57 protein-coding genes and 3 pseudogenes (2 of these 60 cut by a window edge) are annotated in these 56856 nt (G+C 51.6%); 34 read left to right on the plus strand and 26 right to left on the minus strand.

Features of this window, described 5'->3' with window-relative positions:
* From ACH0VJ_RS16960 to moeA, 4 genes are all read right to left on the minus strand, one after another.
* Window positions 1–7, minus strand: partial view of a glycyl radical protein gene (locus ACH0VJ_RS16960; RefSeq protein ID WP_000192661.1) — the start only. It extends 2426 nt beyond the left edge of the window; the window shows 7 of its 2433 coding nt (coding positions 1–7); its start codon is at window positions 5–7; its stop codon lies beyond the left edge, outside the window.
* 5 nt (window positions 8–12) lie between these two features.
* Window positions 13–912: a glycyl-radical enzyme activating protein gene (locus ACH0VJ_RS16965; protein ID WP_000576950.1), complete on the minus strand. Its 900-nt coding sequence runs from the start codon at window positions 910–912 to the stop codon at window positions 13–15.
* A 277-nt stretch (window positions 913–1189) separates the two neighbouring features.
* Entirely contained in the window at window positions 1190–1939 is a 750-nt protein-coding gene (gene moeB, locus ACH0VJ_RS16970; RefSeq protein ID WP_000829280.1) for a molybdopterin-synthase adenylyltransferase MoeB, read from the minus strand.
* Window positions 1939–3174: a molybdopterin molybdotransferase MoeA gene (gene moeA / locus ACH0VJ_RS16975; RefSeq protein ID WP_000395796.1), complete on the minus strand. Its 1236-nt coding sequence runs from the start codon at window positions 3172–3174 to the stop codon at window positions 1939–1941. The genes moeB and moeA overlap by 1 nt, the downstream gene beginning before the upstream one ends.
* 203 nt (window positions 3175–3377) lie before the next feature.
* On the opposite strand from moeA, the gene iaaA reads away from it, so the two are divergent.
* The 5 genes from iaaA to gsiD are packed head-to-tail and all read left to right on the plus strand — an operon-like array spanning window position 3378 to window position 9667.
* A complete protein-coding gene (gene iaaA / locus ACH0VJ_RS16980) occupies window positions 3378–4319 on the plus strand; it encodes a beta-aspartyl-peptidase (protein WP_001030503.1) in 942 nt (313 codons plus the stop codon).
* Window positions 4320–4329: 10 nt separating this feature from the next.
* Window positions 4330–6201, plus strand: a complete 1872-nt coding sequence (gene gsiA / locus ACH0VJ_RS16985; protein WP_001120589.1) for a glutathione ABC transporter ATP-binding protein GsiA — start codon at window positions 4330–4332, stop codon at window positions 6199–6201.
* Window positions 6202–6233: 32 nt separating this feature from the next.
* Complete coding sequence (gene gsiB, locus ACH0VJ_RS16990) at window positions 6234–7772, plus strand: glutathione ABC transporter substrate-binding protein GsiB (RefSeq protein WP_000191444.1); 1539 nt, start codon at window positions 6234–6236, stop codon at window positions 7770–7772.
* Between the two features lie 60 nt (window positions 7773–7832).
* Window positions 7833–8753, plus strand: a complete 921-nt coding sequence (gene gsiC, locus ACH0VJ_RS16995) for a glutathione ABC transporter permease GsiC (RefSeq protein WP_000936064.1) — start codon at window positions 7833–7835, stop codon at window positions 8751–8753.
* A gap of 2 nt (window positions 8754–8755) precedes the next feature.
* On the plus strand, window positions 8756–9667 hold the full coding sequence (gene gsiD, locus ACH0VJ_RS17000; RefSeq protein WP_001236020.1) for a glutathione ABC transporter permease GsiD: 912 nt from the start codon (window positions 8756–8758) through the stop codon (window positions 9665–9667).
* Between the two features lie 90 nt (window positions 9668–9757).
* On the opposite strand, the gene rimO is transcribed toward gsiD, so the two are convergent.
* The gene (gene rimO, locus ACH0VJ_RS17005) at window positions 9758–11083 is read right to left on the minus strand and encodes a 30S ribosomal protein S12 methylthiotransferase RimO (protein WP_000073317.1); all 1326 of its coding nucleotides are present in this window, start codon (window positions 11081–11083) and stop codon (window positions 9758–9760) included.
* Between the two features lie 230 nt (window positions 11084–11313).
* Between rimO and bssR the strand changes: the two genes are divergently transcribed.
* The 8 genes and pseudogenes from bssR (at window position 11314) to ACH0VJ_RS17045 (ending at window position 18253) form a co-directional block, all read left to right on the plus strand.
* Window positions 11314–11697 carry a biofilm formation regulator BssR gene (gene bssR / locus ACH0VJ_RS17010; RefSeq protein WP_000259651.1) on the plus strand — a complete coding sequence of 128 codons (384 nt, stop codon included), beginning with the start codon at window positions 11314–11316 and terminating at the stop codon, window positions 11695–11697.
* Window positions 11698–11799: 102 nt separating this feature from the next.
* Window positions 11800–12085: pseudogene (locus ACH0VJ_RS17015) on the plus strand (IS4 family transposase); the annotation flags it as partial.
* Window positions 12086–12410: 325 nt separating this feature from the next.
* The gene (locus ACH0VJ_RS17020; protein WP_001537268.1) at window positions 12411–12926 is read left to right on the plus strand and encodes a CoA ester lyase; all 516 of its coding nucleotides are present in this window, start codon (window positions 12411–12413) and stop codon (window positions 12924–12926) included.
* A 22-nt stretch (window positions 12927–12948) separates the two neighbouring features.
* On the plus strand, window positions 12949–13698 hold the full coding sequence (locus tag ACH0VJ_RS17025) for an electron transfer flavoprotein subunit beta/FixA family protein (RefSeq protein WP_001521753.1): 750 nt from the start codon (window positions 12949–12951) through the stop codon (window positions 13696–13698).
* Window positions 13699–13708: 10 nt separating this feature from the next.
* A complete protein-coding gene (locus tag ACH0VJ_RS17030; RefSeq protein ID WP_000157775.1) occupies window positions 13709–14662 on the plus strand; it encodes an electron transfer flavoprotein subunit alpha/FixB family protein in 954 nt (317 codons plus the stop codon).
* 32 nt (window positions 14663–14694) lie between these two features.
* The gene (locus tag ACH0VJ_RS17035; RefSeq protein ID WP_001200424.1) at window positions 14695–14892 is read left to right on the plus strand and encodes a hypothetical protein; all 198 of its coding nucleotides are present in this window, start codon (window positions 14695–14697) and stop codon (window positions 14890–14892) included.
* A gap of 63 nt (window positions 14893–14955) precedes the next feature.
* On the plus strand, window positions 14956–16119 hold the full coding sequence (locus ACH0VJ_RS17040; RefSeq protein ID WP_000835385.1) for an acyl-CoA dehydrogenase family protein: 1164 nt from the start codon (window positions 14956–14958) through the stop codon (window positions 16117–16119).
* Between the two features lie 448 nt (window positions 16120–16567).
* Window positions 16568–18253, plus strand: a complete 1686-nt coding sequence (locus tag ACH0VJ_RS17045) for an electron transfer flavoprotein-ubiquinone oxidoreductase (protein WP_001000306.1) — start codon at window positions 16568–16570, stop codon at window positions 18251–18253.
* 5 nt (window positions 18254–18258) lie between these two features.
* Here ACH0VJ_RS17045 and ACH0VJ_RS17050 read toward each other — a convergent pair whose 3' ends face one another.
* Window positions 18259–19149, minus strand: coding sequence for a LysR family transcriptional regulator (locus ACH0VJ_RS17050; RefSeq protein ID WP_000545335.1), 891 nt, complete (start codon window positions 19147–19149; stop codon window positions 18259–18261).
* Window positions 19150–19413: 264 nt separating this feature from the next.
* A complete protein-coding gene (locus ACH0VJ_RS17055) occupies window positions 19414–19839 on the minus strand; it encodes a GntP family permease (RefSeq protein WP_000287110.1) in 426 nt (141 codons plus the stop codon).
* A gap of 346 nt (window positions 19840–20185) precedes the next feature.
* Between ACH0VJ_RS17055 and ACH0VJ_RS17060 the strand changes: the two are divergent.
* Both ACH0VJ_RS17060 and ACH0VJ_RS17065 read left to right on the plus strand, forming a co-directional pair.
* Window positions 20186–20389: pseudogene (locus ACH0VJ_RS17060) on the plus strand (IS1 family transposase); the annotation flags it as partial.
* Window positions 20375–20877, plus strand: a pseudogene (locus tag ACH0VJ_RS17065) (PQQ-dependent sugar dehydrogenase); the annotation flags it as partial. The pseudogenes ACH0VJ_RS17060 and ACH0VJ_RS17065, both read left to right, overlap by 15 nt.
* Here ACH0VJ_RS17065 and ACH0VJ_RS17070 read toward each other — a convergent pair.
* Window positions 20874–21500: a glutathione S-transferase family protein gene (locus ACH0VJ_RS17070; RefSeq protein WP_000631902.1), complete on the minus strand. Its 627-nt coding sequence runs from the start codon at window positions 21498–21500 to the stop codon at window positions 20874–20876. The pseudogene ACH0VJ_RS17065 and the gene ACH0VJ_RS17070 sit on opposite strands and share 4 nt — an antisense overlap.
* Before the next feature lie 243 nt (window positions 21501–21743).
* Here ACH0VJ_RS17070 and dacC point away from each other — a divergent pair, with 243 nt between their 5' ends.
* On the plus strand, window positions 21744–22946 hold the full coding sequence (gene dacC, locus ACH0VJ_RS17075; protein ID WP_000195712.1) for a serine-type D-Ala-D-Ala carboxypeptidase: 1203 nt from the start codon (window positions 21744–21746) through the stop codon (window positions 22944–22946).
* A gap of 45 nt (window positions 22947–22991) precedes the next feature.
* Here dacC and deoR read toward each other — a convergent pair whose 3' ends face one another.
* Together deoR and ybjG are read right to left on the minus strand one after the other, a co-directional pair.
* Window positions 22992–23750: a DNA-binding transcriptional repressor DeoR gene (deoR, locus tag ACH0VJ_RS17080; RefSeq protein ID WP_000450104.1), complete on the minus strand. Its 759-nt coding sequence runs from the start codon at window positions 23748–23750 to the stop codon at window positions 22992–22994.
* A 71-nt stretch (window positions 23751–23821) separates the two neighbouring features.
* The gene (gene ybjG, locus ACH0VJ_RS17085) at window positions 23822–24430 is read right to left on the minus strand and encodes an undecaprenyl-diphosphate phosphatase (protein WP_023181381.1); all 609 of its coding nucleotides are present in this window, start codon (window positions 24428–24430) and stop codon (window positions 23822–23824) included.
* Window positions 24431–24742: 312 nt separating this feature from the next.
* Between ybjG and ACH0VJ_RS17090 the strand changes: the two genes are divergently transcribed.
* Entirely contained in the window at window positions 24743–25975 is a 1233-nt protein-coding gene (locus ACH0VJ_RS17090; RefSeq protein ID WP_001181285.1) for an MFS transporter, read from the plus strand.
* A 53-nt stretch (window positions 25976–26028) separates the two neighbouring features.
* Here ACH0VJ_RS17090 and ACH0VJ_RS17095 read toward each other — a convergent pair whose 3' ends face one another.
* The gene (locus ACH0VJ_RS17095) at window positions 26029–26844 is read right to left on the minus strand and encodes a Cof-type HAD-IIB family hydrolase (protein ID WP_000023548.1); all 816 of its coding nucleotides are present in this window, start codon (window positions 26842–26844) and stop codon (window positions 26029–26031) included.
* Complete coding sequence (locus ACH0VJ_RS17100; protein ID WP_371359481.1) at window positions 26841–28052, minus strand: MFS transporter; 1212 nt, start codon at window positions 28050–28052, stop codon at window positions 26841–26843. Before ACH0VJ_RS17100 ends, ACH0VJ_RS17095 begins: the two co-directional genes overlap by 4 nt.
* Window positions 28053–28219: 167 nt before the next feature.
* Between ACH0VJ_RS17100 and ACH0VJ_RS17105 the strand changes: the two genes are divergently transcribed.
* On the plus strand, window positions 28220–28840 hold the full coding sequence (locus tag ACH0VJ_RS17105) for a TetR/AcrR family transcriptional regulator (protein WP_000661873.1): 621 nt from the start codon (window positions 28220–28222) through the stop codon (window positions 28838–28840).
* A gap of 116 nt (window positions 28841–28956) precedes the next feature.
* On the opposite strand, the gene ACH0VJ_RS17110 is transcribed toward ACH0VJ_RS17105, so the two are convergent.
* Window positions 28957–30642: an aspartate:alanine antiporter gene (locus ACH0VJ_RS17110; protein ID WP_001024853.1), complete on the minus strand. Its 1686-nt coding sequence runs from the start codon at window positions 30640–30642 to the stop codon at window positions 28957–28959.
* A gap of 270 nt (window positions 30643–30912) precedes the next feature.
* On the opposite strand from ACH0VJ_RS17110, the gene ACH0VJ_RS17115 reads away from it, so the two are divergent.
* Window positions 30913–31290, plus strand: a complete 378-nt coding sequence (locus ACH0VJ_RS17115; protein ID WP_000680850.1) for an inner membrane protein YbjM — start codon at window positions 30913–30915, stop codon at window positions 31288–31290.
* A gap of 31 nt (window positions 31291–31321) precedes the next feature.
* Here the strand turns inward: ACH0VJ_RS17115 and ACH0VJ_RS17120 are convergent, their stop codons facing one another.
* A complete protein-coding gene (locus ACH0VJ_RS17120; protein WP_000495513.1) occupies window positions 31322–31585 on the minus strand; it encodes a GrxA family glutaredoxin in 264 nt (87 codons plus the stop codon).
* A 169-nt stretch (window positions 31586–31754) separates the two neighbouring features.
* Here ACH0VJ_RS17120 and ACH0VJ_RS17125 point away from each other — a divergent pair, with 169 nt between their 5' ends.
* From ACH0VJ_RS17125 to ACH0VJ_RS17185, 13 genes are all read left to right on the plus strand, one after another.
* Window positions 31755–32045, plus strand: a complete 291-nt coding sequence (locus ACH0VJ_RS17125) for a YbjC family protein (protein ID WP_001259128.1) — start codon at window positions 31755–31757, stop codon at window positions 32043–32045.
* Window positions 32029–32751 carry a nitroreductase NfsA gene (gene nfsA / locus ACH0VJ_RS17130; RefSeq protein ID WP_079833550.1) on the plus strand — a complete coding sequence of 241 codons (723 nt, stop codon included), beginning with the start codon at window positions 32029–32031 and terminating at the stop codon, window positions 32749–32751. Before ACH0VJ_RS17125 ends, nfsA begins: the two co-directional genes overlap by 17 nt.
* A gap of 57 nt (window positions 32752–32808) precedes the next feature.
* Complete coding sequence (gene rimK, locus ACH0VJ_RS17135) at window positions 32809–33711, plus strand: 30S ribosomal protein S6--L-glutamate ligase (protein ID WP_000684361.1); 903 nt, start codon at window positions 32809–32811, stop codon at window positions 33709–33711.
* Window positions 33712–33807: 96 nt separating this feature from the next.
* The gene (locus ACH0VJ_RS17140; protein ID WP_000624814.1) at window positions 33808–34284 is read left to right on the plus strand and encodes a YbjN domain-containing protein; all 477 of its coding nucleotides are present in this window, start codon (window positions 33808–33810) and stop codon (window positions 34282–34284) included.
* A gap of 348 nt (window positions 34285–34632) precedes the next feature.
* A complete protein-coding gene (gene potF / locus ACH0VJ_RS17145) occupies window positions 34633–35745 on the plus strand; it encodes a spermidine/putrescine ABC transporter substrate-binding protein PotF (protein WP_000125769.1) in 1113 nt (370 codons plus the stop codon).
* 87 nt (window positions 35746–35832) lie between these two features.
* Window positions 35833–36966, plus strand: coding sequence for a putrescine ABC transporter ATP-binding subunit PotG (potG, locus tag ACH0VJ_RS17150; RefSeq protein ID WP_001000698.1), 1134 nt, complete (start codon window positions 35833–35835; stop codon window positions 36964–36966).
* A gap of 9 nt (window positions 36967–36975) precedes the next feature.
* Window positions 36976–37929, plus strand: a complete 954-nt coding sequence (gene potH, locus ACH0VJ_RS17155) for a putrescine ABC transporter permease PotH (RefSeq protein WP_000105453.1) — start codon at window positions 36976–36978, stop codon at window positions 37927–37929.
* Window positions 37926–38771, plus strand: a complete 846-nt coding sequence (gene potI, locus ACH0VJ_RS17160; protein WP_001061626.1) for a putrescine ABC transporter permease PotI — start codon at window positions 37926–37928, stop codon at window positions 38769–38771. Before potH ends, potI begins: the two co-directional genes overlap by 4 nt.
* A gap of 73 nt (window positions 38772–38844) precedes the next feature.
* On the plus strand, window positions 38845–39318 hold the full coding sequence (locus ACH0VJ_RS17165) for a YbjO family protein (RefSeq protein WP_001668047.1): 474 nt from the start codon (window positions 38845–38847) through the stop codon (window positions 39316–39318).
* Between the two features lie 42 nt (window positions 39319–39360).
* On the plus strand, window positions 39361–40488 hold the full coding sequence (gene rlmC, locus ACH0VJ_RS17170; protein ID WP_001149789.1) for a 23S rRNA (uracil(747)-C(5))-methyltransferase RlmC: 1128 nt from the start codon (window positions 39361–39363) through the stop codon (window positions 40486–40488).
* 294 nt (window positions 40489–40782) lie between these two features.
* Window positions 40783–42126 (plus strand): PTS sugar transporter subunit IIC, encoded by a 1344-nt coding sequence (locus tag ACH0VJ_RS17175; protein WP_000399323.1) that lies wholly within the window; start codon window positions 40783–40785, stop codon window positions 42124–42126.
* Between the two features lie 29 nt (window positions 42127–42155).
* Entirely contained in the window at window positions 42156–42476 is a 321-nt protein-coding gene (locus ACH0VJ_RS17180; protein WP_000655399.1) for a PTS sugar transporter subunit IIB, read from the plus strand.
* A 9-nt stretch (window positions 42477–42485) separates the two neighbouring features.
* Complete coding sequence (locus ACH0VJ_RS17185; RefSeq protein WP_000644018.1) at window positions 42486–43973, plus strand: sulfatase; 1488 nt, start codon at window positions 42486–42488, stop codon at window positions 43971–43973.
* A gap of 217 nt (window positions 43974–44190) precedes the next feature.
* On the opposite strand, the gene artJ is transcribed toward ACH0VJ_RS17185, so the two are convergent.
* The 6 genes from artJ to ACH0VJ_RS17215 form a co-directional block, all read right to left on the minus strand.
* Window positions 44191–44922: an arginine ABC transporter substrate-binding protein ArtJ gene (gene artJ, locus ACH0VJ_RS17190; RefSeq protein WP_000737538.1), complete on the minus strand. Its 732-nt coding sequence runs from the start codon at window positions 44920–44922 to the stop codon at window positions 44191–44193.
* Between the two features lie 235 nt (window positions 44923–45157).
* Window positions 45158–45826, minus strand: a complete 669-nt coding sequence (gene artM / locus ACH0VJ_RS17195) for an arginine ABC transporter permease ArtM (protein ID WP_000895396.1) — start codon at window positions 45824–45826, stop codon at window positions 45158–45160.
* Window positions 45826–46542, minus strand: a complete 717-nt coding sequence (gene artQ, locus ACH0VJ_RS17200) for an arginine ABC transporter permease ArtQ (protein ID WP_001001677.1) — start codon at window positions 46540–46542, stop codon at window positions 45826–45828. Before artQ ends, artM begins: the two co-directional genes overlap by 1 nt.
* Window positions 46543–46548: 6 nt before the next feature.
* Window positions 46549–47280 carry an arginine ABC transporter substrate-binding protein ArtI gene (gene artI, locus ACH0VJ_RS17205; RefSeq protein WP_000756587.1) on the minus strand — a complete coding sequence of 244 codons (732 nt, stop codon included), beginning with the start codon at window positions 47278–47280 and terminating at the stop codon, window positions 46549–46551.
* A 17-nt stretch (window positions 47281–47297) separates the two neighbouring features.
* On the minus strand, window positions 47298–48026 hold the full coding sequence (artP, locus tag ACH0VJ_RS17210; protein ID WP_000027186.1) for an arginine ABC transporter ATP-binding protein ArtP: 729 nt from the start codon (window positions 48024–48026) through the stop codon (window positions 47298–47300).
* A gap of 229 nt (window positions 48027–48255) precedes the next feature.
* Complete coding sequence (locus ACH0VJ_RS17215; protein WP_001270724.1) at window positions 48256–48771, minus strand: lipoprotein; 516 nt, start codon at window positions 48769–48771, stop codon at window positions 48256–48258.
* Window positions 48772–48898: 127 nt separating this feature from the next.
* Here ACH0VJ_RS17215 and ACH0VJ_RS17220 point away from each other — a divergent pair, with 127 nt between their 5' ends.
* On the plus strand, window positions 48899–49222 hold the full coding sequence (locus ACH0VJ_RS17220; RefSeq protein ID WP_001160725.1) for a heavy metal-binding domain-containing protein: 324 nt from the start codon (window positions 48899–48901) through the stop codon (window positions 49220–49222).
* On the plus strand, window positions 49219–50049 hold the full coding sequence (locus ACH0VJ_RS17225) for an N-acetylmuramoyl-L-alanine amidase (RefSeq protein WP_001202288.1): 831 nt from the start codon (window positions 49219–49221) through the stop codon (window positions 50047–50049). Before ACH0VJ_RS17220 ends, ACH0VJ_RS17225 begins: the two co-directional genes overlap by 4 nt.
* On the opposite strand, the gene ACH0VJ_RS17230 is transcribed toward ACH0VJ_RS17225, so the two are convergent.
* The 6 genes from ACH0VJ_RS17230 to hcp all read right to left on the minus strand — a co-directional run.
* Window positions 50046–51059, minus strand: a complete 1014-nt coding sequence (locus ACH0VJ_RS17230) for an NAD(P)-dependent oxidoreductase (protein ID WP_000866904.1) — start codon at window positions 51057–51059, stop codon at window positions 50046–50048. The genes ACH0VJ_RS17225 and ACH0VJ_RS17230 overlap by 4 nt on opposite strands.
* Window positions 51060–51154: 95 nt before the next feature.
* Window positions 51155–52588, minus strand: a complete 1434-nt coding sequence (locus ACH0VJ_RS17235; protein WP_000079006.1) for an SDR family oxidoreductase — start codon at window positions 52586–52588, stop codon at window positions 51155–51157.
* Between the two features lie 10 nt (window positions 52589–52598).
* The gene (ltaE, locus tag ACH0VJ_RS17240; RefSeq protein WP_000566347.1) at window positions 52599–53600 is read right to left on the minus strand and encodes a low-specificity L-threonine aldolase; all 1002 of its coding nucleotides are present in this window, start codon (window positions 53598–53600) and stop codon (window positions 52599–52601) included.
* 38 nt (window positions 53601–53638) lie between these two features.
* Window positions 53639–55357 carry a ubiquinone-dependent pyruvate dehydrogenase gene (poxB, locus tag ACH0VJ_RS17245; protein WP_000815324.1) on the minus strand — a complete coding sequence of 573 codons (1719 nt, stop codon included), beginning with the start codon at window positions 55355–55357 and terminating at the stop codon, window positions 53639–53641.
* Window positions 55358–55514: 157 nt separating this feature from the next.
* Entirely contained in the window at window positions 55515–56483 is a 969-nt protein-coding gene (hcr, locus tag ACH0VJ_RS17250; protein WP_023196439.1) for an NADH oxidoreductase, read from the minus strand.
* Between the two features lie 11 nt (window positions 56484–56494).
* Window positions 56495–56856 carry the 3' end of a hydroxylamine reductase gene (gene hcp / locus ACH0VJ_RS17255; protein ID WP_000458785.1) on the minus strand. The gene runs 1291 nt beyond the window's last position, so only the last 362 of its 1653 coding nucleotides appear in the window; its start codon lies off the right edge, out of view; the stop codon is at window positions 56495–56497.

Raw genomic sequence — 56856 nt, forward strand, 5'->3', positions numbered from 1 at the left:
GGGTCATGATAATTATCCTCGTAGGGTCGCGGTTAAACCTTTTTGGCAGGCGTACTTCTGGGCAAAATCAAGTAACGCCGGCGCATCCAGTGGTTTATCCGGGGCATGATAGGGCTGACTGAGTAAGTGGTATTTATTGATGCCCAGCGTGTGGTAGGGCAGAAAATGAATTTCCCCGACGTGCAGTTCGTCGGCGGCAAAGTCGGTAATGGCTTTAATGGTCTCCTCATCGGCATTAAATCCCTGAATCAGCGGGACGCGAATCACCATTTTTTTGCCCGCGGCGGAGAGTTTCCTGAGATTTTCCAACACCCGCGAGGCGCTGCCATCGGTCCACCGCTTAAACGGCCCGTCGGCGACATGTTTCAAATCAGCCAGAAACAGATCGATATAAGGCAGTGAGGGCGCAATGTATTTCCATGGGACATGCAGACAGGTCTCAACCGCAGTATGAATACCGGCGTCATGGCTGGCTTTAAACAGCTCTGCCGCCAGTTCCGGCTGCATAAACGGTTCGCCGCCGGAAAGCGTAAGACCGCCGCCGCTGCGATCGTAAAAAGGTTTATCGCGCAGTACTGTCGCCATGATCTCATCCACGCTTTTTATTTCGCCGCACACGGTTAACGCCTGTGTGGGGCAGCAATGCGCCAGGATGGAAAAATGGGCGTCGGTCAGTTTCTCGCGATGGATGAGCAGGCCGTTTAGCGCGCGCTCAATGACGTCCGGCGCGGCTTGCGCGCACAGGTCGCATCCTTCGAGACACAGCCGCGCGTCGTATAACAGATCCTGAGCGCGGGCGCGGCTTTCCGGGTTCTGGCACCAGCGACAGCCCAACGAACAGCCTTTGAGAAATACTACGGTACGGATACCGGGGCCATCGTGGGTAGAATAGCGCTGAATATTGAAGATCATAAACGGCCTCTCTTATTTCATATAAAGATTAAATTACTTTCGAATGAAAGTTGTCTTGATGTGCGTCAACGAATGGAGAGGTTCTGACTAAGAGGCGTTAAATGAGGTACAACATCACGGTTTGAGGCTGTGATATGGCGTTTAAGATGATGCCGCGCTGCTTGAGCCGATCGTCAGTCGGAGCTTGGGTAAGCTGGCTTTGCGTCTGATGGCAGTAATTATCTGTTGATACAGCACGGCCATAAACCGTGCTTTGGTATGTTTATCCGTAAAGTGGCTACTGCCCGCAGACCTCACAGCCGGGGTTACGCATCAACTTCATTTCGCGGAACTGACAGGTCATCGCATCGTACATGACGATTTTTCCGCTGGCAGGCTGACCGTAATGCGCCAGCAGCTTAATGGCCTCCATTGCCTGTAGCGAACCGATCACGCCAATCAGCGGCGCCATCACCCCAGCTTCTACACAGGTCAGAGCGTTTTCGCCAAACAGACGGCTCAGGCAGCGGTAACAGGGTTCGTTTTCCCGATACGTAAAGACGGTAACTTGTCCTTCCATACGAATGGCCGCGCCGGAGATTAGCGGCACTTTCGCGGTATAGCATCCGGCGTTAAGTTGATTACGTACGCTAACGTTATCGGTACAGTCCAGTACCAGCGAATGCCCGGCAATCAGGCTGGTCATAGCGTCGTCGTCCAGCCGCGCGTTAACGGGCGTAATGGTAATATGCGGGTTGATTCGTGCCAGCGCGTCGCGGGCGGACTCTACCTTTGGCTGCCCGACCGTGGCGTCGCTGTGCAAGGTTTGACGCTGGAGATTGGAAACGGAAACGGTATCAAAATCGAGTAGCGTCAGTTGCCCGACGCCAGCGCCGGCCAGATACTGCGTTGCCGCGCAGCCGAGTCCGCCCAGCCCGACCACTAATACCCGCGCATCTTTTAACGCTTCCTGCCCTTCAAAATCGAAGCCGCGCAGAATAATTTGTCGGTTATAGCGCAGCATTTCCTGGTCGCTAAGTTCCGCCATTACAGGCCTCCGAACAGAGCATTAAACGGCTCGACTTCCACCCATTCTCCCGGCTCAACATTGCCGCGTTCACGCTCCAGCACAATAAAGCAGTTGCCCAGACTAAACGAGCTAAAAATATGTGAACCCTGGTGTCCGGTGGTCGTGACCTCCAGTTCTCCGTTGGCGCTACGTTGCAGGATGCCGCGCTGGAAATCGAGACGCCCCGGCGTTTTCTTCAGGCGAGATGTTGTGCGTACACGCTGGCGCGGCGGTACAGCGCTTGCCGTGTTGCCGCCAAGCTTCGCCAGTAAAGGCTGAACCAGTTGATAAAACGTGAGCGCCGCAGAGACTGGATTCCCCGGCAGGCCACAGAACCAGCTATTACTGAGTTTGCCGAAGGCAAACGGTTTGCCTGGCTTGATAGCCAGCTTCCAGAAGGCGATTTCGCCCAGCTCCTCAAGGATGGTTTTGGTATAGTCCGCTTCACCAACCGAGACGCCGCCGGAGCTTATCACTACATCGGCCTGGCTGTCGGCGTCGATAAATGCGGCGCGAAGCTTACCGGGATCGTCAGGAATAATGCCTAAATTGATCACTTCGCAGCCAAGCTGTTGCAGCATCAAATGTATAGTTAGACGGTTAGTGTCATAAATTTGTCCCGCCTCCAGCGGCTGGCCCGGAAGCTGGAGCTCGTCGCCGGTCGAGAACAGCGCTACGCGCACTTTACGTACAACCTGCGCATCGGAAATTCCCAGCGACGCCAGCACTGGCAGTTCGGCAGTAGTCAGGCGCGTACCGGCCGGAAAGACCACCGCATCCTGGCGAATATCCTCGCCGCGGCGGCGGATGTTTTGTCCGCAACGAACATCGGCGGTAAAACGCACGCCGTCATCGGTTTGTTCCGTCTGCTCTTGCATGACTACCGCCTCGCAACCTGCCGGTACCGGGGCGCCGGTCATAATGCGAATGCAGGTTCCCGCAGGCCACTCTCCCTGGTAGGGCTGACCGGCAAATGCTTTGCCGGCGACGGGCAGCGGCTTATCGGCGGACAAATCCGCCACGCGTACCGCATAACCATCCATAGCTGAATTATCAAAGCCGGGGACATCGAGGGGAGAAACGATATCGGTCGCCAGGATGCGGCCAAAGCAGTTCACCAGCGGCAACGTTTCTACGGCGGTGAGCGGGGTAATACGTGAAAGCATCTGGGTCAGCGCCGTTTCAAGCGGCATCAATCCGGCGGAAAATTCCATGAACATACTCCTGCGAGGCAAAATCGAATCCGGCTATTATGTCAGAAAACAGTGGCGGGCAGTATGCTACCTCGGTCTTAGAGACGGCCTTGCGCCTTTACATACCTTACGCATCTTTCTATATTCAAAAATCGAATGAATAACTCACAACAATTCTGATAGTTATAGTAAAAGTTGTGTGCCACCGTTAATGGACCCTAAAAATGAATAAAGCAGTGATTGCGATTCACGGCGGCGCAGGCGCGATTGCTCGCGCGCAAATGAGCCATGAGCAGGAGCTACGCTATATCCAGGCGCTGTCAGAGATTGTCGAAAGCGGGCAAAAGATGCTGGAAGCGGGTGACAGCGCGCTTGATGTAGTGACGGAAGCGGTGCGCCTGCTGGAAGCGTGTCCGCTCTTCAATGCGGGTATCGGCGCGGTCTATACCCGAGACGGGACTCATGAACTGGATGCCTGCGTGATGGACGGCAATACCCTGAAAGCCGGAGCCGTCGCGGGCGTGAGTCATGTTCGCCATCCTGTGCTCGCCGCCAGACTGGTGATGGAGCGCAGCCCGCATGTACTCATGGTGGGGGAAGGGGCGGAAAACTTTGCCTTTTCACAGGGGATGGCGCGCGTTTCGCCGGATATCTTTTCCACCCCGGCGCGTTACGAGCAATTGCTGGCGGCGCGTGCGGCGGGCGAAATGGCGCTCGATCACAGCGGCGCGCCGCTGGACGAAACGAAAAAAATGGGTACAGTCGGCGCGGTGGCGCGGGATAAATTCGGTAATCTGGCGGCGGCAACGTCTACCGGCGGGATGACCAATAAATTGCCCGGGCGCGTCGGCGACAGCCCGCTGGTCGGCGCCGGGTGTTATGCCAACAACGCCAGCGTCGCCGTTTCCTGTACCGGAACGGGAGAGGTCTTTATTCGCACGCTCGCGGCTTACGATATCGCCGCATTGATGGAATATGGCGGACTCAGCCTTGCCGACGCCTGTGAGCGCGTGGTGATGGAAAAATTACCGGCGCTGGGCGGCAGCGGTGGATTGATCGCCGTTGATCACGAAGGTAATGTCGCGTTGCCGTTTAACAGCGAAGGGATGTATCGCGCCTGGGGATATGCCGGGGATACGCCGACCACAGGAATTTACCGGGAATAAGGAGCCGCAGGTGCCGCACAGCGATGAACTGGATAGCCGCGATGTTCTGTCCGTAAGTGGCCTGAATATCGCGTTTCACCACGAAGGGCAACAGGTAGACGCCGTGCGTAATGTGTCATTACGCCTGAAGCGTGGAGAGACTCTGGCGATTGTCGGCGAGTCGGGCTCGGGAAAATCGGTGACGGCGCTGGCGTTAATGCGGCTGATTGAGCAGTCGGGCGCGAACGTGCGCTGCGGCGAAATGCTGTTGCGTCGGCGTAATCGCCAGGTGATTGAGTTGTCTGAGCAGAGTGACGCGCAGATGCGACGTGTGCGCGGCGCGGATATCGCCATGATTTTCCAGGAGCCAATGACCTCGCTCAACCCGGTATTTACCGTTGGCGAGCAAATTGCCGAATCTATTCGTTTGCATCAGGGCGCCAGCCACGAAGAGGCGCTGGCGGAAGCGAAACGTATGCTCGATCAGGTACGGATCCCGGAGTCGCAGGCGATTTTATCGCGTTATCCGCATCAGCTTTCCGGCGGGATGCGCCAGCGAGTCATGATCGCGATGGCGCTATCCTGTCGTCCGGCGGTATTGATTGCCGATGAACCCACCACGGCGCTGGATGTCACTATCCAGGCGCAAATTCTGCAACTTATCAAAGTGTTGCAGCAAGAGATGTCGATGGGTGTGATTTTTATCACCCACGACATGGGCGTCGTGGCGGATATTGCCGATCGCGTGCTGGTGATGTATCAGGGCGAGGCCGTGGAAACCGGCAGCGTAGAGCAGATTTTCCATGCGCCGACGCATCCTTATACCCAAACGTTACTGGCCGCCGTCCCTCAGCTTGGCGCGATGCGCGGCCACTCGCTGCCACGCCGTTTCCCGTTGATTTCCGCTGACGAACCGGCCCTTTATGAATCGCAGATTGAGCAAGACACGGTGGTGGAAGGCGAACCTATTCTCCAGGTTCGGGGGCTGGTGACGCGATTCCCGCTGCGTAGCGGTCTCTTTAACCGTATTACGCGTGAAGTTCATGCCGTTGAGAATATCAGTTTCGATCTCTGGCCGGGCGAAACGCTATCGCTGGTGGGCGAGTCCGGTAGCGGAAAATCGACGACCGGACGCGCGCTGTTGCGGTTGGTTGAATCCCGGCAGGGGGAGATTATCTTTAACGGCCAGCGCATTGACACACTGTCTGCGGGTAAACTCCAGCCGTTGCGCCGCGATATTCAGTGTATTTTCCAGGACCCTTACGCCTCGCTCGACCCGCGCCAGACCGTGGGGTATTCCATTATGGAACCTTTACGGATTCATGGCCTGGGGCAGGGGGACGCTGCGGCAAAGCGCGTGGCCTGGTTGCTTGAGCGTGTCGGATTACGTCCTGAACATGCCTGGCGTTATCCGCATGAGTTTTCCGGCGGTCAACGTCAGCGCATCTGCATAGCTCGCGCGCTGGCATTGAATCCTAAAGTGATTATTGCCGATGAGGCGGTCTCCGCGCTGGATGTTTCCGTTCGCGGGCAGATCATTAATTTACTGCTCGATTTACAACGGGAAATGGGGATCGCCTACCTGTTTATTTCGCATGATATGGCGGTCGTGGAGCGAATTAGCCATCGCGTGGCGGTGATGTATCTTGGTCAAATTGTTGAGATGGGGCCGCGGCGCGCCGTTTTTGAAAATCCGCAGCATCCTTATACGCGTAAATTGATGGCGGCGGTGCCGGTTGCCGATCCCTCCAGACACCGGCCGCGGCGCGTTCTGCTATCAGATGATATACCCAGCAATATTCATAAACGTGGCGAAGAGACGCCCGCCGTTTCATTACAGTTGGTCGGGCCGGGACATTATGTCGCGCGGCCGCTGCAGGATAATGCGCTCTCGCGCTTATAACATTCAGACAGGCAGGGTTTCAGGAGAACAACATGACGCAATTTATTACGCATAAATGGCTGGCGGCGCTGGGACTGGCCTCATCCATTGCGGTTTTTCCGGCCCTGGCGGCCAAAGATGTGGTGGTGGCGGTAGGGTCTAATTTCACCACGCTCGATCCGTATGACGCCAACGATACGCTCTCGCAGGCGGTGGCGAAGTCATTTTATCAGGGGCTGTTTGGCCTGGATAAAGACATGAAGGTAAAAAACGTCCTGGCGGAAGGCTATACCGTTTCTGATGACGGTCTGACCTACACCATTACCCTACGGCAGGGGGTGAAATTTCAGGACGGCGCGGATTTTGATGCGGCGGCGGTGAAAGCGAATCTCGATCGCGCCAGCAATCCGGATAACCACCTCAAGCGTTATAACCTGTATAAAAATATCGCAAAAACGGAGGTTGTCGATCCGGCAACGGTAAAAATCACCCTGAAACAGCCGTTCTCCGCTTTCATTAATATTCTGGCGCACCCGGCGACGGCGATGATCTCGCCGCAAGCGCTGGAAAAATATGGCAAGGATATTGGTTTTCATCCGGTCGGTACCGGTCCATACCAGCTTGAAACCTGGAATCAGACCGACTTTGTCAAAGTGAAGAAGTTCGCCGGTTACTGGCAGCAGGGCTTACCCAAGCTGGATTCTATTACCTGGCGTCCGGTTACTGACAACAATACCCGCGCGGCGATGCTGCAAACCGGCGAAGCGCAATTTGCTTTTCCTATCCCTTATGAGCAGGCCGCGTTACTGGCGAAAAATAAAAACCTCGAACTGGTCGCCAGCCCGTCCATTATGCAGCGTTATATCAGTATGAATGTGACGCAGAAGCCGTTTGATAATCCTAAGGTGCGTGAGGCGTTGAATTACGCTATCAATCGTCAGGCGCTGGTTAAAGTGGCGTTTGCCGGATACGCCACGCCGGCGACGGGCGTGGTGCCGCCGTCGATAGCCTATGCGCAAAGCTATCAGCCGTGGCCCTATGATCCGGCTAAAGCGCGCGAACTGTTGAAAGAGGCGGGGTATCCAGACGGTTTCAGTACCACGCTGTGGTCATCGCATAACCATAGCACCGCGCAAAAAGTGTTGCAGTTTACCCAACAGCAACTGGCGCAGATTGGCATTAAAGCCCGGATAACCGCGATGGACGCCGGCCAGCGCGCTGCGGAAGTTGAGGGCAAAGGGCAAAAAGAGAGCGGCGTGCGAATGTTCTATACCGGCTGGTCGGCGTCGACGGGCGAAGCTGACTGGGCGTTATCGCCGCTCTTCGCATCACAAAACTGGCCGCCGACGCAGTTTAATACCGCTTTTTACAGCAACAAGCAGGTCGACAGCGATTTGGCGGCGGCCTTAAAGACCAACGATCCGCAGGAGAAAACACGATTGTACAAAGAGGCGCAGGATATTATCTGGAAAGAGTCGCCCTGGATACCGTTGGTGGTGGAGAAATTGGTTTCTGCGCACAGTAAAAATTTGACCGGTTTCTGGATTATGCCGGATACCGGTTTCAGCTTTGACGATGCGGATTTGAAGTAAGTAATGCGATGGGGCTGGATGGCGCGCGCGTTGTCCGCCATCCGGTAAAAGGTTCGTGTGATGCTTAACTATGTTCTCAAGCGCCTGCTGGGATTAATTCCTACGCTGTTGATTGTGGCAGTGCTGGTGTTTTTATTTGTTCATTTGTTGCCCGGCGACCCGGCGCGGCTGATAGCCGGACCGGAAGCCGACGCGCAGGTGATCGCGCTGGTTCGTCAGCAGCTGGGGCTTGATCAGCCGCTTCATGTCCAGTTTTGGCATTACATCACCCATGTTTTACAAGGCGATTTCGGGACGTCAATGGTTTCCCGCCGCCCGGTTTCTGAGGAGATCGCCAGCCGCTTTTTGCCGACGCTGTGGCTGACGATAACCAGTATGATATGGGCGGTTCTGTTTGGCATGGCGATCGGCATCGCCGCCGCCGTGTGGCGTAATCGCTGGCCTGACCGGTTAGGAATGACGCTTGCCGTGACCGGCATTTCTTTCCCGGCTTTTGCGCTGGGAATGTTGTTAATGCAGATTTTTTCCGTGGATCTGGGCTGGCTACCGACCGTGGGGGCGGATAGCTGGCAACATTATATTTTACCCTCCCTGACGCTTGGCGCGGCGGTGGCATCCGTCATGGCGCGTTTTACGCGCTCCTCGTTTGTCGATGTCCTGAGCGAGGATTACATGAGGACCGCGCGGGCGAAAGGCGTTAGTGAAACGTGGGTGGTGTTAAAACATGGCCTGCGCAATGCGATGATCCCGGTCGTCACCATGATGGGACTGCAATTTGGCTTTCTGCTTGGCGGATCGATCGTCGTCGAAAAAGTGTTTAACTGGCCGGGGCTTGGGCGATTACTGGTCGACTCCGTCGACATGCGCGACTACCCCGTGATTCAGGCGGAAGTGCTGCTGTTTTCTCTGGAATTTATTCTTATCAACTTAGTGGTGGATGTCCTCTATGCCGCCATTAATCCGGCTATCAGGTATAAGTAAGGATGCGATTATTTAACTGGCGCCGTCAGGCGATTTTACATGCTATGCCGGTGATAAAACCCGACCAGATACGCACGCCGTGGCGGGAGTTCTGGCGTCGTTTTCGCCGCCAGCATGTCGCGTTGGTCGCCGGGGGATTCGTACTGGCGTTAATTCTGGTGGCGATTTTTGCCCGTTGGCTGACGCCCTACGATGCGGAAAACTATTTTGACTACGATAGCCTGAACAATGGCCCCTCTTTGCAGCACTGGTTTGGCGTTGACTCGCTGGGAAGAGACATCTTTAGCCGGGTTCTCGTTGGAGCGCAGATCTCACTGGCGGCGGGCGTGTTCGCGGTATTTATCGGCGCGATAATCGGTACGGTGTTGGGATTGCTGGCGGGATATTATGAAGGCTGGTGGGATCGTTTCATTATGCGCATTTGCGATGTGTTGTTCGCCTTCCCCGGCATTTTGCTGGCGATTGCCGTTGTGGCGGTGTTAGGCAGCGGTATTGCTAATGTGATCGTTGCGGTGGCGATTTTCTCTATTCCGGCGTTTGCACGTCTGGTGCGCGGAAATACCCTGGTCTTAAAACAGCAGACGTTTATTGAGTCTGCCCGCAGTATCGGCGCCAGCGACACGACGATTTTGTTTAGCCATATCTTGCCGGGGACGGTCTCGTCAATTGTGGTTTTCTTTACGATGCGTATCGGTACGTCAATTATTTCCGCGGCAAGCCTGTCATTTCTCGGGTTAGGCGCGCAGCCGCCAACGCCGGAGTGGGGAGCGATGCTTAATGAAGCGCGGGCGGATATGGTCATCGCGCCGCACGTAGCGCTCTTCCCGGCGGTGGCGATTTTCCTGACTGTGCTGGCGTTTAACCTGTTAGGCGACGGGTTGCGCGATGCGCTGGACCCGAAGATTAAGGGGTAAGCCAGCCCGGTGGCGTTGACGCCTGGCGGGCCTGGAACGGGCTCGCCAGGTGGGGTAACACATTCGGCACCCGCGCCGGGGGAGGTGGCGTTAAACCCGACTGCCCCACAAATCATATTCGTCGGCGTTTTCCACTTTCACGCGCACGATATCGCCCGGCTTGACGTTGGTTTCGCCGTTCAAATAGACCGCGCCGTCAATTTCCGGCGCATCCGCCATGCTACGCCCGATAGCGCCTTCTTCGTCAACCTCATCGACGATCACCAGAATTTCGCGGCCCACTTTTTCCTGCAAGCGCTCAGCGGAGATTTGCTGTTGCAGTTGCATAAAGCGGTTCCAGCGCTCTTCTTTCACCTCTTCCGGCACCTGATCCGGCAGCTCATTCGCGCCAGCGCCTTCCACCGGGCTGTACTTGAAGCAGCCTACACGATCGAGGCGCGCTTCTTTCAGGAAGTCGAGCAGCATCTGGAAGTCTTCTTCCGTTTCGCCGGGGAAGCCGACAATAAAGGTGGAGCGTAGGGTCAGTTCCGGGCAGATTTCGCGCCACTGCTTAATGCGCGCCAGCTGGCGGTCAACGGAACCAGGACGTTTCATCAGTTTAAGAATCCGCGGGCTGGCATGTTGCAGCGGAATGTCCAGATAAGGCAGGATTTTGCCTTCCGCCATTAGCGGAATCACATCATCAACGTGTGGGTAGGGGTAGACGTAGTGCAGACGTGTCCAGACGCCCAGTTTTGATAACTGTTCGCACAGGCTCACCATACTGGTTTTCACCGGTTCGCCATTATGGAATCCGGTGCGGTGCTTCACATCTACGCCGTAGGCGGAGGTATCTTGCGAAATCACCAGAATCTCTTTGACCCCGGCATCAACCAGACGTTTCGCTTCGCTTAATACGTCGCCAATCGGACGGCTGACCAGATCCCCGCGCATCGACGGGATGATGCAGAACGTGCAGCGGTGATTACAGCCTTCAGAAATTTTCAGATACGCATAATGGCGCGGCGTCAGTTTTACACCCTGTTCCGGTACGAGGCTTAAAAATGGATTGTGCTTCGGCTTCGGTACGTAATGATGTACGTGCTGCAGAACTTGCTCATAGCTATGCGGCCCGGTGATTTCCAGTACTTTCGGATGCACTTCGCGGATCTGATCTTCTTTTGCGCCCAGGCAGCCGGTGACGATTACCTTACCGTTTTCGTTCAGCGCTTCGCCAATGGCTTCCAGCGACTCTTGTACCGCGCTGTCAATAAAGCCACAGGTATTAACGATAACCATATCCGCATCGTCATAGCGTGGCACAACGTCATAGCCTTCGGTACGCAGCTCAGTCAGGATGCGTTCCGAATCAACGAGGTTTTTCGGACAGCCCAGGGAAACGAAGCCGATCTTTGGCTGGTGGGTTACATTACTCATAGCTTAAAAAGTGTTCATTTATTGGAATGGTCAGGGCAGGGATTCTACAGATATCCGAACAAAAATTGTATCGCAATCTCATCAGGAGCGGCGGCATCAACCGTTGTGGTTATCAGCAAAAGGTGAAAAAGGGCAATTCTAAGAAAATTCTTGATCTCTGACACCCCTTTGTCTAAAAAACGACCATACTATTAAGTTGAACCCTGGTAGAAAAGAGGAGGAAAAAAGGTATGGTCGTTGACAGACTGAGAACCGATCTTCTCAACAAGCTGATAAACGCGCGTATCGATCTTGCCGCTTATCTGCAATTGCGAAAAGCGAAGGGGTATATGTCAGTCAGCGAAAGTGACACTCTGCGTGACAATTTTTTTGAACTGAATCGCGAGCTCCACGATCACGCTTTACGGCAGGGACTGCATCTCGATCAGGAAGAGTGGAACGCGCTGCGCCGTGCCGAAGGCGCGCTTGCAGCCGCCGCCGTTTGTTTAATGAGCGGACACCATGATTGTCCGACCTTTATTGCCGTCAACGCAGATAAACTTGAAAACTGTCTGACAACTTTGACGCTGAGTATTCAGAGTCTGAAAGCACATTCACCGCTTACACAGGTCTGAATAAGGGGGAGGCGACTCCTGAGGAATCCCCAGCAAACCAGGACAGGCATAGTGTTATGTGATCTAATTGATTGCGCTAACACTTTCAAGGAAATCATCACTATGCCTGCTCGTTCATTATGCCAAAAATCCTTTAAAAATATACTGGAGCCTTTGCACCTTTACCGCCGTCAATCTCTGATTGAGGCTACCAGTGTAGTGATTAACGGTGCATCTCTTACACTTATTCAGTATTGGGCGTGATTTGTCAGGAGTAGCATCGGTCAGGCACAAGATAAAACGTATCGATCGACTTCGGGGAAAGTCTCACTTGCAGAATGAAGTTTCAGATACTTTTTCAGCGTGTTACTAAAAAATCACGGAGGGAATGACCCGGGTTGTCATGCTCTCCTATATGCCAGCCTGTTTTCCGCCAAAGGTGACTAAATTCGGTTCACCAGACAATCGTTGATGTTCTTAGGGAACGGTATAGTCGAATTCACTCCTGAAACAGGTACGGAATGTCGGCCGTTTACTATTCTGAAACGTTATTTATATCAAATAATTAAATTTTATTTTTATCTTTGTTATTGTAACAATAAATTACATGTTTCTTTCTGTTATCAGCGAACCTGAACCAATTTTAATGGGGGGTTAGATAAAAGCTAATTCAGAAAATTATTTTTTTAAGATATATTGAATTATCAGATGCTCCATTCAAATGAGAGACGAGAATGCAAACGTTAGAACGGTTTTTTCTTTTCGTTACGGGGGACCAACCTGAACGATTTGAAAAAGCAAATAGCAGTTGTGCTGATAGCGTAATCCTTGATTTAGAAAATGCGGTGTCATCTGAGAAAAAAATAATTGCCAGAGAAAATGCTCTGAATTTCATGAGTAATGATGAAAAAGTACTGATTGCTGTACGTGCAAAAATTGTAATAACTTCACGCCTGGCTGGATCATATCCTTCTGTTAACGGTATCACAACTGAATTTATGAAAAACGAGTTGACAATACAAAATGCTATTCACTCCTGTAAAATGGGGTTCAGTGGCAAGGTATGTATTCACCCTCCACAAATTTCACATGTAAACAGAGCATTCAGCTATTTAAAACAAGAAATCGAGTGGGTTCCCCAGATTATGCGACTGGCTCAATATCCCCATGGAGCGTTCAGTCATGAAGGGCAAATGGTGGATAAACCGTTACTGGAAAAAGCAAAAAGGATTTTGGCTCATAGCATTTAGTAAATATATGAAGGAGTCACCAATGAAAGCTTTAGTTTGTGTAAAACAAGTTGTCGATCATAACGTTAGAATTAGAATAAAGCGAGATCATTCTGATGTTGATATTTCTGATTCAAAACTCAGTATCAATCCATTTGATGAAATTGCAGTTGAAGAAGCAGTACGTTTAAAAGAACGGGGATTAATCAGTGAGGTTGTTGTAGTGTCTATAGGAAACACAGGTGTAGGGGATGTATTGCGTACAGCACTGGCAGCAGGGGCAGACAGGGCAATACACATATTAACAAAAAACTCTCTTACACCACTAATTGTGGCCAAAACTATCACCGCTATTACCCGGAATGAAAAACCCGATATTATATTATTAGGCAAGCAAGCTATTGACGATGATTGTAATCAGGTAGGCCAAATGCTGGCAGCATTACTCGATCTTCCCCAAGCCACTAATGTTAGTGAAATTACTATTTCTGATAATTCATTAACTGCTGTTCGTGAGGTTGATGGAGGATTAGAAACGTTAAATTTATCCCTGCCTGCAGTACTCACTACAGATCTACGTCTGAATACACCGAGGAATATCAGCTTGCCGAATGTTATTAAAGCCAAAAAGAAACCTGTTAAGGAGATAGATTTCGATTCACTTGGTATTAACCCATCATCCAGATTGACTATTATTAAAGTTGATGAGCCAGCAAGAAGGAAAGCAGGCATAATCGTTCCAGATATTAACACGCTGCTAGATAAATTAAAAAACGAAGAAAAAGTAATTTAAGGAGGAAAATATGGCTTCTTTAGTTATTGCTGAACATAACGGCAATACTCTTTTACCTTCAACACTCAGTACTATCACTGCGGCAAAAGCCATTAATAGTGATATAGATATACTTATGTTAGGATATGGTATAGAAAGTATTGCAGTTAAAGCCAGTCATATTCAGGGGATATCCACTGTATTTGTTGCTGACAGCCCACTATTCGAACACCTTCTGGCAGAGAATGTGGAAAAACAGATCAGCTATTTTTTGAATAGTGGGAAAAATCATTATCAGTCCATTCTTTTTCCTGCAAGCTCTTTTGGAAAAAACTGTGCGCCACGCTTAGCAGCAAAACTTGATGTATCTCAGATTAGTGATATTACGCGTGTCATTGATCAACATACCTTTGAACGTCCAATCTATGCGGGTAACGCTATTGCCACAGTACACAGTGATGATGAATATAAAGTGATAACTGTTCGTCCTACCTCATTTGCGGCTGCGGCTGCGGTTGCGGAATATGAGGGAAAAGCCCCCATTGAATTTACAGAGGTTGTTCTTGGTTCAGATCAGGTAAAATTTATTAGCCAACATGTTAATAAAAGTAACCGTCCAGACTTACAATCCGCCAGAGTTGTAGTATCAGGTGGACGAGGAGTAGGAAGTGCACAGGCATTCAAAGAACTTGTTGATAACCTGGCAGATAAATTAGGCGCTGCCGTGGGGGCAAGCCGGGCTGCTGTAGATGCTGGTTATGCACCAAATGATTATCAGATTGGCCAGACCGGAAAAATCGTTGCGCCTCAACTTTATATTGCTCTGGGAATTTCTGGCGCCATACAACATCTTGCCGGGATGAAAGAGTCAGGCGTCATTGTCGCTATTAATAAGGATCCTGACGCTCCTATCTTTTCTATTGCGGATTATGGTTTGGTAGCTGATATTTTCAAAGCTGTACCTGAACTTATCGATAAATTATAAATCATATTTTTTCCTCCTTAAAGGTAACTTTTATGCAATATACTGATATTCAAATTTGGCAGCCTGGCATTCTGCGCAACACCGATTATCTTAACCCCGGTCCCGCTAAGCTGCTGGCCGCCACTCTGGATAAAGACATCAAAATCTTTAAAGAGGGGGGGCGTTCTGCCAGAATTATGGCACTGGCTCTATTTTCTTCCTGTCGACCGCCAGTCAGATCTATCTGCTGATGGTCATCCGATAAAAGGTCATTTTCTACCCCCTGTTGGCGCTGGTTTATTGAGGAAAAAATTATGAAAAGTATTGAAAAGGATAAATATCAGGATATTCGTGATGCGGTTCGTTCATTATGTAGTGAATTTGATGATAAATATCACCGTAAGATAGATGAAGCAAAAGCCTATCCTGAAGAGTTTGTTAATAAACTAACCAAAGCTGGTTGGCTGGCTGCGCTCATCCCGGAGGAATTTGGAGGGTCAGGGCTTGGTTTAACTGAAGCATCTATTATCATGGAAGAGATCAATAGATCGGGTGGAAACTCTGGAGCCTGCCATGGTCAGATGTATAACATGAATACGTTGTTACGTCATGGATCCGATAAACAGAAAGAATTCTGGCTGCCACGGATAGCTACTGGTGAATGGCGCCTGCAGTCGATGGGCGTCACAGAACCCACAGCAGGTACAGATACCACCAGAATTAAAACTACAGCTATAAAAAGAGAAGACCGGTATGTGATAAACGGACAAAAAGTCTGGATTTCACGTGTTCAACATTCAGACTGGATGATTCTTCTGGTTCGAACTACTCCGCTTGCAAATGTAAAACGTAAATCCGAAGGGATGTCTATTTTCATGGTTGATATTAAAGAAGCTATGAAAAATGGAATGACAGTACGACCTATTCCCAATATGGTCAATCATGAAACCAACGAGCTCTTTTTTGACAACCTGGAAATTCCCGAAGAAAATCTTATTGGTGAAGAGGGTATGGGTTTTCATTACATACTTGATGGTTTAAATGCAGAGCGTACCTTGATTGCGGCAGAATGTATAGGCGATGGATATTGGTTTATGGATCGTGTTACCCGCTATACCTGCGAGCGTGAGGTTTTTGGTCGTCCCATTGGTCAGAACCAGGGGGTGCAGTTTCCTATTGCAGAAGCATTTATTGCAGTGGAAGCGGCTAATCTGATGCGTTTTAAAGCGTGCGAGCTTTTTGATCAGCATCTTGATTGTGGAGCACAGGCTAATATGGCGAAATACCTTGCTGCGAAAGCCAGCTGGGAAGCAGCCAATGCCTGCCTGCAATTTCATGGTGGATATGGTTTTGCCTGTGAGTATGATATCGAACGAAAGTTTAGAGAAACACGTTTATATCAGGTTGCTCCCATATCTACCAACCTGATCCTGAGCTATATCGCTGAGCATGTGCTGGAGATGCCACGTTCATTCTGATGTCAAATCAATTGGAAAAATATTATGAAACAGTTACCTCTGTCCGGAGTCATTATAGTCTCGATTGAACATGTCATTGCCGCTCCCTTCTGTACCCGACAGTTGGCTGATTATTTCTCGCGGGTAACTATAATAGAATGCCAAGAAAATAGGGACTTTTCCTGCAATTATGATGAACGGCTTAAAAATGATTTGTGTATATTATTTTTCATCTGAGGGAGAAAGCTAAATATAAATGTTATGGAATGCTTCATCATCACCGACATTTTTTTAATAGTTGATAACTGGCTATATAGTCTTATAGGCACCTTTTTCTAAGGTTGAACATTCCTATACCATTTCATCTGTTTTATCACTATGATATTTATTTCATTGGTTACAATATGAATGCAATTTTATTTACATAATATAGCTGTTCCTACGGTGCTGAAAAATTAAGGAGTTAATAATGAACGATACACTTTCTAATACCCAGCAATCACGTGAGACAATAGAATGTGATGTTCTTATTGTGGGAGCAGGACCCGCCGGATTATCTGCAGCTCTTAAACTTAAATTACAGGCAAATGACGCAGGAAAAGAACTGTCCATTATCGTCCTTGATAAAGGAGCTGAGCCTGGTTCTCATATTCTCAGTGGGGCAGTCATGGATCCCCGAGCGCTGAATGAACTAATTCCTGATTGGCAGGAAAGAGGCGCACCCATTAAACAGCCTGTTACTCAGGATAAATTACTGTTACTGACGAATGAAAAATGTATTAATTTGCCGGATGCATTGATTCCTGATAATTTTCGCAACCATGGAAACTTTATCGTAAGCCTCGGTAATCTCATTAAATGGCTCGCCGGTCAGGCAGAAACGTCAGGCGTGGATATTTATGCAGGCTTTTCGGCAACTGAGATACTGTATGATCAGGATACTAACATTATCGGTGTAGTAACTGGTGATATGGGACGTCATCGGGATGGCAGCAAGAAAGAGGGGTTCCAGAGTGGAATAGAAATTCTGGCAAAATATACAATTTTTGCCGAAGGGGCCCGCGGTAGTCTGGCTAAAGAACTGATCAAAAAATTTCATCTTGATACAGGCAAAGCACCCCAGAGTTTTAGCATAGGCATAAAAGAGTTGTGGGAGGTTCCATCAGACCAGTCCCATCCGGGGCTTGTAATTCACACCACAGGTTGGCCTCTGGATAAAGAGTCGTTCGGGGGTGGGTTTCTCTATCATCTTAATGATAATAAAATTGCACTAGGTTTGGTTGTGGGACTTGATTATTCAAATCCCTGGTTAAGCCCTTTTCAGGAAATGCAGCGCCTGAAAACACACCCTTCTATACGCAAATACATTGACCGGGGTAAGCGTATTGGTTATGGCGCAAGAGCAATCAATAACGGCGGGATTGCGTCTATGCCTGATCCCTGTTTACCTGGTGGTCTGCTGATTGGTTGTAATGCCGGTACGCTCAATGCAAGTAGAATCAAGGGCATCCATACAGCTATCAAAAGTGGCATGATAGCGGCTGACGCTATATTTAATGCTTTGCTGGACAACAGGAAAAACGACATACTGACAGAATATCAAACATTACTGCGACAGAGCTGGCTTTGGCAGGAACTGGAAAATGGTAGTAATTTCAAACCCTGGTTTAAAAAAGGGCGTGTGATAGGTTTTATCATGACTGGCATTGAGCATTGGCTGCTTCCCCGAATGGGTATAAAAAAAATCCCCTGGCGTGTAAAAAATAACCGACCGGACAATATCACTCTGCAACCGGCCAACAAAAGCCAGAAAAAACTGTACGACAAACCTGACGGTAAACTGACGTTTGATATTTTGTCATCCGTCTATCTCAGTAACACCTGGCATGATGACGACCAGCCAGTACATTTGAAAATCAGTGATCAGAATATCCCTATATCCATTAATCTGGATATTTATGGTGGCCCCGAAGAACGATATTGCCCTGCCGGAGTATATGAATTTTTACAGGATAGTGAAACACAAAATATGCGTCTGCAAATAAATTCACAGAACTGTATTCACTGTAAAGTTTGTGACATTAAAGATCCTAAACAAAATATAACCTGGACTACGCCTGAAGGTGGCAACGGACCAAATTATACAGGGATGTAACGCTATCACTCAGTCTGAGCTGTGAGCATAGTAACCAGTTTTTGTGTGAAGCCGGGTAATTTGTCAAAGCTTCTGGCGCAGATTTGTAATTTTCTTAATGACCAAAATTCATCAAGATCAATAATCGAAAATTCATGCAACTGACGCAAACGGGATGCAGCAGAGTGAGGCATTATACCAATGCCCACTTTTGCTTCAACCATACGGCAAAATGTTTCAAAGTTGCCGACCTGTATTCTAATTTTCAGTTTAGATGGTACTAGTTCTGCCTTTTTTCGGATAAATTCAAACATTCCTGTCCCTTCAGGCAGGCTGATTTGTTCATATTGAATTAATTCATGAAAGGTCACGCTTTTTCTGTCAGCAAAGGGATGGTCTGTCGCGGTGATAAGCACTAGCCTATCAGTACGGAACGGCAGTATTTCAAGGTTATCTGTTGTAATATTACCAGCAACAATTCCGAGATCAGTTTTCCCCTCAATAACAGAACGTACAATTTCCGGACTTGGATACTCCCTGAGATCAATATTCACATCGTTATATAGTGTAAGGAAATGGCTCAACAATGGGGGGAGATACTCTGCAATAGCAGTTATACTGGAAAATATTCTGACATGTCCTTTGATGCCTTTAACATGCTCCTGCATATCGCTACGTAACATTTCCATTTGATTCACAATAAGGCTGGCGTGGTGTTTAAATGTTTCACCAGCAGAGGATAACGTTATCCCCTTGCTACTACGATACAGCAATCTCAGATTGATACTCTGTTCAAGATTACGTATACGCACGCTACCAGATGCGGCAGACATGTAAGTTTTTTCCGCTCCACGTGTTAAGCTCCCTTCTTCACTGATAGCAAGGAATAATTTTAAATCTTTTATATCAAAGTGCATCGTTGTGGCTCATAATTAACGTATAATACAGTGTGCTGCTTTTTTATAGGCTCAGTCAGACTGAGTATTTCGGCCTATCCGAATTCCTGTCACGTCGAGATAACTACAAAATGTAGGCTGACGGTGTCACCGCCCTACCATGATCCGGGGCGGATCTGGTAGGACGCTGGTGACCGCTGACAGGGGGTCAGGTCAGACATATTGTCGGAACCGTTGTAACGTAGATGCTAATACCTGCTCCCCGTGGTCATCAGGTTAACCCGTTTACAGCGGTTTTTTCAGCCCCGGCAGATTTATCATAAACTGATCACCGTAAATATGTGGAATCAGCCAAGTAAAGAACAGATTGGCAAACGCCACCACAAACAATGATACGCCTCCATAGGTCAATAAAGCGCATACAAGAATAATCATCGGCATGGCTTTGTTCTGGCCCACCATACAGGTCACAGCACTGACAATTGAGTAGTAAAAACCAGCAAATTCAATCAGCTTGCCAAATACTGCACCCAGCAGAAAGACAGGAAAATAAAGTTTTACAAAACCGATCAACTTATCCATAAATATATCACTGAAAACCGGGGCGACCGTCACTGGACGGGTGAACAGAACTGCGCCAAGTGCTACCAGCGGAGCAAAAAGGATCACACTGTAACCACGATAAGCGACCAGCATCAGTAATGAATACATTCATTGTCTTATCTCGCTTGCATGACTACCCATTTTATCCATGTTATGCAACAGCTTGTGTCATATTTTTCTGATCTCCATTTTAGATCAGACAGGCTATAACTCAGGGATTCCGGCGCGAAGAATGGAACATACTCTAAAAAGTACTCGGCGGATTCAAGTCGGTATCACTCCGTTAATAATCTTTATTCTCGACCCGCTGCATGTTGATTTTACGGTTAAACGCCGTTCTCTTATTCATCGCAGGAGTAAACCATCATGACATGCAGTGAAATCCCCAGAAAACGATCATGTATTCAATCGGTGATTATCGTTTCGAATACCGACTTTTATCGCAGGATTTATGATGGTTAAAGTCGATGTGAAATGCCCGTTTTGCGCGCAAACGGCATCCGTTAAAAAGTATGGTCCGGGGAGTGCAGGGCACCAGCATTACCGCTGTCAGGCATGTTGCCGCAGCTTTCAGGTCGACTATGAATACCGCGCCTGTCAGCCCGGCATGAAAGAGCAGGTTGTTGATCTTGCCATGTACAATGCCGGTATTCGTAATCCGCAGGGACTGGCAGTCAATCCCTGGAGCGGCGCGCTATGGCTGCATGAACACGGTCTGCGCGGCGGCGATGAAATTAACATACCGAAAAAAGGCAAAAATTATGGCTGGCCGCTGGCCACATGGGGCGTCAACTATAGTGGTCTGAAAGTGCCGGAAACCAAAGGTGAAATTGTCGAAGGAACGGAGCAGTCGGTTTACTACTGGAAGGATTCTCCGGCAATTAGCGGGATGGCCTTTATATCAGCGACGTTTTTGTGCCGTGACGGCATAAACTGTTTATCGGCGCGCTAAAAGATAAAGAGGTTATTGTGATGCGCGTCAATGGCAATACGGTGACGGAAGAAGACTGTATTTTGAGTGACAGAAAGCAACGTATCTACGATGTGCGTGTCGGACCTGACGGCTACTTATATGTGTTAACCGATGAGTCCGACGGGCAGTTACTCAAGGTAAGTCCTTCACTTGAGGCCGCGGCTACGCGTTAGGTGACTGGGATCATCACCACTTTGCGAAAAGCAGGGCGCTCGGTAAGCTGTTGATACCAGCGTTCCAGATTCGGGCGCGGCGTCCACTTCAGACCCACGTTCAACAGGTTATAGACGAAAGGCGCAATGGCGATATCGCCGGTGCCGAAGTTGTCTCCGGAGAACCACGGCTGGTGGGCCAGAGCGTCATCAAGCAGCGCAAACAGGCCATCACACTTTTCGATACCGGCTTCAATTGCCGCCTGGTCGCGTTTTTCCGGCGGGGTTCTGACCAGTCCCATCAGGATCACGCGGTGCGCCGGGCTTAACGTTTGATTCGCCCAGTCCATCCATTTTTCGCCCTCCGCACGCCGCGCCGGATTATCAACCCATAGCCGGTTCTGGCCGTATTGCGCCGCCAGATAGCGGACAATGGCATTGGATTCCCACAATAACAGGTCGGTTTCATCATCTTTAAGCAGCGGCACCAGCCCATTAGGATTCATCGCCAGATAGTCGGCATCTTGGTTAACGCCGAATTTTCCACCTGCCAGAATTTGATCGTATGGCAGTTCCAGCTCTTCAAGCGTCCACAACACTTTTTTAACATTAGTCGAGTTGTTCCGGCCCCACAGCGTAATCATATTAACCCCTTCTGTTTTATCAGGATGATGACAGTAATCGGCCTACCGTGAGATAAACCTAACATTTACACAATGGTCTGTAAAAAAATCGTTATGAAGGAAGCGTAACGGGATGTTATTGCATAAACTTTAAAAACTTTACCAAGTTACGGTTTCTTTAACGTCGTGAGTGCGTTATTACTCACCGCACTTATTACACGGTGGTGTGACGTGTGTTTTTGGAATGGATACTCGGGTGGTACTATGACGCAATACGCTTCTTCCCTTCGTAGCCTCGCGGCAGGTTCGGTTCTCTTATTCCTTTTCGCTTCGCCTGTAAAGGCAGAGGAACAAACGATCGCGCCGCCGGGCGTTGATGCGCGAGCCTGGATCTTAATGGATTACGCCAGCGGTAAAGTACTGGCGGAAGGCAACGCCGATGAGAAACTCGACCCTGCCAGTTTGACAAAAATTATGACCAGCTACGTGGTGGGCCAGGCGCTGAAGGCAGGGAAAATCAAGCTGACCGATATGGTGACGGTGGGCAAAGATGCCTGGGCGACGGGGAACCCGGCGCTACGTGGGTCGTCGGTGATGTTTCTGAAGCCAGGCGATCAGGTGTCGGTTGCGGATCTTAATAAAGGCATCATCATTCAGTCAGGTAACGATGCCTGTATCGCGCTTGCCGACTACGTCGCCGGAAGCCAGGAGTCCTTTATCGGCCTGATGAACGCCTATGCGAAACGACTGGGGTTAACCAATACAACCTTCCAGACGGTACACGGTCTTGATGCGCCAGGGCAGTTCAGTACCGCTCGCGATATGGCGTTGCTCGGCAAGGCCTTGATTCACGATGTGCCTGACGAATACGCCATTCATAAAGAAAAAGAATTTACTTTTAATAATATTCGTCAACCGAACCGCAACCGCCTGTTGTGGAGCACCAATCTGCATGTCGACGGCATGAAAACGGGGACAACGGCTGGCGCTGGGTATAACCTTGTCGCCTCCGCCACTCAGGGCGATATGCGCCTGATCTCTGTCGTGCTGGGGGCGAAAACGGACCGTATTCGTTTTAATGAGTCAGAAAAACTGCTGACCTGGGGTTTCCGCTTCTTTGAAACGGTCACGCCGATTAAACCTGACGCGACATTCGTGACGCAACGGGTCTGGTTTGGCGATAAGCGTGAGGTCAATTTGGGGGCGGGCGATGCGGGGTCTGTGACGATTCCGCGTGGGCAGCTTAAAAACCTGAAGGCCAGCTTTACGTTGAACGAACCACAGCTCACGGCGCCGTTGAAGAAAGGGCAGGTTGTCGGCACCATCGATTTCCAGCTTAACGGAAAATCCATTGAGCAACGCCCGTTAATGGTGATGGAAAACGTCGAGGAGGGGGGATTTTTCAGCCGGATGTGGGATTTTGTGCTGATGAAACTCCATCAGTGGTTTGGCAGTTGGTTCTCGTAAAATAACCCCATTGCCGGGTGCGCGTCGCATCCGGCAAACCTGCGGTTAATACATCAGAGTAATTTGTTGCGCTTTAGCGTAGGCCACAAAGGCCTCGTCGGGACGGCGGTCGCTGATAATCGTATCAAAGCGTGATAATTCCCCCATCCGCGCCGGACGTACCTTGCCGAATTTACTGTGATCCACCACCAGTACATGGCGCTGTGCCATTGTCATTGCCCAATGTTTTACCGGCAGCTCTTCCAGATTAAAGCAGGTAGCGCCTTTACTGGTATGAACGCCGGCGGCGGAATAAAACGCGATATCCGGACAAATATTGTTTAACGTTTCATGGAAATCAAGCGGTTTGAAAATGGCGTTGCTGGCGTGAAACTCCCCGCCGCTGAGGATGGCGCGGCAATGGGGTTTGTCCTGCAGCGCCAGAAAGGTATTAAGTGAATAGCACACCGCCGTAAAGGGAAGGTCATTATCAATGGCTTCAATGATCCACGGCGTGGTGGTGCCACAGTCAATAAATACCGTCTGATGCGCTTGTACCAGGCCCGCAGCCAACTGAGCGGCTCGGCGTTTTTCTTCCACCAGACGAGATTTTTGATCGCTTAACAGATAATGGCTGGCGCTGCGGGGCTCCAGTACGATATAGCCGCCCAGCAATACGACAGGCGCGCTTTTATGGTTCAGGTCGCGACGAATGGTCATTTCAGAGACGCCCAACAGGGTCGCGGCTTCTTTAAGATGAAGTTTATCGCTGCGTTTTAAGGCCTGCAGCAATTGACCAATACGCTCGTCGCGTCGCGTTTCCATAGTTCCCCTGGAGAGTTAAATAAGCGCTCCGCACCATACAGAGCGCTTAATATTACTCTTTTTTTCGCTATTTAGTCACGTACCCAGCCTTTTCGAATGGGCAATGCGAAACAGAAACGGTAACAACGTTGCAGCGCCTGGTAGAGCGGCGCGCCGTACCATTGCCAGATCAGCTGTGCGCTCAGGCAGCCAAGCATCGCTACCAGCAGCGCGCCAATCATATCTAACGGCCAGTGTACGCCGAGATAGACGCGCGACCAGGCGATGGTCATGGCTATCGCCATCATCACGATGCCTGACCAGAGGCGGTGCCAGAACAAAAACGCCAGCGCAAAGGTAAAAATCACCGTACCGTGATCGCTGGGGAACGAGTCATCGGCGGCATGATGCAGGAAGTTATAGCCGATATGATCGACAAACGGACGGTCGTGCGGGAAAAGGTGTCCCATTGTCCAGGAGACCGCCAGACTGATAATCAGCGCGATGCCGATTTTAACGATCAGCTGGCGCTGAGCGCAGACCCGATCGCGGGGACCCCACAGCCAGAGTACCACGGCTAAGAGCGGGACAATGTTGATGACATCTTTGGCGATAAAGATAGCGAGCGAAATTGTCCACTGCGCGGAATCAGGCGTGGCGTTAATAAAATAAAACAGCGAGTTGTTAAGGTTTTCCAGCATAACATCCAGGCTCGGAGCAATGAAATCAAAAGGGATAGCCAGCTCATCCCCGTGCAAACTGAGCATAAATGCAGCGTAACAGGGAGGAAAAGCAGTATTGTCTTATTTGGCGGCAACATGAAGAGATTTAAGACAATGGCATAAAATAATGTCGATGATAACGGCGCAAACTTAAATTAACCTTAAAGTACGCAAGCGCTAAGCGGCTTTCTGTAAAAATGTGCGCTATTTCCCTTGCAGCCTCATAATTCGCTATCTCAGTTCCCCGACTTTCATTACACTCTGCGCGGTTTTTATTGGCGAAGAGATGGTATGCAGAATCGTTTACAATCAGGCGGCAGGCTGGGACGTCAGGCGCTACTTTTTCCTCTCTGTCTGGTGCTGTACGAATTTTCTACTTATATTGGCAACGACATGATCCAGCCGGGTATGCTGGCGGTGGTTGAGCAGTATCAGGCGGGCCTGGACTGGGTTCCGACGTCCATGACCGCTTATCTGGCGGGCGGTATGTTCTTACAGTGGCTGCTTGGCCCGTTGTCTGACCGGATTGGCCGTCGTCCCGTGATGCTGGCGGGCGTCGTGTGGTTTATTGTCACCTGCCTGGCGACGTTACTGGCGAAAAACATCGAACAATTTACCTTCCTGCGTTTTTTGCAAGGGATTAGCCTGTGTTTTATCGGCGCTGTAGGGTATGCCGCGATTCAGGAGTCCTTTGAGGAGGCGGTGTGTATAAAAATTACCGCGCTGATGGCGAACGTGGCGTTAATCGCGCCGCTACTGGGACCACTGGTTGGGGCGGCATGGGTGCATGTTCTGCCGTGGGAGGGGATGTTTATTTTATTTGCCGCACTGGCCGCTATCGCCTTTTTCGGGCTACAGCGCGCAATGCCGGAGACCGCCACGCGGCGGGGCGAAACGCTGTCATTTAAGGCGCTGGGCCGGGATTATCGACTGGTGATAAAAAACCGGCGGTTCGTCGCAGGGGCGTTAGCGCTGGGATTTGTCAGCCTGCCGTTGTTGGCCTGGATTGCGCAGTCGCCGATTATCATCATTAGCGGCGAACAGCTCAGCAGCTATGAATATGGTCTGCTGCAGGTGCCCGTTTTTGGCGCGCTCATTGCCGGTAATCTGGTGTTGGCGCGTTTAACCTCCCGACGTACGGTTCGCTCGCTGATCGTGATGGGCGGCTGGCCTATCGTCGCGGGGCTGATCATCGCCGCGGCGGCGACGGTGGTTTCATCCCATGCTTATTTATGGATGACGGCGGGATTAAGCGTATACGCTTTTGGCATTGGGCTGGCGAATGCCGGACTGGTGCGTCTGACGCTCTTCTCCAGCGATATGAGTAAAGGAACGGTCTCGGCGGCGATGGGAATGCTACAAATGCTGATTTTTACCGTTGGCATTGAAGTCAGTAAACACGCCTGGTTAAGCGGCGGCAATGGGCTATTTAGCCTGTTTAATCTGGCAAACGGTATTCTTTGGCTACTGCTGATGCTGGTCTTCTTAAAAGATAAGCGGACGGGGAATTCGCAAACAGTCTGAGAGAGCGGCTACGCCTGATAAGCTTTCTGTTATCAGGCGTAGAGAGGCATCCGCTAGACGTTGAACGGCGGCTCGTTGTTTAATACGCTGTCGATGATATCCAGCACGCCTTCCTGATTGTTCGATCCGGCGCGGTATTTCGCCGCCGCCGCGACCGCTTCGCTGGCGTGCGACATGGCAAAACTAAACCCGGCCTGACGCAGCATCTCAATATCGTTGCCGCCGTCGCCGAATACCACCACTTCACTATCATGAATGCCCCAGCGCTGCTGTAACAGACGCAGGCCGTTGGCTTTATGCACGCCGGGAATTATTAAATCAATACTGCCATAGCCGGTATGAACGGGGACCATGATATCGCCAATGGCGTCGTGCAGCGCCGCCTGTACTTCCGGTATCCGTTCATCGGTAATATTAAGGCCGAATTTGAAAAAAACATCGCTGATATTGTTGAAATTATCCACAAACTCCAGACGATGATAATACATTGCCGCAACGGCTTTTAACGCATCGTCGTACCGTTTCAGCGTGTAGGCGCTGTTTTTTCCACAGGCGATGATCTCCACATCGGCGCGTGTGAGCAGGTGTTCGACAACCGCCTGGAAGTCGGCTTTTGTCAGCTCGCCGTTAAAAATATCCTCGCCTTCGCTGACCACCCAGCCGCCGTTTTCCGCGACAAAAGCGATTTCGTGCGCAATTTCCGGAAAGAAGGAGATTAACTGGTAATACTGGTTGCCGCTGGCCACGACAAAGCGAATGCCTTGCCGCTTCATTTGTTGGTACTGCGCCATAAACCGGTCACGGTTATAGGTTTTTTGATCGCTCAGAAACGTGCCGTCCATGTCGACGGCGATTAATTTGATACTCATGCGTTATGCTCCATCACCGGTTGCGGAGTCGATACAGGTTTGGCGACGGCCTTCGCCACCAGCGCCGCCAGAATAACCAGCGCCAGCACAACCATCATGGCGCTGCGTAATCCATAATGCTCTCCCAGATAGCCCAACAGCGGCGGCCCGACCAAAAACGCCAGATAGCCGGTCGTGGCGACAACGCTCACGCGCGTCGGCGCGTCGGGACCGGTATCGCTGGCGGCGGAAATGGCCAGCGGGAAGCCGAGCGAAGCGCCTAAGCCCCAAAGAATGACCGAGACGCCGGCGACCCAGTCGCTATCGACAAAAATAATCAGGCCAATGCCCAACGCTCCCATCAACGCGCTGGCGCGAACAACCGTCACCCGGCTATAGCGGTCAATAAACCAGCCGCCGGTAAAGCGGCCAACGGTCATACCAAGCGTGAAACCGGCGTAGATCAGAGAGCCGGAGGTTGGGCTAAAACCGTGTCCGTCTACCATCAGTAGCGGTAGCCAGTCATTCGCAGATCCTTCGGCGAATGCCATTGCCAGCACCACCACGCCAATAAGCAAAAGCTGGATGTCCCGATAAAAAGGTAATCCTTTTTCCTGAAGGTGAGAATCTTCCGATGCGTTTTTACCCGTACCGTCAGGGATCGCCCGAATGGCGATGAAAATGGGCGCGATCGCCACGGCAGCCGCGAGGATGATATGGATGTTAGCCGGGACGCTTAATGCGGTTAACGCCATGCCGACACCAGCGCCCGCCAGCGTGCCGAAACTGTAAAAACCATGCATCATCGGCAGAACGGTTTTATTCAGCTCGCGTTCGACCGCCGCGCCTTCGACATTAATCGCCACTTCGGCGGCGCCAAAACTGGCGCCGAAAACGGCTAATCCAAGGGCAAAAATCAGCGGCGAGGCGCACCACAGCGCGATGCTAAGAATAACCATCCCGCCTACTGCGCAGGTCATCGTCGTGCGAATAACCTTCCGGGTGCCAAATCGTTTCACCAGCCAGGCGGAACAAAGAATACCGCTCATTGAACCGATAGAAAGCCCGAATAAGACCGCCCCCATTTCCGCGGTAGAGACGGAAAGAATATCCCGAATAGCAGGCGTTCGGGTTGCCCAGGAGGCCATCAGCAGTCCGGGTAAAAAGAAGAACATAAACAGCGCCCAGGTACGGCGTTTTAAGGCGTTACGTGAGGAGAGGACGGTCATAGCGTCATGCCAGAAAATAGAAGCGAGAGGTAAACATTAGCAAGCTTGTGTACATTTGTACATATCATCGTCATACTTCATTGTGCAGACAGTTTTTACTGTCTGTTTTTTCAGCGTAAGCGGCAGGCTACTATCGCCTGCATCCTGAATGAGATGTGGAACTCATCATGAAAGAAAATGCCGTAAGACGCGCCAATGATCCTAAGCGACGGGAAAAAATAATTCAGGCCACACTGGAAGCGGTAAAGACCTATGGCGTTCATGCTGTGACGCACCGGAAAATCGCCGCTATCGCTCAGGTGCCGCTTGGCTCGATGACCTACTATTTTGCCGGTATGGATGCGTTATTGAGTGAAGCTTTTACACTTTTCACCGAGAACATGTCGCGTCAATACCAGGACTTTTTTGCGCAGGTGACGGATGCGGAGGGGGCGTGCCAGGCGATAACGGAAATGATTTACGGCTCGCAGGTTACGACGCCGGATAATATGGCGTTAATGTATCAGTTATATGCCTATGCCAGCGATAAGCCAGCGTTAAAAATAGTCATGCAAAACTGGATGCAGCGTAGCCAGAATACGCTGGCGCAGTGGTTTGACGCACAGACCGCCCGCGCGCTGGATGCGTTTATCGAGGGGATGACGCTGCATTTTGTAACGGATCGAACGCCGCTGGCGCGTGAAGCGATTTTACAGATGGTAAAGCGAATCGCCGGAGAGTCAATGTCGTGTCACTCTGCGTCAGGCAACAAAAAACCCACCAACCTTGAACCGAAATGGCGGGGTTGATGGGCTCCACAAAATGGGGACATCAAAGAAAAGCAGTGGCAATAGGTATGACTGATGCTTTAACGAAAAGTTCGACCTATTGGCAAAATTTTTTCACTTAAAGGCAAACTTCAGTTTTATCCTAACCCCGGCCAGATGATGACAATAAGCGTCCCCGCCAGCGTTAGCAGAACGTTGGCGATGGCGTAAGTCCCCGCATAACCCAGCGCTGGAATATTACTGCGCGCCGTATCGCTAATGATTTCCATCGCCGGGGCGCAGGTACGCGCGCCCATCATGGCGCCGAACAGCAGCGCCCGGTTCATGCGCAGCACATAAGCGCCAAACAAGAAGCAGATCACCACCGGTACCAGGCTGACGACAAGCCCGGCGATCAGCATTTGTCCGCCGACCGCGCCCAGACCGTTGCTGATACCGCTGCCGGCGCTTAAACCAACGCCTGCCATAAATACCATCAAGCCGAATTCTTTCACCATGTTAAGCGCGCCCTGCGGAATATAACCAAAGGTAGGATGGTTAGCGCGCAGGAAACCGAGCATGATCCCGGCGAACAGCAATCCGGCCGCGTTGCCGATGCCGAAACTAAAATTGCTGAACTGGAAGGTAATCATCCCGATCATTAACCCGATGATAAAAAAAGCGCAGAAGGCGAGCAGATCCGTCACCTGACTATGGATCGAAATAAAACCAATGCGATCGGCGATGGTTTTTACGCGTCTGGCGTCGCCGCTCACCTGTAACACGTCGCCTTTATTCAGCACGACGTTATCGTCGATAGGCATTTCGATCTGGCTGCGGATGACGCGGTTAAGGAAGCAGCCATGATCGGTCAGCTTGAGCTGAGCGAGGCGGCGACCGACCGCATTGTGGTTTTTCACCACAATTTCTTCCGTCACGATGCGCATATCAAGCAGATCGCGATCAAACACTTCCTTACCATTACGAAAGCTGGGATCGAGCCTGGCGTGCGCGTCCGGATAGCCGACCAGCGCAATCTCATCGCCCATTTGCAGCACCGCATCGCCATCCGGGTTCGCCAGAATACCGTTACGACGAATACGTTCGATATAGCAGCCTGTCTGGCGGTAAATACCCAGCTCGCGCAGGTTTTTGCCGTCAGTCCAGGCCACCAGTTCCGGACCAACCCGATAGGCGCGGATAACCGGCAAATAAACCTTGCGATTAGCATCGGTATCCAGACCGCGCTCGCGAGCAATTTGCTGGGCGCTGGTTTGCAAATCCTGATGCTGTAGTTTAGGCAAGTAGCGCGCGCCCACGATCAGACTGACCAAGCCAATCAGATAGGTCAGGGCATAGCCCAGGCTCAGATTATCAAGAGCGGAGGAGAGTTGCGTGCTGGCGATGCCGGAATGTCGCAGGGTATCGCCTGCGCCAACCAGCACGGGCGTGGAGGTCATTGAGCCAGCCAGCATACCGGCCGTCAGGCCGATATCCCAGCCGAATAGCTTACCAAGGCCTAAGGCGATTAGCAGAGCGCTACCGACCATGACCAGGGCAAGCATCAGATAATTTTTACCGTCGCGAAAAAAAATCGAAAAAAAGTTGGGGCCAGCCTCGACGCCGACACAAAAAATAAACAGCATAAATCCCAGATTTAGCGCGTCGGTGTTAATACTGAAGTGTTGCTGCCCTAATAATAGAGAGACCACTAAAACGCCAATGGAATTACCAAGTTGGACTGAACCCAGACGTAACTTGCCAAGACACAGGCCAAGAGCCAGGACCACAAATAATAACAGGATGTAATTCCCATTTAACAAATCTGCGACGTTTATATTCACGGAGACTAACTTCTTGTTTACGAGTAAGCTGTTGAAAGAAATGGTAATTTACGCTACTGTTTTTATCATGAATTAAGGGTGCAATCGTATTGCATACAGCATCCAAATAAAAACAACACAACAATATATCCTGCTAGTTTAATCTTATTGCGTACTAACGGCTATAAGAATCGTGCAGGTGTGTTTTTGGCATGGAATGCCACATGACTTTATCTGACTGGATGCCTCACGGCGGAAAGCGTGTTCGATAGAGAGTGTCAGGAGGAACGATTGAAACATAAACACGGGTGGGCAAGCGTTGTCTGCTGCTTTGTACTCTTTATTGTGGTGTGTCTTTCATTAACTATGCATGTACAAGGCGCTTTTCGCGCGGCAGGGCATCCTGAGATTGGACTGTTATTTTTTACGTTGCCTGGTGCGGTGGCCAGTTTTTGTTCTCACCGGCGCGAGGTGATCCGACCGCTGATCGGGGCGATGCTGGCGGCGCCGTTTTGCCTGGTGTTAATGCGCGTGGTATTTATGCCTACCCGATCGTTTTGGCAAGAACTGGCGTGGTTATTTAGCGCCGTATTCTGGTGTGCGTTAGGCGCGCTCTGTTATTTGTTTATTAGCAGCCTGTTTAGCCACCGGCGAAAAAAACGCCGATAGCGCCCTCCGTCAGAGGGCGTTGCCAGAGCAATCAGGCGAAAAGATTCAGATTTTCTTTTGCCCATGCTTCAAAATCCGTACAGCCGCCGATATGTTTTTGATCGACAAAAATCTGCGGTACGGTTTCTACAGGTTTACCTACGGTTTTTTCCAAATCCGCTTTAGTAATGCCTTCAGCATGGATATCAATATAGCGGTAGTTGAAATCGTCGCGTTCTTTGCTCAGTTTTTCCGCCAACTCTTTTGCACGCACGCAATAAGGGCACCCTGGGCGGCCAAAAATAACAGTAAACATATCTCTCCTCGAACATAAAGCCAGACGGCGAACAGGTGTTATCATGCCGCGATTTACGGCAGATGAAAAGCAGGTTACGCCTGTTCCTTTGATAACCCAGGGCTATATCTGTTAAGCACGCCGGACCAGAACGTTCTACACTGTGCGTCAGTTAACCGGGAGGCTTGATATGCGCACGATTGGCGTGTTACCCAAAAGCATACTGATACTGGAATGCCTCGGTATGATTTTGCTGGCGCTTGCTCTGCTATCGCTTAATCATTACCTTACGCTGCCCGCGCCGTTCAATACGCCGCTGGCTGGCGTATTGATGGTTTTCCTCGGCGTCGTGTTGATCCTCCCCGCCGCGGTGGCGATGATGTGGCGTATTGCGCAGTTACTGGCGCCGCAGTTGATGAAACGTCCACCCGACATTTCTTCCCGTTCAGATAGAGAAAAGCATAATGAGTCCGACCATTGAACTTCTTTGTGGCCATCCTTCTATTCGCCATTTCACCGATGAACCCGTGACTGACGCGCAGCGAGAGGCCATTATTGCCGCCGCGCGCAGCACGTCCAGTTCCAGTTTTTTACAGTGCAGCTCTATTATCCGTATTACCGATCGGGCGCTGCGCGAGGCGTTAGTGCCCCTGACGGGCGGGCAAAAGCATGTGGCGCAGGCCGCTGAGTTCTGGGTATTTTGCGCCGATTTTAATCGTCATTTGCAGATCTGTCCTGACGCGCAGTTGGGGCTTGCCGAACAACTGCTGCTCGGTGTCGTCGATACGGCGATGATGGGGCAAAATGCGCTGACGGCGGCGGAATCACTGGGGTTAGGCGGCGTATATATCGGCGGCATCCGTAACAATATTGAATCTGTTACAGAACTGTTAAAATTGCCGAAGCATGTATTGCCGCTCTTTGGCCTGTGTTTGGGATGGCCTGCGGATAATCCGGATCTAAAACCGCGCCTGCCTGCCGAGCTTGTGGTTCATGAGAACCAGTATCAACCGCTTGATGAAAAGCTGCTGGCGCGCTATGACGAGCAGTTGGCTGAGTATTATCTGACCCGCGGCAGTAATACGCGACGCGATACCTGGAGCGATCATATCCGTCGCACCCTGATTAAAGAAAATCGCCCATTTATCCTTGAATATTTGCATAAACAGGGCTGGGCGACGCGCTAAAACCTGCGGGCCAGTGTATGATACGCGGGCTTTTCAGGGTTTTCAGCGAGGTGCAGGGTGAAAATTGCCATATTGTCCAGGGATGGAACGCTCTATTCTTGCAAACGTCTGCGCGAAGCGGCGATGCGGCGCGGCCATCTGGTCGAGATACTCGATCCTCTTTCCTGCTATATGAATATTAATCCGGCAGCGTCGTCGATCCATTACAAGGGGCGTCGTCTGCCCCATTTTGACGCCGTTATTCCCCGTATTGGTTCGGCCATTACCTTTTATGGTACCGCTGCGCTACGTCAGTTTGAGCTATTGGGTAGCTATCCGCTGAATGAATCCGTCGCCATTACCCGCGCGCGCGATAAGCTGCGATCGCTACAACTTCTGGCGCGCCAGGGGATCGATCTTCCCATTACCGGGATCGCCCATTCGCCGGATGATACCAGCGATCTTATTAAGATGGTTGGCGGGGCGCCGCTGGTCGTGAAGCTGGTAGAAGGCACGCAAGGGATCGGCGTGGTATTGGCGGAGACGCGTCAGGCTGCTGAAAGCGTTATTGATGCGTTTCGGGGGCTGAATGCCCATATCCTGGTTCAGGAATACATTGCCGAAGCTAAAGGATGCGATATTCGTTGTCTGGTCGTCGGCAATGAGGTTGTGGCGGCGATTGAGCGGTGCGCGAAAGCCGGTGATTTTCGCTCCAATCTTCATCGTGGAGGGGTGGCCAGCATCGCGACGATCACGCCCCGTGAACGGGATATCGCCATCAAAGCCGCACAGACGCTGGGGCTGGATGTGGCGGGTGTCGATATTTTACGCGCCGCGCGCGGGCCGCTGGTGATGGAGGTGAATGCCTCGCCGGGACTGGAAGGTATCGAAAAGACTACGGGCGTGGATATCGCGGGGCGAATGATTCAGTGGATAGAACGTCACGCTACGCCTGAATTTTGCCTTAAAATCGGCGGCTAATCGCAATCGTGGATTCCGCCGTAGTACGAAGCACGCTTTTTGCGTAAGCTGTGCCGGTAATTTTTTCATCGTCATCGTAAGAGGTAGCACATTATTATGATATCACTGGTCGTTCCCACTCTGGATACGTTGCGTCAATGGCTCGACGACCTGGGCATGAATTTCTTCGAATGTGATACCTGCCAGGCGCTGCATTTGCCGCATATGCAGAATTTTGACGGCGTCTACGATGCTAAAATCGATTTGGTGGACAACACCGTTCTTTTTTCCGCGATGGCGGAGGTCAGGCCTTCCGCGTTGCTGCCGCTGGCGGCCGATCTCTCTGCTATCAACGCCAGTTCGTTGACGGTAAAAGCCTTTCTCGATATGCAGGATGATAATCTGCCAAAACTGGTTGTGTGCCAGTCTTTATCCGTTATGCAAGGCGTCACCTACGAACAGTTCGAATGGTTTGTTCGCCAAAGTGAAGAGCAGATTTCTATGGTGATCCTTGAGGCCGGGGCGCATCAGCTTCTGTTTAACGCGGAAGAAGACGCGCAAAAAACCAGCGCAGTTGACCATTTTCTTCACTAATCCCTTCCGATAATCAGGCAGTCGCTGCCAGCGCGGCTGCTGTTTACACTTTTTTATGCTGCTATTAACCTTTATTTAAAGAATTATTCACCTCCTTTCTGACCATTTCGCTTTATCACATAGACAAAACCTGCATAAAAAATTGATAAAAGGCGTTTTTTAATCTGGGCTATAGCCTCAAACCTTAGCTAAAGTTATTCTTGCGAAGCTTCTATAGCGAGCTTGATGGCAGGGAGGGCGACCTCTCTTCTTCATTTGTATCAAATGAAAAGGTATGCACATTTCAGGCATGTTTTAAACCACGCCTAATGGGTTCATTTGTTAACGGATTTCAGAAGGAAAGCGATGATGACCGCCTTAAAGAAAAAATGGCTATCGGGTCTGGTTGCGGGTGCTCTGATGGTCGTCTCTGTCGGCACGCTCGCTGCCGAACAAAAAACGCTGCACATTTATAACTGGTCAGATTATATCGCGCCGGACACGGTGGCGAACTTTGAAAAAGAGACCGGGATTAACGTTATCTATGATGTCTTTGACTCTAACGAAGTGCTGGAAGGCAAGTTAATGGCAGGCAGCACCGGGTTCGATCTGGTGGTGCCATCGGCCAGTTTTCTTGAGCGCCAGCTCACCGCGGGCGTTTTTCAGCCGCTGGATAAAAGCAAACTTCCCGGCTGGAAAAACCTCGATCCTGAACTGCTGAAACTGGTAGCGAAGCACGATCCTGACAACAAATACGCCATGCCCTATATGTGGGCCACGACGGGCATTGGCTATAACGTTGATAAAGTGAAAGCGGTGCTGGGGGATGATGCGCCAGTGAATAGCTGGGATTTAGTCCTCAAGCCGGAAAATCTGGAGAAGCTAAAAAGCTGCGGTGTCTCTTTCCTTGATGCGCCTGAAGAAATTTTTGCCACCGTGCTGAACTATCTGGGTAAAGATCCGAATAGCAGCAAAGCGGATGATTACACCGGTCCGGCAACCGATCTATTGTTGAAGCTACGGCCAAACATTCGCTATTTCCACTCCTCGCAATACATTAACGATCTGGCTAATGGCGATACCTGTGTGGCCATCGGCTGGGCGGGCGATGTCTGGCAGGCCGCTAACCGGGCGAAAGAGGCGAAAAATGGCGTCAATATCTCTTTCTCGATCCCCAAAGAGGGGGCAATGGCGTTTTTTGATGTGTTTGCCATGCCGGCTGACGCCAAAAATAAAGACGAGGCCTACCAGTTCCTTAATTATCTGCTGCGCCCTGATGTGATTGCCCATATTTCCGATCACGTTTTCTACGCCAATGCGAATAAAGAGGCGACGGCGCTGGTCAGCCAGCAGGTGCGCGATAACCCGGGAATTTATCCGCCGGCGGATGTGCGGGCCAAGTTGTTTACCCTGAAAGTGCAGGAGCCGAAGATTGATCGCGTCCGCACCCGCGCATGGACGAAGGTGAAAAGCGGTAAGTAATTTATTAACGGTATGGCCTGATAAGCGTGCGCTATCGGGCATTCCACCGTTTGTATCGTTTGATTGTGTTATGCCGGAGAGCGCCTTATGAATGATGTCCCCCACCGCCCGCAGGTGAAAACCCGTAAAGCGCTGACGCCGCTTCTGGAAATTCGCAACCTGACGAAGTCATTCGACGGGCAACATGCTGTCGATGATGTCAGTCTGACTATCTATAAAGGCGAGATTTTTGCCCTGCTGGGCGCGTCAGGTTGTGGAAAATCGACTCTGCTACGGATGCTGGCAGGTTTTGAACCGCCGAGCAGCGGGCAAATTATGCTCGACGGCGTCGATCTGGCGCATGTTCCGCCGTATCAGCGTCCGATTAATATGATGTTTCAGTCCTATGCGTTGTTTCCGCATATGACGGTAGAGCAGAACATCGCTTTTGGTCTGAAGCAGGACAAACTGCCGAAGGCGGAGATTACCAGCCGCGTCAATGAGATGCTGGGTCTGGTGCACATGCAGGAGTTTGCAAAACGTAAGCCGCATCAGCTTTCCGGCGGTCAGCGCCAGCGCGTGGCCCTGGCGCGCAGCCTGGCGAAACGTCCTAAGCTGCTCTTGTTGGATGAACCGATGGGCGCGCTGGATAAAAAATTACGCGACCGGATGCAGCTTGAAGTGGTGGATATCCTTGAGCGCGTCGGCGTGACCTGCGTCATGGTGACGCACGATCAGGAAGAAGCGATGACGATGGCGGGGCGCATTGCCATCATGAACCGTGGAAAATTTGTGCAAATTGGCGAACCGGAGGAGATTTACGAGCATCCGACGACCCGCTATAGCGCCGAATTTATCGGATCGGTAAATGTTTTTGAGGGCTTACTGAAAGCGCGTGAGGAGGACGGTCTGGTCATTGACGCGCCCGGTTTGGTTCATCCGTTAAAAGTCGATGCAGATGCCTCTGTCGTTGATAATGTGCCGGTATATGTGGCGCTACGTCCGGAAAAAATCATGCTGTGTGAGTCGCCGCCTGCCGATGGCTATAATTTCGCCGTCGGCGAAGTGGCGCATATTGCGTATCTCGGCGATCTGTCTATTTATCATGTGCGGCTAAAAAGCGGGCAGATGATCAGCGCTCAACTGCAGAATGCGCACCGTTACCGGAAAGGGTTACCGACCTGGGGCGATGAAGTGCGTTTGTGCTGGGAAGCGGATAGCTGCGTGGTCCTGACGGTATAAGGGGGAAACATGAGCACACTTGAACCTCCGGCACGCATCAGTAAACCTGGCGGCGCGGCGCTATGGTTGGCGCGAATGCAAATGAAACATGGGCGTAAGCTGGTTATTGCTTTGCCCTATATTTGGCTCATTCTGCTGTTTTTACTGCCGTTTCTTATCGTCTTTAAGATAAGCCTGGCGGAAATGGCGCGGGCGATCCCGCCGTATACCGATCTGCTGGAATGGGCTGACGGTCAGTTGTCGATTACGCTCAACCTCGGCAATTTTTTGCAACTGACCGACGATCCGCTCTATTTCGAAGCCTATCTGCAATCGTTACAAATTGCCGGTATTTCCACAATCTGCTGCCTGCTGTTGGGCTACCCGCTGGCGTGGGCGGTGGCGCACAGCAAGCCCTCCACGCGCAATATCCTGCTGCTGTTGGTGATTCTGCCCTCGTGGACGTCTTTTTTAATACGCGTCTATGCCTGGATGGGCATTTTGAAAAACAACGGTGTGCTGAACAATGTGTTGCTGTGGCTAGGGGTTATCGATCAGCCGCTGACGATCCTGCACACTAACCTGGCCGTCTATATCGGCATTGTTTATGCTTATCTGCCGTTTATGGTACTGCCCATTTATACCGCATTGACGCGCATTGATTATTCGCTGGTGGAAGCGTCGCTGGATCTCGGCGCCCGACCGCTGAAAACATTTTTTAGCATCATTGTCCCGCTCACCAAAGGCGGAATCATCGCCGGCTCGATGCTGGTTTTTATCCCGGCGGTGGGCGAGTTCGTGATCCCGGAACTGCTTGGCGGGCCGGACAGTATCATGATTGGTCGCGTCCTGTGGCAGGAGTTTTTCAATAACCGCGACTGGCCGGTTGCTTCTGCGGTCGCCATTATTATGTTGCTGCTGCTGATAGTACCGATCATGTGGTTCCATAAACATCAGCAAAAAAGTGTGGGGGAGCACGGATGAATAACTTACCGGTCGTTCGCTCGCCCTGGCGCATTCTGATTCTGGTGCTGGGGTTTACTTTTCTCTATGCGCCGATGTTAATGTTGGTGATTTACTCGTTTAACAGTTCGAAGCTGGTGACGGTGTGGGCGGGATGGTCGACGCGCTGGTATGGCGAGCTCTTTCGGGATACCGCCATGATGAGCGCAGTGGGACTAAGCCTGACAATTGCCGCCTGCGCGGCGACGATGGCGGTGGTGCTCGGTACTATCGCCGCGGTGGTGATGGTGCGATTTGGACGATTTCGCGGCGCAAACGGCTTTGCGTTTATGATCACCGCGCCGCTGGTGATGCCGGATGTGATTACCGGGCTGTCGCTGCTGCTGCTGTTTGTCGCGCTCGGTCATGCTATCGACTGGCCCTCCGATCGCGGGATGCTGACCATCTGGTTGGCGCACGTCACGTTCTGTACCGCCTACGTGGCAGTGGTGATCGCTTCGCGATTACGCGAACTGGATCGTTCGATTGAAGAGGCGGCGATGGATCTTGGCGCGCCGCCGTTGAAAGTCTTTTTTGTCATTACGTTACCGATGATCATGCCAGCAGTGATCTCGGGCTGGCTGTTGGCCTTTACGCTCTCTCTTGACGATCTGGTGATTGCCAGCTTTGTTTCCGGTCCCGGCGCCACCACGCTACCGATGCTGGTTTTCTCCAGCGTGCGCATGGGTGTGAACCCGGAAATCAACGCGCTGGCGACGTTAATCCTCGGCGTGGTAGGAATCATCGGATTTATTGCCTGGTACCTGATGGCGCGAGCGGAAAAACAGCGGATTCGCGATATCCAGCGTGCAAGACGCGGCTGAAGCCACTAAAATCTTCCACTATGGCAATGCGTTGCCGCGCGAGTCGCGGCATCATTTTCAGGGAAGACATTCATTGGGATTTATAAAGCAATCAACCTCATCACATGCCCGTTTAAATGTGCCTACGCTGGTGCAGGTTGCGGCTATGGCGATTATTTTGATTCGCGGTCTCGATGTGCTGATGATTATGAATACCCTCGGCATACGCGGGATGGGCGAGTTTATTCATCGCAGCGTGCAGACGTGGAGCTTAACCCTGGTCTTTCTGGCCAGCTTAGTGCTGGTCTTTATTGAAATTTATTGTGCGTTTTCGCTGGTGAAAGGCCGTAGCTGGGCGCGCTGGGTGTACCTGGCGACACAAATTATTGTAAGTGGGTATCTGTGGGCGGCGTCGTTAGGCTACGGGTATCCGGAGTTGTTTAGCATCGCGGGAGAATCGAAGCGTGATATCCTGCATTCCCTGGTCATGCAAAAACTCCCCGATCTTTTAATTCTGTTTCTGCTGTTTATTCCCGCTCCCAGCCGTCGGTTCTTCCGGCTGCAATAATGTGTATAATCGTCGCCCCGGATAATATGAAGGTTTTTTGGTATGCAGTGCGCACTCTATGACGCGGGTCGCTGCCGTTCCTGTCAATGGATTACGCAGTCGGTTAACGAACAACTTTCCGCAAAAACAGCCGATTTACATCGTTTGCTGGCCGGGCTGCCTGTTGAACAGTGGTGCGCGCCGATTAGCGGCCCGGAACAGCATTTCCGCAACAAAGCGAAAATGGTCGTGAGCGGTAGTGTAGAAAAACCGCTCTTCGGGATGCTGCATCGCGACGGTACGCCGGTCGATCTTTGCGGCTGCCCGCTGTATCCCGCCTCCTTTGCCCCCGTATTCAGCGCGCTAAAACCTTTTATTGCCCGGGCCGGACTCACGCCTTATAACGTGGCGCGAAAACGTGGCGAACTGAAATACCTGTTGCTGACGGAAAGTCAGTTCGATGGCGGTATGATGCTACGCTTCGTGTTGCGTTCAGAAACCAAACTTACGCAACTGCGCGCGGCGTTACCGTGGCTGCGTGCGCAACTGCCGCAGCTCAGAGTGATCACCGCAAATATCCAGCCGGTACATATGGCGATTATGGAAGGGGAGACGGAAATCTACCTGACGGATCAGCAGGCGCTGGCGGAACGTTTTAACGATGTGCCGCTGTGGATTCGTCCGCAAAGTTTCTTTCAGACCAACCCTACGGTCGCCAGCCGATTATATGCGACGGCGCGCGACTGGGTAGGGCAACTGCCGGTACGCCATATGTGGGATCTTTTTTGCGGAGTGGGCGGATTCGGCCTGCACTGCGCGACGCCGCAGATGCAATTAACCGGTATTGAGATCGCGCCGGAGGCGATTGCCTGCGCGAAGCAATCCGCTGCCGAGCTGGGATTGACCCGCCTTCATTTCCAGGCGCTGGATTCCACCCAATTCGCCACCGCACAAGGCGAAACGCCCGATCTGGTGTTGGTGAATCCTCCCCGCCGCGGCATTGGCAAGCCGTTGTGCGATTACCTTGCACAAATGGCGCCGCGTTTTATCATTTATTCGAGCTGTAACGCGCAGACGATGGCGCAGGATATTCGCCATCTGCCGAACTACCGTATTCAACGTGTTCAGCTTTTCGATATGTTCCCGCATACCGCGCATTATGAAGTGTTAACACTGCTTTGCAGGCTGTAGCGCCAAAAGCCAGACATACAAAATATCTATATTAACTATCTAATTATCCATAAATAATAATAACCATGATCGATCGATAAAAAACTCCGATCGATCATGGTTATATACTACTCTATTTTTGCAAATCAAATCACAAATAATCACTTTAAATCTTTTAATGACTAATTTTGATTATTACAGTGCGTGTAAGGCAAAATTAGACAAGGTGGTTTATCGGGTAACTTTCAATAGCATCAGCGAAGCAATACGTAACGTCAGTAAAGGGGTCAATCATGACAACGAATAGGCACGCTTATGGAGGGCGTTCAGACGATGTTTGCCAAATTTATAGATGTTATTCAAACGTTTTTAACTGAACCGGCAATATTAATTGGGATATTAGTCGGTGTTGGCTATGCGCTGGATAAAAAGACGCCTATAAAAATTATCACCGGTATGATCAGCGCGATGGTCGGTTTGATGATGGTGTTATTTGGCGGCTTTCAATTTTCAGCCACTTTTAAACCGGTTGCAGAGGCAGTCAGCAAGGCTTATGGCGTGCATGGATACTTAATGGATTCATATGCCATGAAAGCCGCGACGCAAATAGCGCTGGGCGATAATTTCGGCTATGTAGGATACGTTTTTGTATTGGCGTTTTTTACTAACCTGTTATTAGTTTTATTTGGCCGTTATACCGGCGCAAAAGGTATATTTCTTACCGGTAATACCGGGGTCTCTCATTCACAGGCAGTACTGTGGTTAATCGTCTTCTGGCTGGGGTTCGGTTGGGTACAATCCATTGTAATTGCCGGGGTATTGACCGGGGTCTTTTGGGCGTTTTCAACTACACTTATTGTTAAACCCATCGCCAAAGTGACCAATAACGCCGGTTTTACCATTGCGCATAACCAGATGCTGGGACTGTGGTTTTTCTCGAAATTCGCGCATAAATTCGGCGATCCGGAAAAGCATGACGCCGAAAACCTGAAACTTCCCGGTTGGTTAGCCATTTTTAACCACAACGTGACGGCAATCGCCATTGTGATGACGCTCTTCGTTGGCGGTTTTCTATTGGCGACAGGGATCGATAACGTACAGTTAATGGCGAAAGGCAAACCCTGGTATATCTATATCATCAATCTGGGCCTGCAATTCTCTATGTATATGGTCATCTTGCTGCAGGGCGTGCGGATGATGGTTGGTGAAATTAACGGTTCGTTTAAAGGATGGCAGGATCGCTTTATTCCTAACGCCATACCGGCTGTGGATGTTGCTGCTTTATTACCTTTTTCGCCTAACGCGGCCACGCTGGGATTCGTCTTTTGTACTTTCGGCACGATTTTTTCCATGGGCATTCTGCTGCTCATCCATAGCCCTATTATGGTACTGCCTGGTTTTGTTCCGCTCTTCTTTTCCGGCGGTCCCATCGGCGTATTAGCCAACCGAATGGGGGGATATCGTTCCGTTATTATTTGTACTTTCCTGTTAGGGATTATTCAGACTTTCGGTACGGTATGGGCCATTCCTTTAACCGGGCTGGCAAAAGAAGGTGTGGGCTGGACGGGAATATTTGACTGGGCGACTCTGTGGCCTGCAATTTGTGAATTACTGAAATTTATTGCTTCAACGTTCCATCTTGGTCCTTATTCCATTTAATTGATTCGGTTTATATAAAGGATTTTATTATGAAAGATTCTGTAAATATTTTATTCGTATGCGGTTATGGTGTAGGCAGTAGCGTAATGTTACAGACTGTTGTTAAAAAAGCGTTAGCAAAATATGACTTCTCTTTTGATATGGAGCATACGGCAGCGGGAGAGGTCGGTGGATTTACCGACTGGGCAGATATTTATGCGATTTCGAAAAAATTGCTTGATGTTGTTAGCCTCGATCCTAAACACGGACAATATCTCATTCCCATTGAAAATATCATGGATGGCGAATCAATAGGTAAACAGATTTACGATGTGGTAGAGAAAAATTTTCCGCACCTGCTCAACAAATGAGGGTGAGTCATGAAAGCGATTATTCTGCTGTTTGACAGTCTGAATAAAAACTATTTGCCGCCCTATGGCGATTTGCTAACGAAAGCGCCTAACTTTCAACGCCTGGCGGCACATGCCGCCACCTTTGACAATAGTTATGTCGGCAGTATGCCCTGTATGCCAGCCCGTCGGGAACTGCACACCGGGCGCTATAATTTCCTGCATCGTGAGTGGGGGCCGCTGGAACCCTTTGATGATTCCATGCCGGAATTATTGAAAAAAGCGGGGATCTACACCCATCTTATCAGCGATCATCTGCATTACTGGGAAGACGGCGGCGGTAACTACCATAACCGCTATAGCTCCTGGGACGTAGTACGCGGTCAGGAGGGCGATCACTGGAAGGCGAGCGTTGGCGAGCCGCCCATTCCGGAAGTACTGCGCGTTCCACAAAAACAAACCGGAGGCGGCGTTTCCGGGCTATGGCGTCATGACTGGGCGAACCGCGAATACATCCAGCAGGAAGCCGATTTTCCCCAGACGAAAGTTTTTGACGCCGGGTGCGATTTTATCCATAAAAATCATGCCGAAGATAACTGGTTATTGCAGGTTGAGACGTTCGATCCGCATGAGCCGTTTTATACCACCGAGGAATATTTATCGCTCTATGACGATGAGTGGCAAGGCCCGCATTATGACTGGCCGCGCGGCAAAGTCAGTGAAAGCGAGGAGGCGATAGCGCATATTCGCTGTCGTTATCGGGCCCTGGTTTCCATGTGCGACCGCAATCTGGGACGTATCCTTGATCTGATGGATGAACACGATCTCTGGCGCGATACGATGCTGATTGTCGGTACCGATCACGGCTTCTTGCTGGGGGAGCACGGTTGGTGGGCTAAAAATCAAATGCCCTATTATAACGAGGTGGCGAATAACCCGCTGTTTATCTGGGACCCGCGCAGCGCGGTATGCGGAGCGCGACGGCAGTCGCTGGTGCAGATGATTGACTGGGCGCCAACGCTACTGGATTATTTTCAGCAACCTATTCCCGCAGATATGCAGGGCCAACCGCTGGCGAAAGTCATTGCCAGTGATGAACCCGTCAGGGAAGGCGCGCTGTTTGGCGTGTTTAGCGGACATGTTAATGTTACCGACGGACGCTATGTTTATATGCGGGCCGCGCAGCCGGGGCGTGAGCATGACATTGCGAACTACACGTTAATGCCGATCAAGATGAATGCGCGTTATGACGTGGATGAACTGGGAAAATTATCTCTGGCGCCTCCGTTTAAATTCACTAAAGGGCTTCAGGTATTACGTATTCCGGCCAGGGAAAAATATAAAGGTGTGAATAGCTTTGGTCATCTCTTGTTTGATCTCAGAGACGATCCGCAGCAGCAACATCCTATTCATGATGAGGCCATCGAAGCAAGGATGATCAACTTACTTATCCGTTTGATGAAAGAAAATGATGCTCCGGCGGAGCAGTATCGCCGTCTGGGTCTGGATGTTATCTAAAACGTAACAATGTTGTAAGCCGGGTACGCGTCAGCGTCACCCGGCAAGTATTAGTCCGAATCGCCTGTTGATGCAGGCGTTTGAGACTGATGACAAACTGTAGAATGCTCAATGGCGCTGCGCTTATCAGGCCAGGATAGTTTCCGATGGCGGCCCGTGGGCTGAATAAGGTATTTATACTGCCATTTCGCAACACGGTGGGCTAATCACATATGTCTTACTGCGGGAACCACTGATCGCTGATTTTCTGATAAGTGCCGTCCGCTTTAATGGCGGCCAGCGCATTATTCAGTTTTTCCAGCAACGCCTTATTGTCCGGGCGCACCGCGATGCCAAGTCCGGTACCGAAGTATTGCGGATCGGTCACTTTCTCTGTTGCCGGACCCAGTTGCGGATTCGTTTTCAGCCACTCATTGACCACTGCGGTATCGCCAAAGACGCCGTCAATACGGCCATTTTTCAGGTCGATAATCGCATTCTGGTAGCTGTCGTAGGCCACGGTTTTGACCTCCGGATGTTTATCCTGGAGATATTTTTGATGCGTGGTGCCATTTTCCATACCGATACGCTTACCTTTTAGATCGGTAAAGGTTTTATAGGTGTCTTTTTTGGCAATCACCAGCGCGGAGTTCGCATAATAGGGATTGCTAAAGGCGACCTGCTTACTGCGCTCCGGGGTAATGTCCATTCCGGAAATGACGGCATCATATTTTCTGAATTTCAGCGCCGGGATAAGACTATCGAAAGCATGATTGGTAAAAGTACATTCTGCCTGCATTTGCTTGCATAATGCGGTTGCCAGATCGATATCGAAGCCCACAATTTTATTACTCGCATCCAGGGATTCAAACGGGGGATAGGTGGCGGAAACCCCGAAATTGATTTTTTCAGCGGCGATGCTGCCAGTGGCGAAAGAGGCGAGTAATGCAGCCAGAACTAACTTTTTCATGATGTCACTCCCGTAATCTTATGATTATGCGCCGTGTCTGCGGCATAGATTTACAATGCCATCAATTGAATTTGTATGCAATAAAAATGATTAAATATTTTAAAATGGATAAAAAAGACGGACAGGTTAACCACTTGTCCGTCGGATTTATTCAATATTATGCATCGTAGGTTTGATAAGCGCAGCGCCATCTGACCATTGTCGAACGGCGGCGAGAATGCCTTATCCTGCCTGGTTAATTGCGTCGCTCAAACGCCAGAGCTTTACGCTCAATCAAACGCATCATCAGCGTCAATAGACCGTTGACGACCAGGTAAATTACGCCTGCCGCGCCAAATACCACCACATCGTAGGTACGACCATAGAGCAACTGACTGTACCCCATGACTTCCATCAAGGTGATGGTATAGGCCAGCGAGGTACTTTTGAAGACCAGTACCACCTCATTAGAATAGGAGGAGAGGGCGCGTTTAAACGCATAGGGCAACAAAATCGCTAGCGTATCTTTCTTACTCATCCCCAGCGCGCCGCAGGACTGCCACTGACCTTCCGGAATCGCGCGAATCGCGCCATAAAATAGCTGCGTGGTATAAGCGGCGCTGTTTAGCGACAACGCGATCAGAGCGCACAGCCACGGTTCAGACAGTAGATGCCAGAGTAGCGGATACTCTTGCAGTGTCGGGAATTGACCGGGTCCGTAGTAGATCAGGAAAATTTGCACCAACAACGGCGTACCGGTAAACAACGTGATATAGCCGCGCACCAGCCACACCACGAACGGCGTTTTTAGTGTCAGGATAATGGTAAAAACTAACGCCAGCACCAAAGCGACGGCAATAGAAGCCACGGTCAGCGTCAGGCTGGTGTGTAGCCCTTTTAGCAGTTCAGGTAAGTACTCAAGCATTAGTCTGGCCTCCGCTCAAAACGTGTTGCGCGCAGGTCTATGCGTTTGAGAATGTACTGACTGATCAGCGTAATGACCAGGTAAATAGCCGCCGCAATAATGTACCAGTTAAACGGTTCCTGGGTGCGTGTGGCAATACTTTTGGTCTGCAACATCAGATCGTTAACGCTGATAAGGCTGACCAGAGCCGTATCTTTTAGCAACACCAGCCACTGATTACCCAGCCCTGGCAGGGCGTGACGCCACATCTGCGGCATCACCAGACGGAAAAAAATCGCCGTCTTTGATAATCCCAGTGCCTGACCCGACTCCCACTGACCAGACGGAACGGCTTTCAGCGCGCCGCGTAGCGTCTGCGACGCATAGGCCGCATACAGCAGGGACAACGCAATCACGCCGCACAGGAACGGACTGACGTCAAAGTTCTCAATCTCCATTTGCACCGGGATCTGCGTAAAGCCGAGATGGAGGGTAAACCCGTCAGACAGCGTAAGCAGGAGTTGCGAGGAGCCGAAATAGATAAACAGCACCACCAGAATTTCCGGCAGGCCGCGCAAAATAGTGACCAGCGCGGAGCCTATCCAGGCAATCGGGCGCCATTTTACGGACTCCCAGACGGCAAAGAACATGGCTAACGCGAGGCCAATGATCAGCGCGCAGACGGCAAGGCCGACGGTCATCCCGGCGGCGCTTGCTAAAGGAAAAAATTCGTTCATCAAAGATTACTTCTGGAACCATTTGTTATAGATGGTCTCGTAAGTCCCATCTTTCTTCACTTTTTCCAGCGCAGTATTGAATTTCTGCTGCAGCTCGGTGTTGCCCTGGCGTACCGCGATACCCAGGCCGGTGCCGAAATAATCTTTATCGGTGACTTTATCGCCGACCGGCACCAGCTTAGGATTGGCTTTCAGCCATTCGGTCACGACCGCCGTGTCGCCGAAAACAGCGTCGATACGGCCATTTTGTAGATCCAGCTTCGCGTTCTGATAGCTGTCATACGGTACGGTGGTGATTTCCGGATGCTTATCCATGATGAATTTCTGGTGCGTCGTACCGTTCTGTACGCCGACTTTCTTACCTTTCAGTTGATCGACGCTGGTGTATTTGCCCTGCTGACCCACGAACAGCGCGGAGTTGTCGTAATATGGCGTGGTAAACAGCACCTGCTTTTCACGTTCCGGCGTGATATCCATTCCCGCCATTACAGCGTCGAAGCGGCGGAATTTCAGGCTGGGGATCAGGCTGTCGAACGCCTGATTGGTAAAGGTACAGGAGGCGTCGATCTCTTTACATAGCGCGTTGGCCAGGTCGACGTCAAAGCCGACAATCTTGTTATTAGCATCCATCGATTCGAACGGCGGATAGGACGCTTCGGTCGCAAAACGAATGGTCTGGGCTGCTGTAGCGGAAAGGCTAAAGCCTGCAATTAGCGCGGCAATCAGAACTTTTTTCATTGTCATTGTCCCGAATCTTAGTGAGAGAGATAGTTTTTGAACGCTTCGGTCTGAGGGTGGGCAAAGCAACCCGCATCACCGTGCTCGACGATGTGACCATTTTCCATATAAATCACACGACTGGCGGTCTTACGCGCCACTTCGACTTCATGCGTAACGATCACCTGAGTAATGTTCGTTTCCGCCAGCTCATGAATAATGCTGACGATTTGAGCGGTAATTTCCGGGTCCAGCGCGGCGGTCGGTTCATCAAACAGCAGCACCTGCGGCTCCATCATCAGCGCGCGGGCAATCGCGACGCGCTGCTGCTGACCGCCGGAAAGGTGCAACGGATAACGATCGCTATATGGCTTCAGACGTAAACGCTCCAGCAGCTTTTCTGCGCGCGCCAGCGCCTGATCTTTTGTCAGACCCAGTACGCGGCAGGGCGCTTCAATCAGATTCTGCACAACGGTGAGATGTGGCCAAAGATTATATTGCTGAAAGACCATTCCGACATTTTGACGTAGCTCACGAATCGCCTTATCGGACGGCGTTTTCGTAAAGTCAAAATGGTTCCCGGCGATAGTCAGAGTGCCGGAGCGCGGCATCTCAAGCAGATTGAGTACACGCAGCAGCGAACTTTTACCCGCCCCGCTTGGGCCAAGCAACACCAGCGTTTCGCCTTCGGGGCAATCCAGCGTGATATCGAACAGCGCCTGATGCGCGCCGTAAAAGCAATTAATGCCGTTTAATTGAATACTCATTGACACTCGTATACAGGCAGTCTGATAGCTATTGAAGCCGCAGATAGTACCTTTCGCAGAATAGTTATGCAATATTTATGCGTTAAAAGTTAAATATATCCCACATTCTTCCCTAAACATAGCACAAAATAGCAGGAGGAATAGTAGGTAAGAAGAATTGTCGGCATCCCGGGCAGAATGCCAGACAATTTACGGGGTTATGGGTGCAAAAGCGGGGGAATACTGTCTGTTAACGGTTTTCTATTGACTGGCGCAGCGTACCGGCAGGGGCATGGACATCTCCGCCCAGATAGCGAACGTCGTCAATCACCCAGCATGAGCCTTCGTGAATCATAAGCACTTCATCCTGCCAGCTTTGATCGCCCTGTTTTAACGCCACCCGCAGAGGAATGTTGCGCGCATCTCGGTTCGGAATGGTTGATGCGCTGGCGACGTTGGCGCTATCCGGCAGCGTAGCGCGGCTGGAGAACAGATCGCCGCTCATCAACTGGCGGTGCTCCGTATCGCGGCTGGCGTCGGTCAGCAATTTCGCCAGGTTATCACTCAAGTAGGGGCGAAGCGCGGCGATATCATTGCTGTGGTGTTGAATACGGTAGTCGTAAAATTGTTGAGCCACGCTGTCCGGGCCGCCTTCCACACACGCGCCGATACGCGGGCCATTATCTTTGTAGGCGGGAGTGACGGTCGTACAGGCGCTAAGCAGAAGCGCGCACGGGATGAGCAAAGAGAGTTTAGAATAGCGCATGATGATTTCCTTATAGGCGATCGAGCAAAAACCGATCTACGATAATCAATTATATCCTTTCAATGATAGCGTATCAGCTTGATAATGCGTTTGAGATCGTGTGCTTAGCTAACCCGGGAGATTCACTATGCAGTTTTCAACAACCCCAACGCTGGAAGGACAAAGCATCGTGGAGTATTGCGGTGTGGTGACGGGCGAAGCCATTTTAGGCGCCAATATTTTCCGCGATTTTTTCGCCGGCATTCGGGATATCGTCGGCGGACGTTCCGGCGCGTATGAGAAAGAGCTGCGTAAAGCGCGTGAAATCGCTTTTCAGGAACTTGGCGAGCAGGCTAAAGCGTTGGGCGCCGATGCGGTGGTAGGCATCGATATTGATTACGAAACTGTCGGCAAGGATGGCAGTATGCTGATGGTCAGCGTCAGCGGAACGGCGGTGAAAACGCGCCGATGAGAGCGCTACTGTGGCTGGTTGGTCTCGCGTTGCTGTTAACAGGCTGCGCGAGCGAAAAAGGAATTATCGATAAAGAGGGATATCAGCTTGATACCCGACATCGGGCGCAGGCGGCCTATCCGCGCATTAAAGTCCTGGTGATTCACTATACGGCGGAAAACTTTGCCGTTTCGCTGGCGACGTTAACGGGCCGCAACGTCAGTTCGCATTACCTGATTCCCGCAACCCCGCCATTATATGGCGGTAAACCGCGCATCTGGCAACTGGTGCCGGAACAGGATCAGGCCTGGCATGCGGGCGTCAGTTTCTGGCGAGGCGCCACGCGTCTCAATGATACGTCTATTGGCATTGAGCTGGAAAATCGCGGCTGGCGAATGTCCGGCGGGGTGAAATCTTTCGCGCCGTTTGAATCCGCGCAAATTCAGGCATTGATTCCGTTAGCGAAGGATATTATCGCGCGCTATAACATCAAACCGCAGAATGTGGTGGCCCATGCGGATATCGCGCCGCAGCGTAAAGACGATCCCGGCCCGCGCTTCCCGTGGCGCGAGCTGGCGGCGCAGGGGATTGGCGCCTGGCCTGACGCCCAGCGTGTGGCGTTTTATCTGGCTGGACGCACGCCGTATACGCCAGTCGATACCGCAACGGTGCTTGCGTTACTCTCGCGCTATGGCTATGAAGTCAAAGCCGATATGACGGCACGCGAGCAGCAGCGGGTGATTATGGCGTTCCAGATGCACTTCCGTCCGGCGCAATGGAACGGTATCGCAGATGCCGAAACGCAGGCGATTGCCGAAGCATTACTGGAGAAGTACGGCCAGGATTAACGCGGTAAATTTCCGTGATCGCGCAGCCAGGCGGCGGTGCGCTCAATGCCTTCGTCCAGCGTGACGATGGGCTGGTAGCCCAGCTCGTCCTGCGCGCGAGTCGTATCGAGCGTAAAATCAAAATTCAGTTTTGACACGCCGTAATGCGTTAGCGGGGGCTCTTTGGCGGATTTTTTGCCGAAGCGTTCCATACTGCGGGCGATCATATCCAGCATCGGGTAAGGCACAGAGCGAATGCGGCAGTCGATAGTCAGTTCATCAATTAACTTTTGTACGATGCTGCGTAAGGTGCGGTTTTCGCCGTTAGTGATGTTATAAGCGCGGCCAGAAGGCAGATGATCGCAGCCCGGCTGGCTGGCCAGCCACATGGCGTGGATCGCATTTTCATAGTAGGTCATATCGACCAGCGCGCTGCCCCCGTGCGGTAATAAGACGCTACCGTAATGGTGCATCATATGCGCCAGACGTGGGATAAATACTTTATCGTGCGGGCCAAACAGGCTTTGCGGACGCAACACCGTAAAACGTGTTTGCGGATTGGCCTGCGCCAGCAGATTAATCACCTCTTCACCGGCGGCTTTACTGCGGGCGAACTCATTGGCAAACCGATGCGGACGGAAATCCTCCTTGATATCACGGTGATGGTGGTAATCAAAATAGAGTGAGGGAGAGGAGATATGAATAAAATTGCGCACGCCCCAGGCGACCGCCCATTCTCCCAGACGGCGGGTGGCGCGAACATTCGCCAGATCGAAAGCTTGTTGGGTTCCCCAGGGCGAGGTAAAGCTGGAGCAGTGCCACAACGTGTCGATCCCGGCGAGCATCACTTTGGCCTGCGAGGAGACCAGTTCGGTTAAATCCGCATGGACGAATTCCGCGCCCATTTTTTCAAGCAGCTTGCCCATCGCTTCATTGCGACCCGTCGCTCTGACGCTGATGCCTTTATTGCGCAAAAATTCAACCGCGTTTCGACCTAAGCCGCTGGTGGCGCCGGTAACCAGTACCTTCATATCAATCCACTGTGTTTAATAAACCGTCGTGCGCATTCTTCCGTGAATTACGTCGGTATGCAATGGGAAACACGAAAGAATACAGCAACTTTTTCTCATTTTTCTGTGATTTGTTCTGCAAGTCGGGCAATACGCCTTGCCATTCCCCGGAAAATAAACAGGTGCGCCGGGATCATCAGTAGCCAGTAAATCAGGCCCGGCATTCCGTGTGGATGCCACCAGGCGCGCACGTCAATTTCGCGGTAGCGGCCTTTATCATGCAGCGTGAAACTAAGCCGCCCCAGACCCGGCGCTTTCATGCCAAACAAGAGCGTGAGCTGTTTTTCTGGCTCGACAATGATCACTTTCCAGCTATCTACCGTATCGCCAGGCTTGAGCAAAGTATGCGACGGGCGGCCTTTCGCCAGTTTATGCCCCACCAGACGGTCCATCGCGGCGCGCGTCTGCCACAAAATATTGCCGAAAAAATAGCCCTCTTTGCCACCAAGCCGATTTACGACCTGCCAGAGCGCCGATAGGCTGGCCGGGGTCTGCGCGGTAAAGCCCGCCTGCTTTGGAAAATAGCCGTATTCGGGACGCCAGCGGGCGAAGGCCAGCGCGTCGTAGCCCCAGTCGCTGGAGTTCACCAGTTTTTCTTCTTCTTTCAGCGTGCGGCGAACGGCGTCGTCAAAGGTGATAAGCGTTTGGGGGATCAACTTTTTTAACGCGGCGTCATCGGCCAGCAAATCGTGCCTTAACCCCTGGATTAAGGCTTTTGCGGTAGTCGGCGGCACGGAGGTAATGACGTTTAAAAACCAGACCGAAATCCAGCGGGTCGGAAAAGGCACCGGGATCAGCGGACGCCGTTTACCGCTGACGGCCATAAAACGTTCAAACTGCTGCTGATAGCTTAATACCTGCGGCCCGGCGGCTTCCAGAATACGATGCTCGTGCGCAGGGTGATCCAGTAAGCCAACCAGGTAGTAGAGTAAATTTTCCAGGGCGATGGGCGTGGTGCGCGAACGCACCCAGCGCGGCGGCGTGAGTATTGGCAGGTTGTAAACCATGTCGCGCATGACTTCGAAGGCGGCGGAGCCTGCGCCGACGATGATCCCGGCGCGTAATTCCGTCACCGGTACGCCTGCGTCGCGCAGCGTGTCAGCCGTAAGCTGGCGGGCGCGCAGGTGATCGGATTGCTCATGCGCCGGTGCCTGCAGTGAACTGAGGAAAATAAGTTGTTTAACCGGCGTCTGGCGCAGCGCGTCGCGCACGTTGAGCGCCGCCTGACGCTCATGGGCGATAAAATCGCCGCCTTCGCCCATACCGTGTACCAGATAGTAAACGGTATCAATGTCGCGAAGCAGCGCGGGTAAATTTTCCGGCCAGTGCAGATCGACCTTATGACAACTGACGTTGGCGAGGCGCTGTTTTTCCAGACGTTCGACGCGCCGCGCCGCCGCCCGCACCTGATGCCCTTGCTGACTTAGCGCAAAGACCAGGTGCTGGCCGATATAGCCGCTGGCGCCGAGAACCAGAATGCGTTGCGCCACGTTGCTCTCCTTAGCGGGCTAAAAAGGCGCGCCAGTGGGCGACGACGTCGGTAAGCTGTTCGCGAGAGACATCCAGATGCGTCACCAGACGCACAATCGGCGCGGCGTTAATCAGGATATTCCGTTCCCGTAAATAGTCGCCAAGCGCGGCGGCCTGTGCTTCACCAACGCGAACAAACAGCATATTCGTTTCGTGGCGCATGACCTCCGCGCCCGCTTCGCGAAGCTGCTGCGCCAGCCAGGCGGCGTTGTCATGATCCTCTTGCAGACGCGCCACGTTATGCTTCAGCGCATACAGTCCGGCCGCTGCCAGAATCCCGGCCTGACGCATTCCGCCGCCGACCATTTTACGCCAGCGCGTCGCGCGTTTAATGTAATCGCGGTTGCCGACCAGCAGCGAACCGACCGGCGTTCCGAGACCTTTTGACAGGCAGATGGTAAAAGAGTCGCAATACTGCGTAATTTCTTTTAACTCACAGCCGTAGGCAACCACCGCGTTAAAAATTCGGGCGCCGTCAACGTGCAGCGCCAGTCCACGTTCGCGGGTAAATGTCCAGGCGTCTTTCAGATACGCGCGCGGCAGCACTTTCCCGTTATGCGTATTTTCCAGACTGAGTAAGCGCGTGCGCGCGAAGTGGATGTCATCCGCTTTAATCTTCGCCGCCACGTTCTCCAGCGGCAGCGTACCGTCCGCGGCGGCGTCGATGGGCTGCGGCTGAATGCTGCCGAGCACCGCCGCGCCGCCAGCTTCATAGAGATAATTATGCGCGCCCTGACCGACGATATACTCTTCGCCGCGTTCACAATGGCTAAGCAGCGCGACCAGATTGGCCTGGGTGCCGGTGGGTAAAAAAAGCGCCGCTTCTTTACCGGAAAGGTCGGCGGCGTAGCGCTGAAGGGCGTTAACGGTAGGGTCATCGCCGTATACGTCGTCCCCGACCGGGGCGGTCATCATCGCCTCGAGCATGGCGCGGCCCGGTCGGGTAACGGTATCACTGCGTAAATCAATCATGGCACATCCCTGGATTTTAAAAGGTGATGTGCACTGTTTTACCTTAGCCAGTTCGTTTTCGCCAGTTCGATCACTTCATCGCCGCGGCCGCTAATAATGGCGCGTAGCATGTACAGGCTAAAGCCTTTCGCTTGTTCCAGTTTGATCTGCGGCGGGATCGCCAGCTCTTCTTTTGCCACGACCACGTCAACCAGTACCGGGCCGTCAATGGAAAACGCGCGCTGTAGCGCACCGTCCACGTCTGCGGCTTTTTCCACGCGAATACCGGTAATGCCGCAGGCTTCGGCGATACGCGCGAAATTGGTGTCGTGCAGTTCGGTACCGTCGGTAAGGTAGCCGCCGGCTTTCATTTCCATCGCCACAAAGCCCAGCACGCTGTTATTAAAGACGACGATTTTTATCGGCAGCTTCATCTGTACCACCGAGAGAAAATCGCCCATCAGCATACTGAAGCCGCCATCACCGCACATCGCGATAACCTGCCGACCCGGCGCGGTGGCCTGAGCGCCGAGCGCCTGTGGCATGGCGTTGGCCATTGACCCGTGGTTAAACGAGCCCAGCAGGCGGCGCTTGCCGTTCATTTTTAGATAGCGGGCCGCCCAGACGGTCGGCGTGCCGACATCGCAGGTAAAAATAGCGTCGTCAGCGGCGAAATGGCTAATTTGTTGCGCCAGATATTGTGGATGGATGGCTTTATCGCTGAGTTTGGCTAAGTCATCAAGTCCCTTACGGGCGTCCCGATAGTGCTCCAGAGCTTTATCGAGGAATTTACGATTGCTTTTTTCTTCCACCAGCGGCAGCAGGGCGCGAAGCGTGGCTTTAATATCGCCCACCAGCGCCATGTCGACTTTGCTGTGCGCGCCAATACTGCCCGGGTTGATGTCAATCTGAATGATTTTGGCATCGCTCGGATAAAAGGCGCGGTAGGGGAACTGGGTGCCGAGCAGGATCAGCGTATCGGCGTTCATCATGGTGTGGAAGCCAGAAGAGAAGCCAATCAGGCCGGTCATTCCCACATCATAAGGATTATCGTACTCAACGTGCTCTTTGCCGCGTAGGGCATGAACGATTGGCGCTTTTAGCTTTGCCGCCAACGCGACCAACTCCTCATGCGCGCCCGCGCAGCCGCTACCGCACATCAATGCGATATTGCTGGAGTAGCGCAGCAGTTGCGCCAGTTTTTTCAGCTCTTCCTCCGCCGGCGTGACGACGGGGTGCGGGGCATGGTACCAATGGGTGACGGCGTTTTCAGGCGCGGGTTTCAGCGCCACGTCACCCGGAAGTACGACCACGGAGACGCCGCGATTTAGCACCGCTTTGCGCATGGCGATGGCGAGTACCTGCGGGATCTGCTCCGGGCTGGAAACCAACTCGCAATAGTGGCTGCATTCACGGAACAACTCCTGCGGGTGGGTCTCCTGGAAATAACCGCTGCCGATTTCACTGGACGGAATATGGGCGGCGATCGCCAGAACAGGGACGTGGTTACGGTGGCAATCAAACAGGCCATTGATCAGGTGCAGGTTGCCCGGTCCACATGAACCGGCGCACACTGCCAGCTCGCCGGTAAGCTGCGCTTGTGCGCCGGCGGCGAAAGCGGCGACCTCTTCGTGGCGGGTTGGCATCCATTCAATGGTTCCCATACGATTAAGACTATCGCTCAGGCCGTTCAGGGAATCGCCAGTGACGCCCCAGATTCGTTTTACGCCAGCCTGTTCCAGCGTTTTGGCGATAAAAGCGGCAACGGTTTGTTTCATGGTTCTCCATCTCCTTAAATGTGATAACGGTTACAAGTTTAGTTGAAGATGACGATGACGTTTTTCTTTGGCGGAGAGAGGGGCGAAAGGATGAAGCGAGTGGTAAATCGCCCGGTGGCGCTAACGCTTACCGGGCCTACAATGGAACGTTTACCGATTATGCGAGAACAAGATCGCCCTGCGGATGGCAGGAGCAGGCCAGTACGTAACCTTCGGCAATCTCCGCCTCGCTCAGCGTCATGGTGCTGCTCACCGTATAGTCGCCGGAAACGACTTTGGTTTTACAGCAGCCGCAAACACCTGCCCGACAGGCAGCGGCAACCGGTACTTTATTACTCTCCAGCGCCTCCAGCAGCGTCGTACCGATCGGGGCATAAAATTCCTGCGCTGGCTGTAGCTTGGTGAATTTCAGGCCGCTGGTTGCCGTTTCCGCCACCGGCGTGAAGAACTTCTCTTTAAAGAAGCGCGTTACGCCAAGCGCTTTCACTCCCTGTTCGACGAAATCCATATAGGGCGCCGGGCCGCAGGTCATGATGGTGCGCGATGCCAAATCCGGTACGCTCTGTAACAATTCCGTGGTCAGACGGCCCGCGACAAAACCTTCCGTGGCATGATTTTCCGCCACTAGCGTGACCGGATACTGTCGCCACTCGTCGGCAAAAATCACATCATCCGGCGAACGGACGTTAAAGATGACCTGCACGTCGGCCTGCGGGCGGTATTTCGCCAGCCAGCGACGCATCGACATGATTGGCGTTACGCCACAACCGGCGGCGAGCAGCAGAAATTTATCTTCTGTTTTATCGTCACAGGTAAAATCGCCCATTGCATCAGACAGCCAGATGTAATCGCCGCGCTTGATGTCATGGGTCAACCACTGTGAACCCGTGCCATCGTCAATCCGACGAACGGTCAGCGTGATATATTCACTGACGCCCGGCGTAGACGAAAGGGTGTAGGCGCGCAGCGTTTCCGCTGAATTACGCACGCTCACCAGCGCATACTGCCCGGCGCGGTAAGGGTAGTAGTCATGGCATAATAGCGCAATTGTCCATACATCCGGCGTCTCCTGATGGATGTGATGCACCTGCATTCGCCAGGGACATTGTGAGGTTGGCATCGTCATCATTGACCTCCTTACGCGCTCAGTAATTGCTTCATGTCTTCTTCAACGGTAGTCACGGAGCGCAGACCGAACTTCTCGTTGAGGATAGCCAGCAGATCCGGCGTGAAGAAGCCCGGCGCGGTCGGCCCGGTGACAATATTTTTCACGCCTAATGACAGCAGCGTCAGCAGAATCACGATCGCTTTCTGCTCAAACCAGGAGAGCACCAGCGATAGCGGCAGATCGTTGACGCCGCAGCCCAGTTTTTCCGCCAGCGTCACCGCCAGGATAATCGCGGAGTAAGCATCGTTACACTGACCGGCATCGACCAGACGCGGCAGCCCTTCGATGTCGCCGAACTCCAGTTTGTTGAAACGGTATTTACCGCACGCCA

It is taken from the genome of Salmonella sp. 2020_1459 (assembly GCF_043847915.1).
GTDB classification, from domain to species: domain Bacteria; phylum Pseudomonadota; class Gammaproteobacteria; order Enterobacterales; family Enterobacteriaceae; genus Salmonella; species Salmonella enterica.

Bases quoted from the DNA above. Each gene is read 5' to 3' on its own strand.
- ACH0VJ_RS16965 (WP_000576950.1), bottom strand. From the start codon at position 912: ATGATCTTCAATATTCAGCGCTATTCTACCCACGATGGCCCCGGTATC.
- moeB (WP_000829280.1), bottom strand. From the start codon at position 1,939: ATGGCGGAACTTAGCGACCAGGAAATGCTGCGCTATAACCGACAAATT.
- moeA (WP_000395796.1), bottom strand. From the start codon at position 3,174: ATGGAATTTTCCGCCGGATTGATGCCGCTTGAAACGGCGCTGACCCAG.
- iaaA (WP_001030503.1), top strand. From the start codon at position 3,378: ATGAATAAAGCAGTGATTGCGATTCACGGCGGCGCAGGCGCGATTGCT.
- gsiB (WP_000191444.1), top strand. From the start codon at position 6,234: ATGACGCAATTTATTACGCATAAATGGCTGGCGGCGCTGGGACTGGCC.
- gsiC (WP_000936064.1), top strand. From the start codon at position 7,833: ATGCTTAACTATGTTCTCAAGCGCCTGCTGGGATTAATTCCTACGCTG.
- gsiD (WP_001236020.1), top strand. From the start codon at position 8,756: ATGCGATTATTTAACTGGCGCCGTCAGGCGATTTTACATGCTATGCCG.
- rimO (WP_000073317.1), bottom strand. From the start codon at position 11,083: ATGAGTAATGTAACCCACCAGCCAAAGATCGGCTTCGTTTCCCTGGGC.
- bssR (WP_000259651.1), top strand. From the start codon at position 11,314: ATGGTCGTTGACAGACTGAGAACCGATCTTCTCAACAAGCTGATAAAC.
- ACH0VJ_RS17020 (WP_001537268.1), top strand. From the start codon at position 12,411: ATGCAAACGTTAGAACGGTTTTTTCTTTTCGTTACGGGGGACCAACCT.
- ACH0VJ_RS17025 (WP_001521753.1), top strand. From the start codon at position 12,949: ATGAAAGCTTTAGTTTGTGTAAAACAAGTTGTCGATCATAACGTTAGA.
- ACH0VJ_RS17030 (WP_000157775.1), top strand. From the start codon at position 13,709: ATGGCTTCTTTAGTTATTGCTGAACATAACGGCAATACTCTTTTACCT.
- ACH0VJ_RS17035 (WP_001200424.1), top strand. From the start codon at position 14,695: ATGCAATATACTGATATTCAAATTTGGCAGCCTGGCATTCTGCGCAAC.
- ACH0VJ_RS17040 (WP_000835385.1), top strand. From the start codon at position 14,956: ATGAAAAGTATTGAAAAGGATAAATATCAGGATATTCGTGATGCGGTT.
- ACH0VJ_RS17045 (WP_001000306.1), top strand. From the start codon at position 16,568: ATGAACGATACACTTTCTAATACCCAGCAATCACGTGAGACAATAGAA.
- ACH0VJ_RS17050 (WP_000545335.1), bottom strand. From the start codon at position 19,149: ATGCACTTTGATATAAAAGATTTAAAATTATTCCTTGCTATCAGTGAA.
- ACH0VJ_RS17055 (WP_000287110.1), bottom strand. From the start codon at position 19,839: ATGTATTCATTACTGATGCTGGTCGCTTATCGTGGTTACAGTGTGATC.
- ACH0VJ_RS17070 (WP_000631902.1), bottom strand. From the start codon at position 21,500: ATGATTACGCTGTGGGGCCGGAACAACTCGACTAATGTTAAAAAAGTG.
- dacC (WP_000195712.1), top strand. From the start codon at position 21,744: ATGACGCAATACGCTTCTTCCCTTCGTAGCCTCGCGGCAGGTTCGGTT.
- deoR (WP_000450104.1), bottom strand. From the start codon at position 23,750: ATGGAAACGCGACGCGACGAGCGTATTGGTCAATTGCTGCAGGCCTTA.
- ybjG (WP_023181381.1), bottom strand. From the start codon at position 24,430: ATGCTGGAAAACCTTAACAACTCGCTGTTTTATTTTATTAACGCCACG.
- ACH0VJ_RS17090 (WP_001181285.1), top strand. From the start codon at position 24,743: ATGCAGAATCGTTTACAATCAGGCGGCAGGCTGGGACGTCAGGCGCTA.
- ACH0VJ_RS17095 (WP_000023548.1), bottom strand. From the start codon at position 26,844: ATGAGTATCAAATTAATCGCCGTCGACATGGACGGCACGTTTCTGAGC.
- ACH0VJ_RS17100 (WP_371359481.1), bottom strand. From the start codon at position 28,052: ATGACCGTCCTCTCCTCACGTAACGCCTTAAAACGCCGTACCTGGGCG.
- ACH0VJ_RS17105 (WP_000661873.1), top strand. From the start codon at position 28,220: ATGAAAGAAAATGCCGTAAGACGCGCCAATGATCCTAAGCGACGGGAA.
- ACH0VJ_RS17120 (WP_000495513.1), bottom strand. From the start codon at position 31,585: ATGTTTACTGTTATTTTTGGCCGCCCAGGGTGCCCTTATTGCGTGCGT.
- ACH0VJ_RS17125 (WP_001259128.1), top strand. From the start codon at position 31,755: ATGCGCACGATTGGCGTGTTACCCAAAAGCATACTGATACTGGAATGC.
- nfsA (WP_079833550.1), top strand. From the start codon at position 32,029: ATGAGTCCGACCATTGAACTTCTTTGTGGCCATCCTTCTATTCGCCAT.
- ACH0VJ_RS17140 (WP_000624814.1), top strand. From the start codon at position 33,808: ATGATATCACTGGTCGTTCCCACTCTGGATACGTTGCGTCAATGGCTC.
- potF (WP_000125769.1), top strand. From the start codon at position 34,633: ATGACCGCCTTAAAGAAAAAATGGCTATCGGGTCTGGTTGCGGGTGCT.
- potG (WP_001000698.1), top strand. From the start codon at position 35,833: ATGAATGATGTCCCCCACCGCCCGCAGGTGAAAACCCGTAAAGCGCTG.
- potH (WP_000105453.1), top strand. From the start codon at position 36,976: ATGAGCACACTTGAACCTCCGGCACGCATCAGTAAACCTGGCGGCGCG.
- potI (WP_001061626.1), top strand. From the start codon at position 37,926: ATGAATAACTTACCGGTCGTTCGCTCGCCCTGGCGCATTCTGATTCTG.
- rlmC (WP_001149789.1), top strand. From the start codon at position 39,361: ATGCAGTGCGCACTCTATGACGCGGGTCGCTGCCGTTCCTGTCAATGG.
- ACH0VJ_RS17175 (WP_000399323.1), top strand. From the start codon at position 40,783: ATGGAGGGCGTTCAGACGATGTTTGCCAAATTTATAGATGTTATTCAA.
- ACH0VJ_RS17180 (WP_000655399.1), top strand. From the start codon at position 42,156: ATGAAAGATTCTGTAAATATTTTATTCGTATGCGGTTATGGTGTAGGC.
- ACH0VJ_RS17185 (WP_000644018.1), top strand. From the start codon at position 42,486: ATGAAAGCGATTATTCTGCTGTTTGACAGTCTGAATAAAAACTATTTG.
- artJ (WP_000737538.1), bottom strand. From the start codon at position 44,922: ATGAAAAAGTTAGTTCTGGCTGCATTACTCGCCTCTTTCGCCACTGGC.
- artM (WP_000895396.1), bottom strand. From the start codon at position 45,826: ATGCTTGAGTACTTACCTGAACTGCTAAAAGGGCTACACACCAGCCTG.
- artQ (WP_001001677.1), bottom strand. From the start codon at position 46,542: ATGAACGAATTTTTTCCTTTAGCAAGCGCCGCCGGGATGACCGTCGGC.
- artI (WP_000756587.1), bottom strand. From the start codon at position 47,280: ATGAAAAAAGTTCTGATTGCCGCGCTAATTGCAGGCTTTAGCCTTTCC.
- artP (WP_000027186.1), bottom strand. From the start codon at position 48,026: ATGAGTATTCAATTAAACGGCATTAATTGCTTTTACGGCGCGCATCAG.
- ACH0VJ_RS17215 (WP_001270724.1), bottom strand. From the start codon at position 48,771: ATGCGCTATTCTAAACTCTCTTTGCTCATCCCGTGCGCGCTTCTGCTT.
- ACH0VJ_RS17220 (WP_001160725.1), top strand. From the start codon at position 48,899: ATGCAGTTTTCAACAACCCCAACGCTGGAAGGACAAAGCATCGTGGAG.
- ACH0VJ_RS17225 (WP_001202288.1), top strand. From the start codon at position 49,219: ATGAGAGCGCTACTGTGGCTGGTTGGTCTCGCGTTGCTGTTAACAGGC.
- ACH0VJ_RS17230 (WP_000866904.1), bottom strand. From the start codon at position 51,059: ATGAAGGTACTGGTTACCGGCGCCACCAGCGGCTTAGGTCGAAACGCG.
- ltaE (WP_000566347.1), bottom strand. From the start codon at position 53,600: ATGATTGATTTACGCAGTGATACCGTTACCCGACCGGGCCGCGCCATG.
- poxB (WP_000815324.1), bottom strand. From the start codon at position 55,357: ATGAAACAAACCGTTGCCGCTTTTATCGCCAAAACGCTGGAACAGGCT.
- hcr (WP_023196439.1), bottom strand. From the start codon at position 56,483: ATGACGATGCCAACCTCACAATGTCCCTGGCGAATGCAGGTGCATCAC.